At 34.5% G+C, this 57,671-nt stretch carries 62 protein-coding genes, 2 pseudogenes and 1 other annotated feature (1 of these 65 only partly in view); of the genes and pseudogenes, 27 read left to right on the forward strand and 37 right to left on the reverse strand.

From position 1 onward, the window contains the following. Positions 1-251 precede the first annotated feature (251 nt). Entirely contained in the window at positions 252-461 is a 210-nt protein-coding gene (locus tag MHH98_RS17910; protein WP_340713325.1) for a hypothetical protein, read from the reverse strand. Positions 462-1,140: 679 nt separating this feature from the next. On the opposite strand from MHH98_RS17910, the gene MHH98_RS17915 reads away from it, so the two are divergent. Both MHH98_RS17915 and MHH98_RS17920 read left to right on the forward strand, forming a co-directional pair. Further along, a complete protein-coding gene (locus MHH98_RS17915; RefSeq protein ID WP_340709273.1) occupies positions 1,141-1,947 on the forward strand; it encodes a hypothetical protein in 807 nt (268 codons plus the stop codon). Next, positions 1,940-2,341 (forward strand): hypothetical protein, encoded by a 402-nt coding sequence (locus MHH98_RS17920; protein ID WP_076034070.1) that lies wholly within the window; start codon positions 1,940-1,942, stop codon positions 2,339-2,341. Before MHH98_RS17915 ends, MHH98_RS17920 begins: the two co-directional genes overlap by 8 nt. Before the next feature lie 351 nt (positions 2,342-2,692). Here the strand turns inward: MHH98_RS17920 and MHH98_RS17925 are convergent, their stop codons facing one another. Beyond that, a complete protein-coding gene (locus MHH98_RS17925) occupies positions 2,693-2,815 on the reverse strand; it encodes a hypothetical protein (RefSeq protein ID WP_268746464.1) in 123 nt (40 codons plus the stop codon). 149 nt (positions 2,816-2,964) lie between these two features. Between MHH98_RS17925 and MHH98_RS17930 the strand changes: the two genes are divergently transcribed. After that, positions 2,965-3,633: a hypothetical protein gene (locus MHH98_RS17930; RefSeq protein ID WP_235175713.1), complete on the forward strand. Its 669-nt coding sequence runs from the start codon at positions 2,965-2,967 to the stop codon at positions 3,631-3,633. A 325-nt stretch (positions 3,634-3,958) separates the two neighbouring features. Here the strand turns inward: MHH98_RS17930 and MHH98_RS17935 are convergent, their stop codons facing one another. Further along, complete coding sequence (locus MHH98_RS17935; RefSeq protein ID WP_038183366.1) at positions 3,959-4,693, reverse strand: hypothetical protein; 735 nt, start codon at positions 4,691-4,693, stop codon at positions 3,959-3,961. 471 nt (positions 4,694-5,164) lie between these two features. On the opposite strand from MHH98_RS17935, the gene MHH98_RS17940 reads away from it, so the two are divergent. Beyond that, a complete protein-coding gene (locus tag MHH98_RS17940) occupies positions 5,165-5,611 on the forward strand; it encodes a helix-turn-helix domain-containing protein (RefSeq protein ID WP_038183358.1) in 447 nt (148 codons plus the stop codon). A gap of 518 nt (positions 5,612-6,129) precedes the next feature. Here the strand turns inward: MHH98_RS17940 and MHH98_RS17945 are convergent. Further along, positions 6,130-6,588, reverse strand: a complete 459-nt coding sequence (locus MHH98_RS17945) for a hypothetical protein (protein ID WP_340713326.1) — start codon at positions 6,586-6,588, stop codon at positions 6,130-6,132. On the opposite strand from MHH98_RS17945, the pseudogene MHH98_RS17950 reads away from it, so the two are divergent. The 4 genes and pseudogenes from MHH98_RS17950 to MHH98_RS17965 all read left to right on the forward strand — a co-directional run. Beyond that, positions 6,555-6,830: pseudogene (locus MHH98_RS17950) on the forward strand (EamA family transporter); the annotation flags it as partial. The gene MHH98_RS17945 and the pseudogene MHH98_RS17950 overlap by 34 nt on opposite strands. Positions 6,831-6,855: 25 nt before the next feature. Then, positions 6,856-6,939 (forward strand): annotated as a pseudogene (locus MHH98_RS17955) (YrzO family protein); the annotation flags it as partial. 369 nt (positions 6,940-7,308) lie between these two features. Beyond that, a complete protein-coding gene (locus tag MHH98_RS17960; protein ID WP_038179525.1) occupies positions 7,309-7,842 on the forward strand; it encodes a TetR/AcrR family transcriptional regulator in 534 nt (177 codons plus the stop codon). A 214-nt stretch (positions 7,843-8,056) separates the two neighbouring features. After that, positions 8,057-8,479 (forward strand): DUF3995 domain-containing protein, encoded by a 423-nt coding sequence (locus MHH98_RS17965; protein WP_038179527.1) that lies wholly within the window; start codon positions 8,057-8,059, stop codon positions 8,477-8,479. 429 nt (positions 8,480-8,908) lie between these two features. Here MHH98_RS17965 and MHH98_RS17970 read toward each other — a convergent pair whose 3' ends face one another. Next, on the reverse strand, positions 8,909-9,445 hold the full coding sequence (locus tag MHH98_RS17970; protein WP_076034074.1) for a DUF1572 family protein: 537 nt from the start codon (positions 9,443-9,445) through the stop codon (positions 8,909-8,911). Between the two features lie 47 nt (positions 9,446-9,492). Next, entirely contained in the window at positions 9,493-11,010 is a 1,518-nt protein-coding gene (gene cls / locus MHH98_RS17975; protein ID WP_038179531.1) for a cardiolipin synthase, read from the reverse strand. Between the two features lie 892 nt (positions 11,011-11,902). Here cls and MHH98_RS17980 point away from each other — a divergent pair. The 4 genes from MHH98_RS17980 to MHH98_RS17995 all read left to right on the forward strand — a co-directional run bounded on the left by MHH98_RS17980 (position 11,903) and on the right by MHH98_RS17995 (position 16,032). Then, on the forward strand, positions 11,903-12,157 hold the full coding sequence (locus tag MHH98_RS17980) for a hypothetical protein (RefSeq protein ID WP_038179533.1): 255 nt from the start codon (positions 11,903-11,905) through the stop codon (positions 12,155-12,157). Positions 12,158-12,181: 24 nt separating this feature from the next. Then, positions 12,182-12,952, forward strand: a complete 771-nt coding sequence (locus tag MHH98_RS17985) for a gluconate 2-dehydrogenase subunit 3 family protein (protein WP_038179535.1) — start codon at positions 12,182-12,184, stop codon at positions 12,950-12,952. A gap of 21 nt (positions 12,953-12,973) precedes the next feature. Beyond that, positions 12,974-14,698 carry a GMC family oxidoreductase gene (locus MHH98_RS17990; protein WP_038179537.1) on the forward strand — a complete coding sequence of 575 codons (1,725 nt, stop codon included), beginning with the start codon at positions 12,974-12,976 and terminating at the stop codon, positions 14,696-14,698. A 458-nt stretch (positions 14,699-15,156) separates the two neighbouring features. Next, positions 15,157-16,032 (forward strand): LysR family transcriptional regulator, encoded by an 876-nt coding sequence (locus MHH98_RS17995; protein WP_162148703.1) that lies wholly within the window; start codon positions 15,157-15,159, stop codon positions 16,030-16,032. A gap of 82 nt (positions 16,033-16,114) precedes the next feature. Here the strand turns inward: MHH98_RS17995 and MHH98_RS18000 are convergent, their stop codons facing one another. After that, positions 16,115-16,330, reverse strand: a complete 216-nt coding sequence (locus MHH98_RS18000; protein WP_340713328.1) for a YdeI/OmpD-associated family protein — start codon at positions 16,328-16,330, stop codon at positions 16,115-16,117. A 103-nt stretch (positions 16,331-16,433) separates the two neighbouring features. Then, positions 16,434-17,012: a GNAT family N-acetyltransferase gene (locus MHH98_RS18005; RefSeq protein ID WP_038179539.1), complete on the reverse strand. Its 579-nt coding sequence runs from the start codon at positions 17,010-17,012 to the stop codon at positions 16,434-16,436. 94 nt (positions 17,013-17,106) lie between these two features. On the opposite strand from MHH98_RS18005, the gene pdxR reads away from it, so the two are divergent. Then, positions 17,107-18,477: a MocR-like pyridoxine biosynthesis transcription factor PdxR gene (gene pdxR, locus MHH98_RS18010; protein WP_340713330.1), complete on the forward strand. Its 1,371-nt coding sequence runs from the start codon at positions 17,107-17,109 to the stop codon at positions 18,475-18,477. 77 nt (positions 18,478-18,554) lie between these two features. Here the strand turns inward: pdxR and MHH98_RS18015 are convergent, their stop codons facing one another. Then, positions 18,555-19,526, reverse strand: coding sequence for a S66 family peptidase (locus MHH98_RS18015; RefSeq protein WP_038179543.1), 972 nt, complete (start codon positions 19,524-19,526; stop codon positions 18,555-18,557). A gap of 450 nt (positions 19,527-19,976) precedes the next feature. On the opposite strand from MHH98_RS18015, the gene MHH98_RS18020 reads away from it, so the two are divergent. Further along, on the forward strand, positions 19,977-20,747 hold the full coding sequence (locus tag MHH98_RS18020) for an exosporium glycoprotein BclB-related protein (RefSeq protein WP_051448556.1): 771 nt from the start codon (positions 19,977-19,979) through the stop codon (positions 20,745-20,747). 399 nt (positions 20,748-21,146) lie between these two features. Here the strand turns inward: MHH98_RS18020 and MHH98_RS18025 are convergent, their stop codons facing one another. From MHH98_RS18025 to MHH98_RS18045, 5 genes are all read right to left on the reverse strand, one after another. Next, positions 21,147-21,608 carry a GNAT family N-acetyltransferase gene (locus tag MHH98_RS18025; protein WP_076034075.1) on the reverse strand — a complete coding sequence of 154 codons (462 nt, stop codon included), beginning with the start codon at positions 21,606-21,608 and terminating at the stop codon, positions 21,147-21,149. Positions 21,609-21,690: 82 nt separating this feature from the next. Continuing rightward, complete coding sequence (locus MHH98_RS18030; protein ID WP_038179546.1) at positions 21,691-23,286, reverse strand: 2-isopropylmalate synthase; 1,596 nt, start codon at positions 23,284-23,286, stop codon at positions 21,691-21,693. 56 nt (positions 23,287-23,342) lie between these two features. After that, positions 23,343-23,582 (reverse strand) — a binding site (T-box leader). A gap of 1,177 nt (positions 23,583-24,759) precedes the next feature. Then, the gene (locus MHH98_RS18035; protein ID WP_051448557.1) at positions 24,760-25,245 is read right to left on the reverse strand and encodes a CotY/CotZ family spore coat protein; all 486 of its coding nucleotides are present in this window, start codon (positions 25,243-25,245) and stop codon (positions 24,760-24,762) included. 401 nt (positions 25,246-25,646) lie between these two features. Beyond that, positions 25,647-26,825 (reverse strand): amidohydrolase, encoded by a 1,179-nt coding sequence (locus MHH98_RS18040; RefSeq protein ID WP_038179550.1) that lies wholly within the window; start codon positions 26,823-26,825, stop codon positions 25,647-25,649. Between the two features lie 16 nt (positions 26,826-26,841). Next, positions 26,842-28,029, reverse strand: a complete 1,188-nt coding sequence (locus MHH98_RS18045; protein WP_340713332.1) for a hypothetical protein — start codon at positions 28,027-28,029, stop codon at positions 26,842-26,844. A 410-nt stretch (positions 28,030-28,439) separates the two neighbouring features. Between MHH98_RS18045 and MHH98_RS18050 the strand changes: the two genes are divergently transcribed. Both MHH98_RS18050 and MHH98_RS18055 read left to right on the forward strand, forming a co-directional pair. Beyond that, positions 28,440-29,423, forward strand: coding sequence for a diaminopimelate dehydrogenase (locus MHH98_RS18050; RefSeq protein WP_038179553.1), 984 nt, complete (start codon positions 28,440-28,442; stop codon positions 29,421-29,423). A 320-nt stretch (positions 29,424-29,743) separates the two neighbouring features. Continuing rightward, positions 29,744-30,160 carry an organic hydroperoxide resistance protein gene (locus MHH98_RS18055; protein ID WP_038179555.1) on the forward strand — a complete coding sequence of 139 codons (417 nt, stop codon included), beginning with the start codon at positions 29,744-29,746 and terminating at the stop codon, positions 30,158-30,160. A 262-nt stretch (positions 30,161-30,422) separates the two neighbouring features. On the opposite strand, the gene MHH98_RS18060 is transcribed toward MHH98_RS18055, so the two are convergent. Beyond that, the gene (locus tag MHH98_RS18060) at positions 30,423-31,268 is read right to left on the reverse strand and encodes a class I SAM-dependent methyltransferase (protein ID WP_038179557.1); all 846 of its coding nucleotides are present in this window, start codon (positions 31,266-31,268) and stop codon (positions 30,423-30,425) included. Between the two features lie 106 nt (positions 31,269-31,374). On the opposite strand from MHH98_RS18060, the gene MHH98_RS18065 reads away from it, so the two are divergent. After that, positions 31,375-32,097: an ABC transporter ATP-binding protein gene (locus MHH98_RS18065; RefSeq protein WP_038179558.1), complete on the forward strand. Its 723-nt coding sequence runs from the start codon at positions 31,375-31,377 to the stop codon at positions 32,095-32,097. Beyond that, on the forward strand, positions 32,094-33,131 hold the full coding sequence (locus MHH98_RS18070) for an ABC transporter permease (protein ID WP_038179560.1): 1,038 nt from the start codon (positions 32,094-32,096) through the stop codon (positions 33,129-33,131). The genes MHH98_RS18065 and MHH98_RS18070 overlap by 4 nt, the downstream gene beginning before the upstream one ends. A gap of 52 nt (positions 33,132-33,183) precedes the next feature. On the opposite strand, the gene MHH98_RS18075 is transcribed toward MHH98_RS18070, so the two are convergent. The 5 genes from MHH98_RS18075 to MHH98_RS18095 all read right to left on the reverse strand — a co-directional run bounded on the left by MHH98_RS18075 (position 33,184) and on the right by MHH98_RS18095 (position 38,516). Beyond that, complete coding sequence (locus MHH98_RS18075) at positions 33,184-34,785, reverse strand: ABC transporter substrate-binding protein (protein WP_412104672.1); 1,602 nt, start codon at positions 34,783-34,785, stop codon at positions 33,184-33,186. A gap of 134 nt (positions 34,786-34,919) precedes the next feature. Next, positions 34,920-35,918, reverse strand: a complete 999-nt coding sequence (locus tag MHH98_RS18080) for an inorganic phosphate transporter (protein WP_038179566.1) — start codon at positions 35,916-35,918, stop codon at positions 34,920-34,922. A 15-nt stretch (positions 35,919-35,933) separates the two neighbouring features. After that, complete coding sequence (locus tag MHH98_RS18085) at positions 35,934-36,554, reverse strand: DUF47 domain-containing protein (RefSeq protein ID WP_038179568.1); 621 nt, start codon at positions 36,552-36,554, stop codon at positions 35,934-35,936. Positions 36,555-37,471: 917 nt separating this feature from the next. Next, positions 37,472-38,065, reverse strand: a complete 594-nt coding sequence (locus MHH98_RS18090) for a histidine phosphatase family protein (protein ID WP_038179571.1) — start codon at positions 38,063-38,065, stop codon at positions 37,472-37,474. 40 nt (positions 38,066-38,105) lie between these two features. Next, the gene (locus MHH98_RS18095; RefSeq protein WP_038179573.1) at positions 38,106-38,516 is read right to left on the reverse strand and encodes a VOC family protein; all 411 of its coding nucleotides are present in this window, start codon (positions 38,514-38,516) and stop codon (positions 38,106-38,108) included. Positions 38,517-38,667: 151 nt separating this feature from the next. Here MHH98_RS18095 and MHH98_RS18100 point away from each other — a divergent pair, with 151 nt between their 5' ends. After that, positions 38,668-39,213, forward strand: coding sequence for a GNAT family N-acetyltransferase (locus MHH98_RS18100; RefSeq protein ID WP_076065662.1), 546 nt, complete (start codon positions 38,668-38,670; stop codon positions 39,211-39,213). Positions 39,214-39,278: 65 nt separating this feature from the next. On the opposite strand, the gene MHH98_RS18105 is transcribed toward MHH98_RS18100, so the two are convergent. Next, positions 39,279-40,040 carry a thermonuclease family protein gene (locus MHH98_RS18105; RefSeq protein WP_038179578.1) on the reverse strand — a complete coding sequence of 254 codons (762 nt, stop codon included), beginning with the start codon at positions 40,038-40,040 and terminating at the stop codon, positions 39,279-39,281. Positions 40,041-40,154: 114 nt separating this feature from the next. Next, positions 40,155-40,715, reverse strand: a complete 561-nt coding sequence (locus MHH98_RS18110; protein ID WP_038179580.1) for a phosphatidylglycerophosphatase A family protein — start codon at positions 40,713-40,715, stop codon at positions 40,155-40,157. 104 nt (positions 40,716-40,819) lie between these two features. Here MHH98_RS18110 and MHH98_RS18115 point away from each other — a divergent pair, with 104 nt between their 5' ends. From MHH98_RS18115 to MHH98_RS18125, 3 genes are all read left to right on the forward strand, one after another. Next, positions 40,820-41,542 (forward strand): alpha/beta hydrolase, encoded by a 723-nt coding sequence (locus MHH98_RS18115; RefSeq protein ID WP_038179582.1) that lies wholly within the window; start codon positions 40,820-40,822, stop codon positions 41,540-41,542. A gap of 87 nt (positions 41,543-41,629) precedes the next feature. Beyond that, positions 41,630-42,145, forward strand: coding sequence for a YjcG family protein (locus MHH98_RS18120; RefSeq protein ID WP_038179584.1), 516 nt, complete (start codon positions 41,630-41,632; stop codon positions 42,143-42,145). A 3-nt stretch (positions 42,146-42,148) separates the two neighbouring features. Continuing rightward, positions 42,149-42,577 carry a GNAT family N-acetyltransferase gene (locus tag MHH98_RS18125; protein ID WP_038179585.1) on the forward strand — a complete coding sequence of 143 codons (429 nt, stop codon included), beginning with the start codon at positions 42,149-42,151 and terminating at the stop codon, positions 42,575-42,577. A 188-nt stretch (positions 42,578-42,765) separates the two neighbouring features. Here MHH98_RS18125 and MHH98_RS18130 read toward each other — a convergent pair whose 3' ends face one another. The 7 genes from MHH98_RS18130 to MHH98_RS18160 form a co-directional block, all read right to left on the reverse strand. Continuing rightward, positions 42,766-43,068: a hypothetical protein gene (locus MHH98_RS18130; RefSeq protein WP_038179587.1), complete on the reverse strand. Its 303-nt coding sequence runs from the start codon at positions 43,066-43,068 to the stop codon at positions 42,766-42,768. Positions 43,069-43,153: 85 nt separating this feature from the next. Beyond that, the gene (locus tag MHH98_RS18135; protein ID WP_038179588.1) at positions 43,154-43,399 is read right to left on the reverse strand and encodes a stage VI sporulation protein F; all 246 of its coding nucleotides are present in this window, start codon (positions 43,397-43,399) and stop codon (positions 43,154-43,156) included. A gap of 15 nt (positions 43,400-43,414) precedes the next feature. After that, on the reverse strand, positions 43,415-43,573 hold the full coding sequence (locus tag MHH98_RS18140; RefSeq protein ID WP_076034082.1) for a YjcZ family sporulation protein: 159 nt from the start codon (positions 43,571-43,573) through the stop codon (positions 43,415-43,417). A gap of 66 nt (positions 43,574-43,639) precedes the next feature. Continuing rightward, positions 43,640-44,005, reverse strand: coding sequence for a stage V sporulation protein AE (gene spoVAE / locus MHH98_RS18145; RefSeq protein ID WP_038179589.1), 366 nt, complete (start codon positions 44,003-44,005; stop codon positions 43,640-43,642). A gap of 9 nt (positions 44,006-44,014) precedes the next feature. Then, on the reverse strand, positions 44,015-45,025 hold the full coding sequence (locus MHH98_RS18150) for a SpoVAD (RefSeq protein ID WP_051448558.1): 1,011 nt from the start codon (positions 45,023-45,025) through the stop codon (positions 44,015-44,017). Beyond that, positions 45,019-45,474, reverse strand: coding sequence for a stage V sporulation protein AC (spoVAC, locus tag MHH98_RS18155; RefSeq protein ID WP_038179591.1), 456 nt, complete (start codon positions 45,472-45,474; stop codon positions 45,019-45,021). The genes MHH98_RS18150 and spoVAC overlap by 7 nt, the downstream gene beginning before the upstream one ends. Beyond that, positions 45,474-45,896 (reverse strand): YhcN/YlaJ family sporulation lipoprotein, encoded by a 423-nt coding sequence (locus tag MHH98_RS18160; protein ID WP_038179592.1) that lies wholly within the window; start codon positions 45,894-45,896, stop codon positions 45,474-45,476. The genes spoVAC and MHH98_RS18160 overlap by 1 nt, the downstream gene beginning before the upstream one ends. 130 nt (positions 45,897-46,026) lie before the next feature. Between MHH98_RS18160 and MHH98_RS18165 the strand changes: the two genes are divergently transcribed. Further along, entirely contained in the window at positions 46,027-46,545 is a 519-nt protein-coding gene (locus MHH98_RS18165) for a CotY/CotZ family spore coat protein (RefSeq protein WP_038179593.1), read from the forward strand. A gap of 180 nt (positions 46,546-46,725) precedes the next feature. Here MHH98_RS18165 and MHH98_RS18170 read toward each other — a convergent pair whose 3' ends face one another. The 6 genes from MHH98_RS18170 to MHH98_RS18195 form a co-directional block, all read right to left on the reverse strand. After that, positions 46,726-47,124 carry a hypothetical protein gene (locus tag MHH98_RS18170; protein WP_340713337.1) on the reverse strand — a complete coding sequence of 133 codons (399 nt, stop codon included), beginning with the start codon at positions 47,122-47,124 and terminating at the stop codon, positions 46,726-46,728. A gap of 48 nt (positions 47,125-47,172) precedes the next feature. Beyond that, on the reverse strand, positions 47,173-48,549 hold the full coding sequence (gene mgtE / locus MHH98_RS18175) for a magnesium transporter (RefSeq protein ID WP_038179599.1): 1,377 nt from the start codon (positions 48,547-48,549) through the stop codon (positions 47,173-47,175). A 226-nt stretch (positions 48,550-48,775) separates the two neighbouring features. Then, positions 48,776-49,675, reverse strand: coding sequence for an RluA family pseudouridine synthase (locus MHH98_RS18180; RefSeq protein WP_038179601.1), 900 nt, complete (start codon positions 49,673-49,675; stop codon positions 48,776-48,778). A gap of 1 nt (position 49,676) precedes the next feature. Further along, complete coding sequence (locus MHH98_RS18185; protein WP_038179603.1) at positions 49,677-50,480, reverse strand: NAD kinase; 804 nt, start codon at positions 50,478-50,480, stop codon at positions 49,677-49,679. Next, the gene (locus MHH98_RS18190) at positions 50,477-51,157 is read right to left on the reverse strand and encodes a GTP pyrophosphokinase (RefSeq protein WP_038179606.1); all 681 of its coding nucleotides are present in this window, start codon (positions 51,155-51,157) and stop codon (positions 50,477-50,479) included. Before MHH98_RS18190 ends, MHH98_RS18185 begins: the two co-directional genes overlap by 4 nt. An 11-nt stretch (positions 51,158-51,168) precedes the next feature. Beyond that, positions 51,169-51,564 carry a UPF0738 family protein gene (locus tag MHH98_RS18195; protein ID WP_038179609.1) on the reverse strand — a complete coding sequence of 132 codons (396 nt, stop codon included), beginning with the start codon at positions 51,562-51,564 and terminating at the stop codon, positions 51,169-51,171. A gap of 173 nt (positions 51,565-51,737) precedes the next feature. Between MHH98_RS18195 and MHH98_RS18200 the strand changes: the two genes are divergently transcribed. The 4 genes from MHH98_RS18200 to MHH98_RS18215 all read left to right on the forward strand — a co-directional run bounded on the left by MHH98_RS18200 (position 51,738) and on the right by MHH98_RS18215 (position 54,565). Next, the gene (locus MHH98_RS18200; protein WP_038179611.1) at positions 51,738-52,325 is read left to right on the forward strand and encodes a CYTH domain-containing protein; all 588 of its coding nucleotides are present in this window, start codon (positions 51,738-51,740) and stop codon (positions 52,323-52,325) included. A 3-nt stretch (positions 52,326-52,328) separates the two neighbouring features. Further along, on the forward strand, positions 52,329-53,105 hold the full coding sequence (locus MHH98_RS18205; RefSeq protein ID WP_038179613.1) for a lytic transglycosylase domain-containing protein: 777 nt from the start codon (positions 52,329-52,331) through the stop codon (positions 53,103-53,105). Between the two features lie 252 nt (positions 53,106-53,357). Next, a complete protein-coding gene (locus MHH98_RS18210; protein ID WP_038179615.1) occupies positions 53,358-53,759 on the forward strand; it encodes a globin domain-containing protein in 402 nt (133 codons plus the stop codon). Continuing rightward, positions 53,756-54,565, forward strand: a complete 810-nt coding sequence (locus MHH98_RS18215; RefSeq protein ID WP_038179617.1) for a ClpXP adapter SpxH family protein — start codon at positions 53,756-53,758, stop codon at positions 54,563-54,565. Before MHH98_RS18210 ends, MHH98_RS18215 begins: the two co-directional genes overlap by 4 nt. Before the next feature lie 495 nt (positions 54,566-55,060). Here MHH98_RS18215 and pepF read toward each other — a convergent pair whose 3' ends face one another. Further along, complete coding sequence (pepF, locus tag MHH98_RS18220; protein ID WP_038179619.1) at positions 55,061-56,878, reverse strand: oligoendopeptidase F; 1,818 nt, start codon at positions 56,876-56,878, stop codon at positions 55,061-55,063. 55 nt (positions 56,879-56,933) lie between these two features. Then, positions 56,934-57,671, reverse strand: the 3' portion of a protein-coding gene (locus tag MHH98_RS18225) for a competence protein CoiA (protein ID WP_340713341.1). Its footprint extends 396 nt past the window's final position; 738 of the gene's 1,134 nt are visible here — the last part of the coding sequence; its start codon lies off the right edge, out of view; its stop codon occupies positions 56,934-56,936.

The raw sequence follows: 57,671 nt of genomic DNA on the forward strand, positions 1-57,671 counted from the left end.
CATTCATTAAGAATAAAAAGATAATTTTTGTGATTTGTCTTGTAATTGCTGTATTTATTGTTCTATTTACTTTGGGATGAAAAATAAATGCTAATGAGCAGCTAAACGGTTAACTATTAAAAATGGTTAACCATTTTTAATAAACTTATTAAGCAATTCTACTTTTTTTGAACAAAGAAAGATTATGAATATATAACATTTTATTAAGGGTGAAAAAAATGAGTGAATTTTTATTTTATACGAGCGTTACCTTATTGATAATCATTGTTAAAATAGTCATTCAAATTACCAACAATCAGTAATAGACAAACAAATAAAAAAGCTAAGAGAACCTTTGTTGATAAATTAACAGAGATTATTATTGGTTCATCAGCTATCGCCAAAATCCCAACAAATATAATTAAAGTAGACACACCCAAATAAATTAGTATTGAATATAAAAGTTGTAATTGTTTATGCATTAAAATCCCTCTTTATTTTTTATTTCTATATTTCCAAGTGTATCCATAAGAAACTCCAAATCCGAAAACAGCTATATCACCCCAAGTAAGATTAGATTTAACAACCATCAATGCCATTCTCGCCCCACCAATTTTACGAGCAGTTTTTCATTGAATTCTTAAGTTGGTTTTTAAATGCGCACTCACTAAAGTCTGAAATGTTCTATCTCCATAAATTTCCATTAAAAATAGTTTCCTTCTGTATGTCTAAACCCAATCCAAATAGCATTTAACAAAAAATATTAAAATAAGATGACAGATAAAAAAGAGAATATATCAGGGTATTGGCACTATTGAAGCAAGAATAAGGGGTGAAGATAATTATTAAGAACACTATTAAATATTGAGCAACAAATAGAAATTAATTATCGTTATATAACATTAAATTAACATATATTATTATAAAAAACCTATTATTTTATCAATAATTCCTTTTATATACTATTTATTTAAGATTTGATAATTCAGATAGTCTAAAAGTTTTAAGTTGTTCACGAAAATCCTGTAGGAATTTATGGTGTAGTTTGAATTTCACAAATAATTTCTACATTACAAGTCATTCTCTATGAACAACTTTTAGTGCGGTAAGCAATAATTCACTATATAATTGAGTAAACTCATATAAAATGGATGTGATGAAATGGAAACAATTCATATTCCTATCGACGCTGAACGTATTATTAGTACTTCTAGTAAGGGCGATCAATCGAAATGGCGTATCGGCAACAAATGGGTCAAACAAAATGCGCGAGGTTATGAGGGACAGGCAGAAGTTTTGGCTTCACTCGTTCTTGAATGCTCAACTCTTGACCGCTCTAAATATGTCGTCTATCAGCCATGTATCATTCAATTAGCTGACTGTGAACAATTTGACGGCTGCTATTCACTCGATTTTCGTGGTACAAAACAGGAAGTTACACTTGAACGCTTATTTGAAGCGAATTTCAGCTCAACTGATTCGATTACAAGTAACAAAACACTTTCTACAATAGAAAAGTTCGAGCTATTGATGAAGCAGGTGGAGCAGTATACAGGGCTCGTTGTAAATCATCAAATCGCACAGTTATTCGCTTTCGATGCACTTATTCTAAATGAAGATCGGCACACGAATAACATTTTATTTTTATATGACCCAAAGGAAAAAACATGGGAGCTTGCTCCGATTTTTGATAACGGACTTAGCCTACTATCTGATGAAAAAGACTATGCACCTAGCAAACCATTAACGATTTTAAAGCGAAGAGTAAAGGCAAAACCACTGAATTCATCCTTCACAAAACAACTTAGCCTTTACGAAGGACCAGCATTCATTAATAAAGAGAAATTAGTAACTGCAATCGAAAAGTCTCAGTACGATTTTGGGCGTGCTAAGGACGTATTACTTTCACAATTGCGGGATCCAGGATTGAAACACTTATTCATTGAAGGAAGTGAATCCATTGATTGATTACATGACTTTTGACGTAATGTGGATGGATGACATTATTGCCCATGTTGATTTAAAACCAGCAAATGGTGGCACCCCATATGTAATTAACTATATTGATGATTTTAACAAACAATTTTCACCGAATATGGAAGGGCATATTAGCTTAGAAGAAATAGAACGTTGGCTAAAATGGCGTACCTTCCCTCCTACTCGGGTCAACGCAAAAGAATTACTGGCTTCACTGGATATGCAATCTTATAATCGCTGGGGCATTGTACGAAAAACACATGGAGTCATGGCAGATGATGAAATTTGGATTCGTTTTAAAGGTGAAACACTCACCCATAGAAATGTCTGCTTACGTAAAGATTTATACTATCCTGAAGAACCGATTCGTTCTGAACTTCAATAAGTATAAACAGATTCAACTAAAGAAATAGGTTATTTAGTAAAACAAAAAGGAGAGGGGTAAATTTACATCCCTCTCCTTTTTATTTAATTAGTAGGCTTATAATAAGCGATAATTGTCAGCAACTATGTAAGGTTGAATACCTTCCCTGCCCTCGTCCAACTTACAGATATTTTTCTTCCATGTAGTACCCCAACCAGCATATGAGTTAGCCCTTCACTACATTTAAATCGGCTTAATAATTCAAAGAAATTATTACTACTTCTAATAAATTATTAGTAGGAATCCCGCTTTTTTAGGACAAGCATTCTAAACACATATAAAACGCCTATTATTATTTCCCCCTTTAATTCGTTATTTCTTTATAGCTTTTGATTTTTTTTTATTCCCTGGTAAGCCATATTTTTTCCCTTGATCTTTGCAACCTTGCATAATTTTTTTTGACTCTTCTGATGTCATTTTCACTTTATATCCCATCGACCATACCTCCGTTTTTAATTTAGTATGCCCAATTATGAAAGTTATAATCGCTTTCTGCATACTCCCCTACCAAATTTCATACACTTTTAAATCTAGAACAAAATGAATGTGTCCCAGACTAAAGTTCGGAAGAGAGGTTAGGAAAAGTGGAGAGAGAAGCCGAGAGAGTGATAAAAGAGCCAGAAAAAAAGACAGGAAAAAGAGTGAGGTCAGATCGTAAGATTGATATAAAACCTTGTGTAGAATACGAACTATACGAGTGTATTTCAAGGCTATCACATATCACAGGTAGTCCGATGAAGACTGTTGGTGAAACAATTTGTAAGAAAGGATTGTATACGAAAATAGTAATCGATAACTTGGCCATTCATTTCCGAAGAGATTATCGATTTAGAAATACAGTATTCATGGGCAACAAAGATTTACTATCCGAGAGAAGAAAAAAGACACCTGGGATAAAGCCAAGGGTATCTATGCGATTCGATCAAAGACTGTACGATGACTTAGCTGAACTTGCTTACTCACTAGACACTACAATTTCAAATGCTGCCGCACTGCTTCTGAAAAGTTCCATACAGAACACAAACATCGTCAATGAGTACATAAGTAAATATGTACAAACCATCTTGGACCCAGAAAGAAAGAAGCAGCTTGAATTGGTATTGGCTTATATACAGAAAGATAATCCATATGAAGCTGATGAGGCTTCACTTTCTAGGTTAATCGGTTATATTATGGATGAGTTTATGGAGAAATCAAGAAATGTGAAAAAAGCAGTAGAGACTTGGCTTGATCAATTTATTGAGAAGGATTAAGCAGTTTTCTCTCTTCAATTCCGTGTCCCTTTAGCCCTAATTGTTGTAGGAGTAGTAGTGGGTGTCTTACGAGTTTTATTAGCTTTTATGAAGTCATTTCCTTCTTCTTGTTGATTTAGATGTTGGTTTAGAATAAACCTTGAATATAAATCACTCTAAACCCTTGATATTACTGCATATAAAAAGCAATCGTTTTGAATAAAGATTGATTAAACGATTGCTTTCTTTTATTTTTTTAAGTACTGTTTTTTATAAAAAAGTTTGATTATTTTAAATTTCCTTATTCCACTAAAGCACCACGTTAGTTGAAGAAGTATGGAATTTTTTATATTTTTACTTTTCTAATAGGGAAAAAAACTATTATCAATAGGAAACCGACCATCAAAGTTAAAAATGGAAATATAAATGGGAAGAATATCGAAGGATAACCTTCCCAAGCATCTGTATAATATCCAATACTATAAGGGACAACTACACCAGCATTAAGGAGTTCTGTTTGTAAAGCGTCTCGTTCAGAAAAACTAAAAGATTTATTCTTCAAATTACCTTCAACATCTAATGTATACAGTGTGTATTTTAATTTCTCCGGTGGAACCCAACCAACTATATCTCCGTTCGGCAGTTTTTTTTCCATTTCTCTTGTTTTCTTTAACAGTATAACAAATTGAGTTTTATCAACTTTTTTATCTACTAAGATTAAATATGCAATTTCCCCGTAGTATCTATTTAAACCTTCTTCTTCCACCCTTATTGGATAATCTTTTAAAGTATCTATTTCCTCTCCATCCAATTTCAGTGATAAATCTGCTATGACAATTTTATTACTCCGAGGGTCCATGTAACTACTCTCGTCTTTTATTGTCTCCTTAATTTTTACAATATGACCTTTAAAATTAAATGTAGATTCAGTGGGAGGAAATCCTTCGCTTACATTTGTAATCTTATAAAGTACATTCATTTTTTGGTTATGAATGAGCTCCATTACCATTTTTGTACTTATTGGTAGAGAAATTAAAAATATAACCGCACCTACTAAGAAAAATACTAATCTTTTTTTCATATATCTTTACCTCGTTTTTTTATTAACCCGCGTTACTTTAAGTGTAACATTTCACACTGGATCGCCAAAATCTACTTGATGTTTTGGACATAAAAATAGACCATCGAAATGATGGTCTATTTTAACTAAAGCACCCGTTAGCTTAAGTACATTATTTCACAAACTCTAGATTTACTTTCAGTTACTAGAGGAATACTGCTCTTAGCGAAATAACAAAAAGAACTCTTATAATTAAGAAAATCCAAAAAAGACATTGACTAAACTGCCACTTTTTTAGCAACATAAAAAGGCTTTTCTTTATTTAGGTAGCCCACTAAACCCCCTTTTTGTAATAATTAACAAGTGAATGAAGGACTATAAACAAAAATAAACGCTGTTTCCAAGGGGAAACTAATAGTTTACACACTTGCAACGATGCGGTTCTTTAGTTTTTTAGTGCAAATAAATATACTGAGAATAGGAGTTGATCATATGTATTTTTCTTCAAAAATAAAAGAAGAACGTCAAAAGCATAATATGTCACAACAACAGCTTGGAGAAAAACTTAATATTAGTAGACAAGCTATTTCCAAATGGGAACGTGGAGAAGGTTACCCTAGTATTGAATTGTTAATTAAGATAAGTGACATATTTGATATTACTCTTGATGAATTAGTAAAGGAGGATAATTCTTTGAAAGAGAAACTCATAAAAGATAGCCAAAAATTAGTCTATCCAAGGTGGAAATTGTTTTTTGATATTCTTCTAATGATTGGATTTTTAATCATACTAGCTAAGATTATTATTGTAATAGGGAATAAGTTATTTGATTTAAATATTGTGTTCTTACAGGATTCTCTGTTATTTCAAATTGGACCGTTTTTTATGACTATCATTGGAGCGATTGGCAGCGAATCTCTAGCCAAAAAATACAAATAATCATTTTGGATTTAGATATAAAAACTAATTTTATAGGAAAGTCCCCTCAAACTATCTGAAGGGACTTTTTTCAGTATATATCTTATTCAACAAAACTGCCCCGTTAGTTTAAGTACATTTCTTCACAATCTTTATAGTGATTGATAATGATGTCCAATATTTCCGCAAGTTCTTAATATTATTCCAAGCGATTGTATTCCTTGAGATGCAATAAATGCTTTCAGACTATACAAAAAAAATTCAATTAAAACTTCATAAAAAAAAAGAGCCTAATTTTCTTAGAGTAGAAAATTAGGCTCTTTTTATGTCGAAATTTACTTAGCGTATATTTTCGTTAAAATGTGTGTGGCACCCCATGCCCATCAACCTAAGGTTTTGTTGTCCCACACAACGATTAAAATACACTTGGTTACCATAAAAAACATCACGTTCTCATTCTGAAAGCATTATAGAAGTTTAACCTAATGACTATATAGCAGGTACTGATTATTAAAGAAAAAATGCAATCGGATAAATCATTATAGTTCATCTTCTTCAACTTTTTTACCGTTATACTTAATATATCCATATATACATAAGCCGAAAAATACTCCGCCCATACTATTTACAGTAAGATCTCTCATGGTAATTGCTTCTCCAGAAGGTAAATATGTTAATAAAGTAAATAAAACAAAGAAAATAAATCCTGAAAATATCGAATTACGACCTAACATTTTATTATTTGATGTATAACGTATATATATTTTTTTGATCCGCATCATCATAACGATATAAAATGATGTTGTTAATAAAATAATTAAGGCTAGAATGCCAAGTGATGTAATTTCTTTGTTTAAAATCAAATCATATAACATAGCTCCAAAACAGATGAAAAGAGCTATCACCCCAGCGTTTGCCATTATTTCGAAGGCTGTGTTTTGTTCTCGTTCATCAACAGAAGTACCTCTACCAAATGGTATTACCAGGTTTCGTGGCATTGCTTAGTTGGAACTATGGCGTGAAAATTTTATCATCCGTAAATGGAATTTTATTTATTAACTTCGTCCCAATCACTACATTAGTCATTATGATGATCCAAGGATATAAAATAACAATCTTTGATGTTGCAGGAACACTGCTAGTTATTATAGCTCTCATACGAAATAACGTATGTCAACGTAAGGAAGAAAACGAGCATCAGAAGAATTTACTAAAGGAACAGATGAGTAAGGCTGTTTGATTTCAATATGATTGGAGGTTTATATATGTTTGGAAGTTTATTGTTCTTCTTTACTGCAGCAATTGGATGCGAGCTTGCAGCAATTAATCGAAATGGTCGCAAGAAGATATAACAACAAGCTGAAATGATACAACTGTTAAGAGAGTTACTTAAACAATAATTAAAATTAGAATAAAAAAGAATTATAAAAAAATTGGAGCTTCGAAATATAATCCTCTTCTTTTTGAAGTTTGATACCCCAATCTCCTGAATAATCATCTAATTATTTTATGGCATATTAAATTATAGAAATAAAAAACTTTCAAATTATTAATTTTAGTATGTGCTTGTATTTTACCAACGGTGATGAGGATTAATATTACGATTAACAACAACATTAAAGTTCATAAAAATAAACAGAATGAATAATTGACAAAAAATGATAATAGTAGTAATCTAACTTAAAACATACGCTACCGTATTTTACTGGAGAGATGATATGCAATTAACGAGGGAAGATTGGATAAAAGCAGGATTACAACAATTATCTGATGAAGGGATACATAAAGTTCGCATTGAAGCACTTGCTCGATTGCTAAAAATAAGCAAAGGAAGCTTCTATCACTATTTTCGTGACCATCAAGAGCTTTTAGATTCTATGCTCGACTTTTGGGAAGTACATGCAACAAAGCTGATTGTTCAAAGTATGGAGCAACAGGATGCCTCTTTAGAACAGCTATTACAGATTAGTTTTAGTCGAGATAAAAAAATTGAGAATGGTATTTATACTTGGGCTAAATATGACCCTGTTGTGGCAGCACGTTTAGTAGATATGGAAGAACAGAGAATTTCTTGTGTTGCAAAATTGTATCAAAAAATGGGCATAAACGAAACTGAATCAATTGATCTGGCGAGACTTGCCTATTTAACGTATGTAGGATGGATGACAAGGTTTGAAGCAAATCCTAATTTTGATATTGATAAAATGGTTGAGCTTTTAACTTCTTTCAGCGCGTGTCCAAACATTCGCTAAAAGAAGTTAAAGCCTCCGGCGGATGTCACGGAATCGGAAAGGAGTTATTTGTGCAAGCATAAAGCCGATTCCGGACGCAATTATGCCGAGGCATAATTGATTATTCGATAATAAATGTCCCTAATATGGTTATAAAACCTGAAGGGACAAAATTTTCACCACAACATACGGTAGTGTATGTTTTATTTGAAGTTAAGACATTGGGGGCGAATTAATGAAATCACTATTAATATTAGTAGCTGTAGGGCTTCTGTGGTTTATCAGTTTTTTGCATATTTATTGGGCTTTTGGAGGTCGATGGGGTTCTGCCGCTGTTCTCCCAGTAAAAGAGGGAGAACATAACCCTGCTTTTACTCCGAGAATATGGGGAACATTATTCGTAGCCATTCTTATTCTACTGGCTAGTGTCATTATTGTTGTTCAAGGAGGTTATTTGCAGGGGTTCCAAGCAAATAGTTTATCTAAAATCGGAAGTATTGTCTGTGCTTTAGTTTTTATTATTAGGGCAATTGGTGATTTTAAGTTTGTTGGATTTTTTAAAAAAATTAAACATTCTCAGTTTGCTAGATACGACACTTGGTTCTATAGTCCATTATGTTTATTCTTTGGCTTTGTCCATATCTTGTTGTTGTTTTAATAAGTATAATGAATTCCCTATAAAACATATTTTATACAGGAAGAAAACACCTCAAAATGGTGACTTTAAATTCTATATATGCTTTTTTTTATATGCACATCTAACCACAACTTTAAAACATTCATTTAATGATACTTCTATATTTGAAGTTATTTCAGGTTGATATATTTGCAAATTCCCCGATTATTTCTCTATGTTCATCTTTAACAGGTTTATCAGAGAAATAAGTAACAGAGACATAGTTTGCACGCTGATTTTCCCCTTAAAATATTACTAAATACAAAGCTAAATAAAGTCCACACTTATTCGCTATACTATGTCAATAAATAACCTCAATTTAGAATACAAAAAAGGAGCCACATGTATATCAGCTCCATTAATATTATATATTCTACATTTTTCATGATGCTAATTTAGCATTTCACCCCATCAGTTTTTATGCTGCTCAAACATTGTTTTATTAAACTGATTGGACTTCCCTCTTGGTATACTTAATGATTGCCATTCGGAAGTTTTTAAAAGCTTTCCAATATACACAATTTGCCCAACATGATAGGAATAATGCGAAACTTGGCGCTCAATCGCTGCCATCACAAGGTGATTTTCCCCACGTATCTTAACCTTTTTTAGTAAATCTTGCTCTGTTAAATCATCAAGTGTGTTAAATACAATTTGCCAGCCCTGTTCCCAAATCCGGATTAACTCTTTCCTAGGTAAGTACGAATCATCAAATTCTAAATCCCTATTTCTATTTGACTTTTCTCCATCTGTACTTAGAAAATCACTCCAACGGGAAACCATATTTCCTCCTACATGTTTTATAATAACTGCAATACTATTAGATTCCTCATGATTGGACCAATACAGTTGTTCATCATCCAGTTGATGGAAGGTTTGATCCCCCAGCTTTTTTATTTCCATAAACCTTTTCTTTACTATGTTTAAATAATTCACACCTATATCCATTTCATTACCCCCTTAAGCGAATTCTAACATATAGTAATAAATTCCAACTACAAAATTGGCGAAAATAAACTACTTATAGATTCTTTTAATTTTTTCTTAAAACTCTTATTTTTCATATCTGCCATTGTCAACTCTCTGCTAGCTTGAAAATCTATTTTGAAATCATGCAATAAGTGATGAATTGCAGCACTAGCTTCATATAGAAAGACCATAAGCTCATGATTAAGGCGGAAACTACGAATGTCAAAGTTGGCAGTTCCAATAGCTGCACTCATACCATCTACAGTAATAATTTTGCAATGTAAAAACGATTCTTCATCATAGACAAATACACGTACTCCAGCTTCAAGTAAAGTTTTAATATTGGCATTACTACCATGATAAGAAATTCCCATATCACCTTTTCCAGGAAGAATAATTCGTACATCTATGCCACTCATTGCTGCTCTCCTTACCACTGCCAAAGCTTCAGCGTCTGGTATAAAATAAGGGGTTGCAATCCATACATTTTCATGGGCTGATTCGATTAAATTAAGCATGGAATCACGAATGATATTTTCTTTATCATATGGCCCACCATATATCACCTGAGCCCAATCATCTCCTTTTTTTATCGGGGAAAAGTATTTTTGTATCCCATTTTCATTTGTAAAAGGAGTAGCAGCACCTTTTTCGTTTTTCATAAATATCCAATCATTTAGAAATGATTCTTGTAATTCACTAACTGATAATCCTTCAATACGAAGATGCGTATCGCGCCAAATTTTAAAGGTATTCGTATTAGATAAATATTCATCACCTACATTTAAACCTCCTGTGAATCCGATATGACTATCCACAACTATTACCTTCCTGTGATTTCGAAAATTAGCCTTATGCAAGAACCACAGGGATAATATCGGTTCAAATGCTATGACCTCGGCTCCGGCATCGGACAATGGTTTAAGGAAATTCGAATTCAAACACTTTGCACCTATTGCATCATACATAAAGCGTACTTCTACACCTGCCTTTGCCTTTTGGACTAATAAATCTCGTATTTCAGTTCCAATATCATCTTTTTTATAAATATAGAATTGCATATGGATATGACATTTAGCATTTTTTATAGCCTCCATAATAGCTGAAAAAGTTGCAGCACCATTAGTTAAGATATCAATCGTATTCCCTTTTAATGGTTTAATATTTGATAAATTTGCAATACGTTTTGATAAACGGGGACGTTCGGTAGAATGATATTTTTTTTGTATTGCATGTGTTACTTTAATTAACTTAGTTGTTTCTTTTATTTGTGAAACAGTAAATTTTCGTGTTATTGGATCTCTTCCTAAGCATAAATAATACCCTGTTCCAATGACTGGGAGACCCAAAATAATTATAATCCATACGACTTTCGATGAAGTATTACGTATATCAAAGAAAATTAATTTAAAAACTATTGCAAGTCCAAATATCTCAATAAGTATGCCTACTACATAAGTAATTTTCATATTCCACATAGAAAATATATATCCGATGCCTATTATGACTGCCGAAATGGCTACAAATTGGATAACCTTCTGCATAGTATCCCTCCACTTTTCTGCCCCTATTACAAAATAACTCTACACTTACAACTTATGTGAATTCCGTTAAAAATAGCTCCTATTTTTTCGAGAATCAGAAGCTTTCAAAATAATTTCTCTACTTACATTTTTAGTGAATTCCAATATAATCTAACCTAACAAAATTCACAAATACAGGTAATACTTGAATCAGAATTTAAGTGTATATTATAGAATTTGCGATATTTTTTTATTATTTCAACTGTTTATTTAATGTATATTTATTTGTTCTTAAAATTTAACAGTAAATATCACCATTCATTATCAAGCTATCATTTCCATATTTTTTGTTTCAATTCTTGAAATTACTCCTACTCACTTCCTTAAATAATAATTTCATAATTTCATATCTCTCTAGTCTTTTTCTCCCTTCAAGTGAGAAGAATGACTTTTTTCATCTTTTTTACACATTTATTGTCGAATTGAACTTTTACCTACATTAGACAAAAATCCCCTTTTTATATTTTTGTATTTTTATTCAATATAACTAATTTAAAACCATAAAATTTGATATCTATTAATTATTCCAAAAGTTAAGCAAAGAACGGAAAAATGAATATAAACTTTATCTTTCTATAATTTGTCCTATAAAAAAATTAGTTACACAAAAATTCACTAATATAAGATAAATATTTTAATTACAAAATTAGCTACTTTAAATCATTTATTTCTACAAAAACATACGTTTCTATATACATTGATTATAGGAAAATACAAACTTTCTGTAACACAGAAATTTTAAAAGCTTTACTATGTTCAAAGAATTAATGTAGAATTACAGCTTGTGACCGAACGGACATTATTTAGACACAAAATAATATACGGTTTTTATGCACAGAAGGGAGGAGAAGGTATGTCGGAATATGGACAAGAGGAACTTTCTGCGCTTGTACAAAATGTAGCTGCAATCGTATTCATGTCAGCTTTTGTCATGGGAGCATATAAATATTTTACTATCGTGCCATGGCTAACAATTATTGGAGTAGCAGTAGGTCTAGGCATTATTATTATGAGTTGGGCAGGAAAGAAGAACGCATTTTTTGTTGGATCACTAATTTTGATGTCAATCGTGTTAGTCATCTACCACAATTTTTCATCAATCTTTTAGAAAAATAGATTTGGAGGTCTTATTATGGCAGCAAAAGATAACAAACAATCACATGTTGAGTCGAATTCAAGACGGGATTTCATAAAAAATTCCGGGTTAACACTTGGTGGCTTAGTACTTGGTGGAGCTTTCGGCGGTTTATTGAACGTCAACAGCAAATCAAAAGCGGATTCAGCCGACAATAAATCAAACAAACCACAACTTACTGCAAACCCAAACGTTGCATTAATGTTTTTTACACAAGAAGAATACAACTTAACACAAGCAGCTGCAGATCGTATTTACCCTGCTGACGACAATGGTCCAGGGGCTAAAGATTTAAACGCAGCTATATACATCGACCATCAATTAGCAGGATCATACGGCATTAACGCCAAGGATTATCGTTTCGGACCTTACTATGAAGGACGTGAAACTGCTGGTACACAAACAAAAATGCTTCGTAAAGATATCTTCTTAACAGGATTGAAAGCATTAGATACTTATAGTCAAAAACACTTCAAAGATAAATTCACTGCATTAGATACGGAAAAACAAGATAAAGTTTTAACAGCATTCAGCGAAGGAAAAGTGAAACTTTATGGCAATGTCCCATCTACTGAATTCTTCGGATTACTTCGTTCGTTAACAATCGAAGGTGTCTATGCAGACCCAATGTATGGCGGTAACAAAGACATGTTAGGTTGGAAAATGAGAAAATATCCAGGCTCTCGCATGAATTATAACCAAGAAATTATGAGTGAAAAATTCGTCACACTTGAACCACAAGGCTTAAATAGCCATATGAATCACTGATAACAGAAAGGATTGAATTACATGGCAAAAAAATTATCAAAAGTACCAGTAGTCGTAGTAGGTATGGGCTGGGCAGGCGGCATTATCTCTGCTGAACTAACAAAAGCAGGTATCAATGTTGTTGGACTTGAACGTGGTAAAGAGCGTTCTACTGCAGATTACTTTATGGGTCACGATGAACTTCGTTATCAACACCGCACTGAACTGATGCAAGATTTAGCAAAAGAGACAATTACACACCGTAATTCCCCTGATCAACGTGCACTTCCAATGCGTCGCTACGGTACATTCATCATCGGTGATGGTGTTGGTGGCGCCGGCAGTCACTGGAACGGACAAACTTACCGCTTCTTGCCTTATGACTTTGAAATAAAAACAATGACAGAGAAAAAATATGGCAAAGGCAAAATCAAATCTGATATGCCAATTCAAGACTGGGGTATCACATATGATGAACTAGAGCCTTACTACGATACATTCGAGAAAATGGCTGGTACCTCTGGAGAAACAGTAGAACTTTACGGTAAACGTAAAAATGATTACCCTACTGGCCCTATGAAAAAAACACCGACACTTGAAGTATTTGAAGCCGCTACTAAGAACTTAGGCTACAAGCCATACATGGTATCTTCAGGAAACTTATCTGAATCCTATACAAATCCAGATGGTATAGCTCGCGGTGCTTGTCAATATTGCGCTTATTGCGAAAACTTTGGTTGTGAATACGGCGCTAAGGCTGATCCTGTCGTAACTGTTCTCCCAGTAGCACAGAAAACAGGTAAACTTGATTTACGTACACATGCAAATGTATTAAAAGTTACAAAAAACAGCACTAAAGCAACTGGTGTAATTTACGTTGATACTATGACAGGCATCGAATATGAACAACCAGCAGATGTTGTCGTAGTAGCAAGTTATGTATTTAATAATGCAAAACTTTTATTAACATCTGGTTTGGGTGAAGCCTACAATCCTAAAACTGGTAAAGGTACAGTTGGTAAAAACTATTGCTACCAAGTAAGTTCAGGTTGGTCTACAGCTTTGTTTGATAATCAAGAATTCAATACTTATGCTGGTGCTGGTGCGCTTGGTATGGAAATTCCTGAGTATACTGGCGATCACTTTGACCATAAAAACCTTGACTTTATTCACGGTGCTGGTATTCGCATGTTCCAATATGGTAATCGACCGATTGCAAACAATGTTGTTCCTGAAGGTACACCAAACTGGGGTCCAGAATTCAAAAAAGCGTCAATCAAATATGCGAATAGTTGGTTGAAAGTTGCTTCTCAAGGCGCTTCAATGCCTCATATTAATAACTATTTAGATCTTGATCCAACATACAAAGATGAATATGGCATGCCTATACTTCGTATGACTTATGACTATACTGATCAAGATAAAGCCCTAGTAAAATATATGGCAAAAGTGACTAATAAAATTGCGAAAGAAATGGGTGCTGACCACATCATCACTGCTGGAGAGCAAGGACCGTTTAACGTAAACAAAGATACAAATACACATAACACTGGTGGGGTTATTATGGGTGCTGATCGTGAAACTTCAGTGCTTAATAGCTATCTACAAATGTGGGATGTTGACAATGTATTCGTTGTTGGAGCTTCAGCTTTCCCTCACAACAGTTGCTTCAACCCTACTGGAACTCTAGGAGCATTGTCATACCGTGCTGCGGAAGGTATCGAAAAATATCTAAAGGATGGCGGATCTTTAGTTAAAGTAAAATAATAAATATAAAAGCAGGAGTTGATTAAGATATCAATTCCTGCTTTTTTTATTCATTTTAAGTTCTTAATAACTAAATGGTTATGAATATATGTCAATATTTCTATTTTTAATTTTGGAATAAGAGAATTATACTAAAATCACCTTAAAAACTTCGGTATAGAACAATTATTCGCGAAAATTGTTCTAATCATGAACTACAAAGAAACAATTACACAATGAATAACAGGAAAAAATTATTACTTTAGCAAGTTAGATAAATCACACATGGAAAAATACATTTATAAAATTATTTAGGCCAATACTATTTTATTCCTGTGTAATTGATTTACAAAAACAAAAAAATTAAAACTCAAAATTATATATAGCTTTAAAGTATGCTAAACAAACAAATTTGCACATAATTGATTATACTAACTGTATTACAAAATAAGGTGGTGCTTTTCATAGACATATTGCAATTGCGCTATTTTCAAGTAACTGCTAAGCATGAGCATTTGACTCGAGCAGCTGCCGAATTGAATATTTCACAGCCAGCCTTAAGCAAAATGATTGCAAAATTAGAAGAAAACATCGGTTATGAGTTATTTGATCGAATTGGTAGAAATATAAAATTAAATAAATTTGGGGACAGTTATTTAAGAACTGTTGAAAATATATTCCTTATGCTACAAGAAGGCGAATTAGAATTAGATCAGCTCGCTGGGAAACAAAGCAATATACTTTCTATTTCTGTCACAATACCAACTATTCTTCCTGAACTTTTAGGTGAATTTATTGAATTACAACCAGAAGCTCGTTTCCGCCAACGACAAGTAATGCCATCACAAATCAAAAGACAAATTGAAACTGGTGAAATCGATCTTTGCATATCAACACAACCTGTTTTTGGTAATGATATAGAATGGATGCCACTTATTGAAGAAGAAATTCAGCTTGCAGTTCCTCTATCTCATCCTCTTGCTAAATATAATGAGATTCAATTAAAAGAGTTAGTAAACGAACCCTTTATCGTCATGCCGAAAGGATATCAATTCCGTGAAATGACAGAACTATATTGTATGAAAGCTGGTTTCTACCCAAAGATTGCCTTTGAGGGTGAAGAAACAGGCGTTACTTATCAATTGGTTGAGCATGGCTTGGGCATTGCTTTTTATCCAAATTCCCTATCCGCAAAACGCATTCGACATTTAAACATAGCGAAACTAAAAATCGTAGAACCATCTTGTACAAGAACAGTTGGACTAGTATGGAACAAAAAAAGAATTCAGTCCCCTATGCTAGAACACTTCATTCAATTTACTGCACAATATTTAAAAAAGCATTATGAACAATAAAACCCCTTCCACACTTAGCAGGGGTTTTTTCTATGGTTTCAAGGTATTGAAATTAAAATAAATAAAAATAACGACCGATTTATTATTTCTTATTAGCTCGATATAAATTCATGGTTTTGAATCCTTTTCCAAGAATCTCTACCATTTCTGACAAGCGTTTTTCCTGTGTTTCTTTACGTTTCGCACTAAAGATAAATCGAGCCCAATCTCGCTGATACCCTGGTGTTAGTGCATTATAATAATCAAGTATTTCTTTTTGATTACTCAAATACTGTTGGATGTCTGGAATACGATTCACATAATCACCGACACGTTGACTTAGGTTATTACTGTTTATACATTATTTGTATTATTAAATCACGTGTATCAACATATATTTGTAATCGACTTAATCTAATTCCTCATTGTATTAGCAATCCTTCTAAACGAAGTTTCACATCTGACCATTCTGAATCTATAATGCTATATACTACCGTATTACGGATTGTACCATTTGACCGGATCATATGATTGCGTAAAATTCCTTCCTTTTTTGCTCCCAATCTTTCAATTGCTGCCTGTGAGCGTTTATTCTCGTGATCCGTTTTTATTTGTACTCGATTGACACTTAATTGCTCAAACGCATACTTCAACAATAAATACTTACATTCTGTATTAATAGGAGTTCGCCATTTTGTTGGGGTGATCCATGTAAAGCCAATTTCTAATCGCTTTTGTTGATAATCAATGTCCAAAAATCTCGTAGATCCAATTATTTGATTTGTCTTTTTTTCTATAATAACGAATGGATTTTGGGTGCAATTGATTTTTTCATGTAAAGCTTGTTGTATATATTGTTTCATATCCTCAATCGATCTTATTTTCGCCGATGTATATGCCCAAACCTCTTGAAACTGCCCCGCCAAATAAAGCCCCTCTAGATGACTATCCTTTAAGGGTACTAACAATACATGTTCACCTATTAACTGAATATCTTCCATTATACTTCACTCCTTTGCTATTATTAAAACAGATTTTGATTTAATGAATAGCACCAAAAAGAAAGGTTTTAACCATACCAGATGAGGTGAAGCTATGACATTGACTATTTATTTTGACCAATCTACAACACCTTTATATATACAGATTTATGAACAAATAAAGGAATTAATCCAGTCGCAGCAGTTAATCGAAGGTTCAAAACTCCCTTCAAAACGCCAACTTGCAAATCAATTACAAGTAAGCATTCATACCGTACAAATTGCTTATGAACAGTTAACTTCTGAAGGTTTTATTTCAAGTCGTGAACGTTCTGGTTATTTCATAGCGCCCTTTCTTGAAGAGTGGCGAATGAAAATAATCCCCACACCAAAAGAAACTTTTAATAATGATGTTATTGAACCTATAGACATCGACTTTAATTCTGGCCAAATTGCACATGATCACTTTCCCTTTAAAACTTGGAAGAAAATAACAATAAATCTTATGCGCGCTGATCTGACTTATCATAGTCCTTGGCAAGGAGAAATGTCTCTTCGCGAGCAAATATGTCAATACGTTTATTTATCCCGAGGTGTATCCTGTACAGTAGATCAAATATACATATGTAATGGTATACAAGCCCAGCTCTCCTTACTTTGTCATTATTTTGGCCCAACAGCATCGGTTGGATTTGAAGAACCTGGATTTTCTCGTGCTTACACCATTTTCAATCAGTATAGAATGAAAATTGTTTCAATTCCTGTAGATACAGAAGGAATGTCCATTCCAAAAGAACCTCTTAGACTGTTATACACGACGCCTGCACATCAATTTCCGCTCGGTATTATTATGCCAATTCAAAGAAGATACGCACTTCTTCAATGGGCATTACAAACAGATGCGTATATTATTGAAGATGACTATGACAGTGAATTTCGTTACAGTGGAAAGCCAATCCCTTCACTTCACAGTTTAGATTACCAAGATCGTGTCATCTATTTTGGCACTTTCTCAAAGTCATTACTTCCTTCATTACGAATAAGTTATATGATTTTACCTAACAAACTGGTAAAGGAATTTAACGACTTTTATACTGAACAAAAATCCACTGTATCGCGCATAGACCAACTAGCTATTGCTGAATTTATGAAGCAAGGTCATTGGGATAAGCATCTGGGGAAAATGCGTACTCTATATCGAAAAAGGCGTGACATCCTCGTTACACAATTAAAGCTGAAACTCGGTGAAAATGTTCAAATTATAGGTGAGAATGCAGGCCTTCATTTAATTATTCACTTAAAGCTAAACATTTCTGAAGCCTCTGCTATTCAAAGAGGTATGGAATGTGGCGTGAAGATTTATTCTGTATCGAATTATTATCATACTTCACCAAAGGATAACCTCCTTTTAATAGGTTATGGTGGATTAAACGAAGAACAAATCACTGATGGCATTAATCGTTTATTAAATGCATGGATTGATTAATATGAATTTAAAAAGGCTACTAAAATCAGTAGCCTTTTTACACCTCAATACATAGACATAATATATGTAATTTTTTATTAGTGTTCAATAATTTTTATCGACTTTTTGTCTGTATCTATCTCTATAAGTCCTCCAATAGGAAAAGTAAACATAGGCTGAATATGACCAAAGCTTGCATTATACATCACAGGAATGTTCTTCAAAATAGGATGTTTATCAAAAATAAAATGCAAATGCTCTTCAGTCACTTGAGATTTATTCTGGAATTTACCAATCACTAGTCCCTTTAAGTTGACTAATTTCCCCTGCTGTAGCAAGGACGTAAAATCACGTGCAAATGTTAGTGGATCTGTCAATTCATCATCTTCAATAAACAAAATGACATCCTTTAAATCTGGCATAAATTCCGTTCCTTGTAGTAAATTGAGAGTACATAGATTACCACCATATAACGTACCATTAGTTAATCCACCATTATAAATTTTCAAACCCTCATTTGGAATTAAGTTGCGATTATCTTGGTCTCTAAACCACGCATCGTCACTCCAAATAACCGACTGCTCAATCTCATAGGCTTCGTCTTGCATGAAGCATTTTTTGAAATAAGTCGTTTGATAATCCTGTGCCTTCCGCATTCCAAAACTTGAAAAGTGAGGTCCAGAATATGTGACTAAACCTGTTTTAGCTGTTATTGCCCATGCTAGCGCTGTAATATCACTATAGCCACATAAGATTTTCGGATTGGTCTTTATAAGTTCATAGTTGATATAGGGCAAGATCTCATTTGCATTAAATCCACCAATAACTGTCAAGACTCCTTTTACATTTGGGTCTATGAAAGCTGCATGTAAATCCTCCACTCTCGCATGAATTGAAGAAGAGTAATGTAGATCGCAATCATATACATGCTCACCAAAAGTCACTTTTAAGCCCATTTTCTCTAACTGCTCAATTGCTTCTTGAATACCATCCTTAGATAAAATTTGCATACTGCGACTAGGTGCAATAATACGTATTTCATCACCTTTTTTTAACTTTGGCGCAATCATTCTAAAGCCAACTCCTTTTCATAAATTTACAAGTACAATATTCTGAAACGTTCGTAACTTAAAGTAAAAATCAATCTTATAAATAATAGTTGTAATGATAAAGATTATTCTGACTAATATCAAGTATTGATTTCTTTAACTACCCTTCTTTGTATTTTAAGAATTGTATTATTAAATTTAGATTTGAACAATGTTAATCCACCGTGTCATAGCAAAATTATTTTTATCCCTCCCTTTTACTAAGTACTCAATCCAATAAGGATTACCTACATCTTGTTTTTTCCTAATATGAAAACGTGCTTTCTTTTTAATATTGAAAAACAACGATTTTCATAAAATTAATACCTATTAGGTTTAAATTAGTTCTAAAAATATTTATTTTATAAAGTGATGCTTGCCCTTACCAATTATTTTGAAGTGAATAGCATGATAATAATAGGAGGTGAAATAATGAATTATGAGATAAAAAGATGTAATAAGTGCAGTAAATATATCTGTACTTGTAACAATGACCCTGCTCGAGGTCCAAGAGGGAATAAAGGTACTATTGGCCCTGTTGGACCTCCTGGCCCTCAAGGACTTAAAGGTGACCGAGGTCCTAGGGGATTCATGGGTCTTCCTGGAGCTGATGGTGAACGTGGGCATAGAGGCGCCGAGGGCGAACAAGGACCTATGGGTTTAAGAGGTCTCCCTGGAGTGGCTGGGCCTGGCTCAATAATTCCTTTCGCATCAGGTGTTCCTGTTAAACTTACAACTGTTGGTGGACACATTGGAACAACTAGTTTAATCGGCTTTGGGAACTCTGCATCAAACGTTAAGTTAGATGGGACAAAAATAAATCTTACAGGTTCTGCTGGCGCACTTCTGAATTTTGCATTTTCTATTCCTCGTGATGGAAAAATCACTTCGATGGATGCTTTCTTCAGTACTTCAGAGGCTCTATCTCTAGTTAATTCCACCATCACAATTACAGCTCAATTATATCAATCAACAACACCAAATAATCTATTCACTCCTGTCCCAGGCGCTACTGTAACATTATTTCCTAAACTCTCTGGCAATCTTCCTCTAGGTTATGTCAGTCACGGAATCACTACAGGATTAAATATAATGGTAACAGCACAAACACGACTATTGATGGTATTTTCTGCTGCAGCCACTGGTCATTCACTCGATAATATGGTAGGTGGGTATGCTAGCGCAGGTCTTTCAATTAGTTAATTTCTTAAGGTTAACTATCTTAAAAACTACAATTCTTACCTAATAGTTGATGCAAAAAATATCCATAGAATACATCATTATTTGATAAATTAATTTCGGTATTAATTGAAATTATTTAAAGTTTGCTTAATTAATACCATATAATATTACTAGACTAACAATGGCAACTTTTCGTATAAAATAAAACAAAAAGTTGCCTTAATTCGTATTTTCTCTATTTAACTTTCTCTAATATTACACTATTAACTATGCAACAACTGCTTCTAAAGGTGTAATTTTGGTGCGGCTATATACTATTCAGAGATTGTTGAATTTATTATTTTATAAAAATACATCTTTTTTATATGTAAATAATCTATTTGATAAATCATAATTTTCATAGAGACGAAAATTAAATTATTAACCGTTATTATCTACAGTAATTAAATTCAATGTATAATGTCCAAATTCCGTGTCGTGAACGAATCCATGCTTTTCATATAATTTTTTTGCATTTATATTCGTGAGAGCAGTTTCTAATGTTAAATAACTCGCATTTGTTTGTCTACCTAGTTCCATTGCTGACTGTAATAATTGCTGTGCAACGCCAGATTTCCGATTATTATTTGTCACGAACAAGTCATTTAATATCCACGCTTTTTTCATTGATATGGAGGAGTACGTTGGATAAAGTTGTGTAAATCCTACATACTCCTCCCCCTTTTTCGCTACAAATATGACTGAATCCTTATTAGTTAGTCTACTGTGGATGAATTTATAAGCCCCTTCTATATTTGTTTGTTGCTCATAAAATTGACGATACATGTCGAATAACCCCGCTACGCCAACTGTATCAGATAGATCTGCTTGATTAACTTTCACTTCATTACCCTCCTTTTAAAATTACAAGTCCCTCGAACAACAAAAACAACTCCTCGTATGAAGCAGAAGTTGTCTTTGGTATTTAAAGTGATTGTGCAATAGGTTCTTTGTTTATTTCAGGCATTAAATTATCTACAATAATACTATTTACTGCATTAATATAAGCTAAAGCACTTGCCTTAATGACATCTGTATCAGTTGCTTTTGCAATATATTTTTCGCCTTTATATTCTACCTGTAATTTTACTTTCCCTAATGCTTCTTTTCCTCTAGACACACTGCTAATTTTGTACTCTAATAATTTGATATCGATATCAATGATTTCTTTAATCGATGAGTAAAGTGCATCAATTGGACCCGATGCTACTGTAGTGCTGCTTTTGAAAATCTGATCTCCCTTTTTTATTTTGACGCTTGCTGATGGGAAAATTGTATTACTAATTACTTGCAAATCCAACAACTCATAAAAATTTTCACTATGATGGTGAATTTCTTCATTCATGTCATGACGCTCAAAATACTTTTCTACAATAATATATAAATCATGGTTATATACTTCTTTTTTCGCATCAGCCAATACTAAGAAATCTGCAAAAATTTCTTCAAATTGATCATCTGTTAGCTGATTAAAAGCTAATTTTCCGAGTGCATTTTTCACCGCATGACGTCCAGAACGGGCTGTAAGAACAAGCTCCATATCATCTAATCCAACTTCTGTAGGACTAATAATTTCATAGGCATCACGTGATTTTAGTAAACCATCTTGGTGAATACCAGATGAATGTGCAAAGGCGTTATCTCCAGTAATAGCTTTATTCACCTGTACATCAAGTCCCATTAAGCTACTCACAAGCTTAGATGTGTTCATAATTTCCTTTGAATTAATATTTGTGTTTGCTTTGTAGAAAGATGAACGTGTATTTAATGCCATAACAACCTCTTCTAATGCAGCATTACCAGCTCGCTCTCCAATACCGTTAACCGTACACTCCACTTTATCTGCACCATTTTTTATAGCAGCTAATGTATTTGCTGTAGCCATCCCTAAATCATTATGACAATGTACACTTAAAAGCACTTTTTCATTCAGATTTTTTAGGCGGTCATTTAATTTGAATATAAGTTCACCGAATTCCTCTGGCACTGCATAACCAACTGTGTCTGGGACATTAATCATCGTAGCGCCAGCCTTGACGACGGCTTCAATTGTCGACCATAAGTATTCAAACTCAGAACGTGATGCATCTTCTGTAGAATACTGCACTTCTGGTAAAAGTGTCTTAGCATATTTAACAGCTTCAACTCCGATATCTAGAATTTGATTTTTTGATTTACCAAATTTCTTTTCAACGTGAATGTCTGAAGTTCCAAGAACCATATGAATTAACGGCTTTTCAGCATACTTTACACTATTATAAACCGCATCGATATCTGCTTTAACAGCACGTGCTAGGGCAGTAATCATGATATTATCAGTATCCCCAACCTTCATCGCAATTTCTTTTACCGCATTAAAATCTCCGGCTGATGATGCTGGGAAACCAGCTTCAATAATATCAACTTGTAATTTCTTTAACTGATGAGCTACTTCTAGTTTTTCGTATAAATTCAGTTTCGCCCCCGGTACTTGTTCCCCATCACGTAAAGTCGTATCAAACACCCATATTTTTCTCGACATTTCACATACACTCCTTTTCTTTTTTAAATAATAAAAAGCCCCGCCTCTATAGAAACTATAGAGACGAGGCTGTGCTCGCGGTACCACTCTAATTGATCCATGCCTAACATGAACCCACTCACTTTGATGGCTATCACCACCTATTCTTTTAACGGCAGAATCCCGACATCCGCTACTATTATTTCACGGAGTAGCTCTTGGACGAGTTCAAAGGCAAATAACTACCGATTCTCACCAACCACCGGCTCTCTGAATAGCTTATTTTTCCTCTTACTATTTCCAATCATTGCTCACTCATTATTTGATTAGTTTTGATTCTAACCCCAGAATTCTTTTTAGTCAACATAATTATCAGAAAAATATAAATTTTCTTTTAGGAATATTTTAGGTGTTTGATACAACAATCTATTTTGATATAAAAAACATCTCTCCCCTATAATCGAAAGTATTAGACAACAACGAAAGGAGTATACAGATACATTCCGATTTTACTACCCTTCTTCTCAATCACAAGACAAGCGAATTACAGGAAGCAAAAAAAATACATGAATGAGAAAAGAACATGAGTTAATTATTCATGTCCAACCAATTGACTATCTACAAGCTTGTCCATAATGTCAGATAAGGGCTATCCTCAGTAAAGGGAAGAAAACATACCCATTAATAAAAACTTAAAAGGTAAATCAAGTGTTTTTTGGGGGAATATTTGGCTGTCTCCAGGAAATCTATATACGAAAGAATTCAAAACTTTTTGCAAAGTCACGTGGATGGAACATCGATGACATATGCTGAGAAACAGACGCAAACTCCGAAACCTCTGTGGACCATGTTTTGCAACGTTGGATCACACAAGGAGGAAAAATCGAACATCTGGCAGTATAGGATTGTTTGAATCATAAAAAACTGACAGGAAGAAATCTGTAATTACCATCAATTACGATTCACGAATACAGTCTTTGTAGGCTGGAAAACAAGATACGTAGAGATAGAAGGTGCACTAACTTTAATTTCTGTTAATTAAAAAAGAATATTGAAATTAATGAATTGAAAATAACTTAAAAAAGAAGACTCGAAAATACAGGAAGCGAATTTGGCCCCAATACTAAATCATATACATTTAACAACTAAGAAGTTCTTCGTTTTATTTTATGAAATCTGTTGTTTGTCTCGTTTTTATTAACTTTTTCTCTAGGTTCTATCTTTATAACATCCATTTCTAAATTGGGAGTGTTGACATTTTACATATCAAAATTAGACGTTCCGTTTGATCGACGCCTACACTTTTTTTCATTGCAGAGCTTTTCTTATAACAAAATGTCCAGTCCTACAAACATACACTAATAATATTTTCAAAAATGTAATGATAAAGAGTTCATTTCAATGTAAGAAAGACGAACTGGGGGAGCTTTAATCAGCAACTGAGTAGATGCCCAAATTGTTGAAACTTGCAGTGAGTTCTGGCATGTTTTCATTCTATAAACAAACAGCAGGCAGACATTGAATGCCTGTAAAGCTTGAAATATCAACTGTTATACATACACATGTTGAAATCAAATCTTCTACATCTTCACAATCAAGCTGACAACAAGGGGAGCATATATGATCTTTAGTATTAGCAACACATTTATTATGGTTTTTAAATTTTAATAATTCCAAAACTACACAGTCATCCTTTAATTCTACTATTTTGAAAATGAATGTTAAAAAACAAACAAATTTTTCTTTTTTTGAACAATCGTCAAAGCAAGTAGTCACGCCTTCAACCTTAAACGCTTCACAATTACAATATAAAATAAAAGGTATTGTATTGTTCTTATTTGGTTTAAATAACTCTCCAAGTGGTGACTGGCATGAAAATTCGCAGTTATCATTCTTTTTCTTCCTAACATTTCTTTGTTCATGTAGTATTTTTTCCAATGTCTTTTTTACACATTTACTATCATTGTGACACTTCTCCACAAAAATCGACTCCTTTTATGTTCAGTACATCCTTGCAATATCATATGGAACTGCATTCTAAATTAATAGGTTATTTACCTGTTGTCATTATAAAAATTTTTAGACGTTCTGAACAAGCTCAATCAACTAATTCAACTCAACAAACTAATCAAGTATATTAATTTCAGTAATCTTAGGGAAAATAAAAAAGGTGACTTTTTGTTCTACTTTGAACGAAAGGCCACCTTTCTCTCTTTTTTCTCAACATCGAAGTCTGTTCTTGACATATAAAGCTATACGAATACTTCTACACCCTTATCGTTTACAATTAAAAATAATGGCAAACAATCGTATTTACTGAAACTTAGCGAGGGACTTCTTAATTATTAAAAGTAGTCAAGTACATGCTTTGATGAAAAACATTAGTTATTTCTCTTTAAAAAATTCACTGCGTATTGTACAAATAACTCTGAACCAACTTTCAATGTATCTTCATCTACATTGAAGCGTCCATGATGGTGTGCCCATTGTGAATCTTTTTCAGCATTACCACAGCCAACTAAAGCAAAACAACCAGGTACTTTATCAAGATAGAAACTGAAATCTTCTCCGCCCATTGTAGGATCATCAAGATAATATGATTCTTCTCCGAATGATTGTTCAATGACTTGACGTGCTAACTCTGCACTATCTTTATCATTGATGACAGCTTGTGTACCATAGTTATACTCAACTTCGGCAGTACCACCATAAATTGCGGCAATTTGCTCTGCATATTGATGAATTTGTGCTTCTATATGTTGACGAGTCTCTACATCAAAGCAACGAACCGTCCCTTCAAGAACTGCATTTTCTGCAATAACATTAAAACGAGTGCCTACCTCCATTTTACCTATTGTTAGTACGGCTGGACGTAACGGGTTAACTGTTCTCGATACAACTGTTTGTACATTTAATGCAAATGATGATGCAATCATTACTGCATCAACCGTATCATGCGGCATTGCAGCATGACCACCGCGACCTTTAAATATCACTTTAAAGAGATCTGCTGATGCAAATGATGGGCCAGGTGCACATTGGATTTTATGTGAAGGAATTTGCGACCAAATGTGAATTCCAAACACATTATCAACACTCTCAACTGCTCCTTGACGAACCATCTCCTTAGCACCTGTTGCCACTTCTTCTGCTGGTTGGAAGATTAAGCGCACTTCTCCTTCTAGCTCATCTTTTATTTCATTTAGAGCTTTTGCAGCAATTAATAACATTGCTGTATGAGCATCATGTCCACATGCATGCATTTTGCCATCTTCTTGTGAGTGATATTCAAGCTCACGATTTAATTCATAAACAGATAAAGCATCCATATCTGCACGAAGAGCAACCGTTTTACCTTGCTTCCCACCTGTAATATCAGCAATTACACCAGTTGGTTCAGTTTTTCTATACGGAATGTTCAGTTGTTCTAAATAATCGCATACAAACTGAGTTGTTTTAAACTCCTGCCATGATAACTCTGGCTCTTTATGTAGTTTACGACGAATGGCGACTAACTCATCATTATAACTTGCAATAATTTCTTTTATATTTTTCCCCATTTGAAGGACCCCTTTATTATTTAATCCAGGTTACAAATAAGCCTGCTAATACAACAGAAACTATCGTAACTGTGATGAAACCACCAACAAGCATCGGTGGAAGCATATGACTTGTTAAAAATTCACGTTCTTTTTTATCTGATGTTACAGCGTTCACAACTTCATTTGTAATAATATAATCTGCTGGGAAGCCATATAAGGCTGTTAATGATACAGCAAACGCCATATTTGGACTTACTTTTAAAATTTTTCCTGCGATAAATGAAAAGATATACATGCCAATTACTGCAAGAACGATACTAACTATTAAAGGTGTAATTATTCGTAGCATCATTTCTGGTGTAGCATTTTTTAAACCATCAAAAATAAATAACATTAATGCCATGATGGCAAAACCGAAACCATTTGCCTTTTGTAAAGGCTGCTTTTCTAAGAAACCTAGTGAAGTAGCAATTACACCAAATAGTAAACATAGTACTAATGCATTTACTGTAATAATTGGAGCTAATGCAGTTGATGTAAAATACGCTAAACAGCCAACAATGGCTAATCGGAAAAATTTGAAATAATCCGTATTGTAGCGATCAGGTAGTTTCTTAAATATTTTTGGTTTTTCTAGTTTTTCCTCTTCTTCAACTGTTATTTCCTGAGCTTTTATCTCACCAGAACGATATAGCTTTAATAACCGATTCCCTTCTTTTTTTAAGAAAATTGACGTTAGTGGATAACCAGCAAAACCTTGAATAACATATATGACAATTGCGAAAACAGCTAGATCATCATACCCTGCATTCGCTGCTCCCTCAGACATAATAAGAGCTGAAACTAATCCACCAACTAGTGGAGGAATCGCAACAATCATCGTTTGCAGATCGAAAATCAAAGCGCCTATCGTAAATAAGATAACGATGATACCTAAAATTCCTGATAGTGCAATAACTATCGTTTTCCATTGATTTCTTAATTCTTTCAATGAAAGTAAAGTACCCATGTTAGTAATTAATAAGTACATCATCATTGTTGCTACGATTGCTGGAATACCTGCAATCTCTACAATATTCTTCGGAAAAAACGTCCAATACCCCAATAAAAACAGTACAGCGCAAACAAATACAGACGGAATCCATGCTTTCGTTTTAGTTGCCACAACATCGCCAATATATAAAATCCCTAATAATATAACAAGGGCAAGCATTTGAGCCATAATATAACCTCCAATTAATAAAATTTGTAATATTACAATAACATTAAATTTTCTGAATATGTATATAATTAATATATTTCGAGAAAATATTAACTTTAACTAGCTAATTTATAACGTAAATCACATATAGATATTTTGATATAGATAAACACCTTTATTAAAATAGTAAATTTATTCCTTACCAGCGATAAAATTACTCACATAAGAATAGCTTTTTCTCTCAGTAACATTAATGCAATAATGAGGAGAAGCCATCTCCTCCGCGAAGTACTATCTACATGACTTACAAGCTCAAACAACCCCTTCCCTCTCACTATTAATCTCATGTATAGCATTGTGAATTTTCAAAATTAAAAGTACAATTGGAATTATATTTATTGATACTATACATATTTTTAGGAGGAAAGTCTTTGAGTAAAATTCGAATTGGTATTGTAGGTTATGGTAATTTAGGACGTGGCGTTGTAGGGGCAATTGCCCAAAACCCTGATATGGAATTAGTGGCAGTATTTACTCGTCGTGACCCTTCTTCATTAAAAATCGAGAGCGCTAATGTCCCAGTATATGCGGTAAATGATGCAGAAGAATTTAAAGATGCCATTGATGTCATGATCTTATGTGGGGGATCTGCTACGGACTTACCGGAGCAAGTACCTCATTTCGCTCAATGGTTTAACACTATCGACAGCTTTGATACACACGCCAAAATTCCAGCTTTCTTTGATGCAGTAAATGCAGTTGCAGAACCTGCAAATAAAGTAAGCATCATTTCAGTTGGTTGGGATCCAGGTCTATTTTCATTAAACCGTCTTTTAGGAGAAGCAGTGTTACCTATTGGCAATACTTATACTTTTTGGGGTGATGGCTTAAGTCAAGGCCACTCTGATGCAGTTCGTCGTATTGAAGGCGTTAAAAATGCAGTGCAATATACATTACCAATTGAAGTGGCAGTAAATCGCGTACGTAATGGTGAAAATCCAGAATTAACTACTCGTGAAAAACATGCTCGCGAATGTTTCGTTGTTTTAGAAGATGGCGCAGATGCTGTGAATATCGAAGAACAAATTAAAACAATGCCAAACTATTTCTCTGATTATAATACAACTGTAAATTTCATCTCTGAAGATGAACTTGCTACAAATCATAGCGGTATGCCACATGGTGGGTTCGTTATTCGAAGTGGTGAATCTAACGCGGAGCATAAGCAAATTATGGAGTTCTCTTTAAACTTAGAAAGCAATCCATACTTCACATCAAGTGTCCTAGTTGCCTTTGCACGTGCTGCTTACAAACTTAACAAAGCTGGCGATAAAGGAGCTAAAACAGTTTTCGATGTACCTTTTGGCTTGTTGTCACCAAAATCAGCAGCAGAACTTCGTAAAGAATTATTATAAGAGATTAAAAATAAAAGGCTGGCTCTGTCTTCATGACAAGTTAGCCTTTATTACATTAGTTAAATTACCAAGATTCACTAAAAAGCTTCCGTCATATTGACTTTTATCCTCTCGACAACTATGATGAATAGTGATTCTTACAAAAGACTCAATAATCTCAAACAAGAAACCTTATGCTGCCTTCTATCAATTGAAGGGTCCGTAAGGTTTTTTGTTATTCTACCGAATTTTAACAACTGAATACTCAATCATTATTTTTGACTATGCAAATTATGTCATGTACAGTTGAAGGGTATCAAAATAATAAATGAGGTGACGAAATGGTCGTATACTTTACATCAGAAGCAACTGCAAAAAATGGTAGAGATGGTCATGTAAAATCGAATGATGGCATAATTGATTTAGATTTAAAAATGCCAAAGCGAAATGAAACTCCAACAGGCTCCAATCCAGAACAATTATTCGCTGCAGCCTATTCCGCATGTTATGATGGTGCCCTCAATTTAGTAGCTAAAAATGAAAATGAAACTATTGATTCAACTGTTACGGCTAAAGTTAGCTTAGTGAAAGATGAAGCCGATAATGGCTTTAAAATCGCTGTCACTTTAGAAGTTGAAGTGAAAGGTGTATCACAAGATGTAGCCGAACAGTTAACAGCTAAAGCACATCAAACTTGCCCTTATTCAAAAGCAACTCGTGGTAATGTTGATGTAAATATCGTTACAAAAGCAATTTAAAAATAATTATATATCCCTATGCTTTTACTTTGCATAGGGGTATTTTTTTATTTATTAAAAAAGAGTTAAATTCATTATTATAGAAACATTGATTTCTAAAAGTTACGAGAAGAAATGTTGTAAAAATAGAAGAAAAGGTTTAAACCTAACTCAAATTGAATTACTAAATAGAATAACCGATGATGAACAAACCTTTACTAATGAAAACCACTTCTCTAAAATTAAAGCCGACTCAGCATTAATCAATCAGTAGAATCTATATCTAATTACTTATTAGTACATATGTAGACATCGGTTTTATAGCATTTCTTTGTATTGCATCTTTAAGTATTAATATTTCAGTTTGCAGTAATAGGACCAACTTTTTTGGAATATACTCTACAGCCAGAAGCTCTTTGGCATAATCTTGGATAGTAAAATCCACTTCCCATTCTCCATCCTGTAATTCCGGAGAGTAAATTATATTCTCTTTTTGGATCTCCCACCCGGCTTGTTGAATGATTTTCTTAATATCCTCCGCCGTAAATAATGACCGGATGTTCGAAATACTTGTTTCTTTAAATGTTTCAAATTGAGCTTGAATCAATACAGCCAGAAAATGAGGATACTGTTCAATACTTGTTACCCTTGCATCCCATTCTGCAAAGCATAATGTTTTCCCCCATTTCCTAGCTTTCTTTAATACGACTGCTAGCTGCTCGGCTGACTGGAAATACCAAGAACAGTGCGATAACACAACCACATCAAATGATTTTTCTGAAAAATCGATTTCATCCGCAATCACATCTGTAGCTAAATCTATTTGTATTTGCGCACCTAACTTTGAGGCTTTTAAATGACAGGCTGCTTCTCCTAAAGTGATTGGACTACCATAATCTGCATCCGCGACATCAATACCATGGACAAAGCCTCCTTCACCTACTAGATGTGCTAATACTGCAGTAGTATCCCCTTGTCCACAACCTATTTCCAGTACACTCATCCCTTTTTTGATTGACCAAAACTGCGCTAACTTCAAACGATGCGCCGTTTGAATTTTTTGAATTGTACTATCGTCACCATATATGGCCATACAGTCTATAATTTCTTCTATTATTCTTTCTTCCATCTAGTTCCTCCATTACGCAAATTGATATTGTAATATCTTCCATACTAAATTAGACTATGTGAACAAGCAACTCAATTTATTAATGTGTATAAAAGGAGTGAATTTTATGTCCTCAATCCAATTAACAGATGTACAAAAGCACTTTCAAAAAAGATCCATTATTCAAAATGTCAGTCTGTCTATTGACTCAGGAAAAATTTTCGGTCTAATCGGTCCATCTGGTTGTGGTAAAACAACATTAATCAAACTAATAGTAGGTATGTTAAAAGCGGATGCAGGTCAAATAGAAGTTTTTCAGCAAACTGTACCAAATTACAATTTACTCAAAAGAATCGGCTATATGGCACAATCCGATGCATTATATAGCGATTTAACGGGAATGGAAAATATGCAATTTTTTGCGAAGTTATATTCATTAAATAAAAAAGAAAGAGACAAACGTATTGCTTATGCTGCGGATATTGTCCAACTTACAAATGCTCTTTCTCAAAAGGTTGAAAACTATTCTGGTGGTATGAAACGAAGACTCTCTTTAGCCATTGCACTACTTCAAAATCCAGATATTCTTATTTTAGATGAACCAACTGTAGGAATTGACCCTGCTCTAAAACTCACAATTTGGCAAGAGCTCGAACGTCTGAAAAAAGTAGAAAAGAAAACCATTCTTATCACTACACATGTAATGGATGAAGCTGAAAAGTGCGATGAACTCGCCTTAATGAAAGAAGGTAAAATAATCGCTAATGGGACGCCTACTAAATTAAGAAAAATTTATGACGCAGACACATTTGATGAGGTGTTTTTACGAGCTGGAGGTGCTAAAACATGAGGATTGTAGCTTTAGTAAATAGAATTATTCAGCAAATGCTAAGAGATAAACGGACACTTGCACTACTATTTCTTGCACCTCTCCTCATCTTAAGTCTGATGTACTTTATATTTCATACAGAAGATCATTCTCCGAAGCTTGGCATAGTTGGTGGAAATACTAAAATAATTAAAGCATTAGAAAATGCTAATATTGAAGTAGAAAAGTATAACCAGCTTTCTCAAGAAGAGGCACTTGCTAAAGACTTAGACGGTTGGTTAACACTTGAAAATAAGCAGCTTACTTTGACGTTACAAAACGATTCACCTAGTAAAGCAAAGACATTACAAATGCAGGTGAAACAAGCACTTACAACCCTCCAAATGAATAGTATGTCTAGTAAAATACCGACGCTTGGAGTAACTACAAATTATGTATATGGAGATGAAGATACACAGTTATTTGACATCATTAGTCCTATCTTAGTCGGCTTCTTTGTATTCTTTTTCGTCTTCCTCATTGCAGGAATTGCATTATTAAAGGAACGTACAACAGGCACATTAGAAAGGTTATTAGCTACACCTATTCGCCGTCATGAAGTTGTACTTGGTTATTTAATCGGTTACGGAATTTTTGCTGTCATTCAGACATCAATTGTCGTACTTTATGCTGTAAAAATACTTGATATTGTTCTAGTTGGATCTATTTGGTATGTGCTACTGATTAATTTATTGCTCGCATTAGTTGCCTTATCATTAGGCATTCTATTATCTAGCTTTGCATCTTCAGAATTCCAAATGGTTCAATTTATACCACTAGTCATTGTTCCGCAAATTTTCTTTACAGGATTATTCCCACTGGATGGCATGGCGGATTGGTTACTTTCAATCGGTAAAATTATGCCTCTTTACTACGCTGCGGATGCTCTTACGGGTGTTATGTATAAAGGGTTTGCATTTGCAGATATCGTTATCGACCTCGGTGTATTACTATTATTTTCAGTACTATTTATTTTCTTGAATATCATAGCGCTAAAAAAATACCGAGCTATATAATATCGTTTACAAAAAACAACACGCTCTAAAAAACGAGCGTGTTGTTTTTATTTTATTCTACAGAGACATTCTTTAAATCATCAGCTTCTGTAGGATGTGCTTTAAAGTTTTTCACTGATTTAGATGCTGCTAATAGTGGTGTGGAATGTACTAATGGCAATACCGGTGCTTCTTTATGCAAAATAAGTTGAATTTCTTTATATAACTCTTTCCGTTTTTCTACATCCTGTTCAGAACGACCAGCTTGCAGGAGTTTTTGAACTTTGTCAATTGAAAATTGAGAGTTATTTAACGACCCGTCACGATCAAAGAACAAAGATAATAAATTGTCAGGATCTCCATTATCACTTGTTCCACCAAGTAAAAATAAATCTGCTTCACCTGCTTTTGTTTTCTCTAAATATGTCGCCCATTCAAACGACACAATTTTCGTTTTAATCCCCACATCCTCTAAATTCTTCTGAATCGCTTCAGCAACCTTTTGGCCATCTGGCATATATGGACGTGGTACAGGCATTGCCCATAACTCTAATTCTTTACCATCATAACTAGACTCTTTCAATAATGCTTTCGCTTTTTCAGGATCATAATCATATAAAGGCGTATCTTCGTTATAGCCTAAAGCTGTGGGTTGCACTGGATTTTTTGCTACCAATGCTTTCCCTTCAAAGAATGTGTCCGCAATCACTTGACGATTGACTGAATGGCTAATAGCCTGACGTAACTTTATATCAGTAAATGGTGCTTTATTTGTTGTCATCCCTAAATATCCGACATTAAATGAAGGGCGTTCAATTAAAGTAATTTGGTCATTTTGTTCAACTGTGGAAATTGATGCAGGTGCTACACCATCTGCAATATCAATTTCTCCACTCATTAATGCATTTAACCTTGCTGCATTATCTGGCATTGCTTTGAAAATGACACTATCCAGCTTTGGTAAACCATCTTGCCAGTAATCATTGTTTTTTGTCAAAACGACTGAATCATTTCTTTTCCATTCTGAAAATTTAAATGGACCTGTCCCTACAGGATTTTCTCCAAATTTCCCCCCGTCTTTTTCAAATGCAGTTGGACTTGCAATTGAAAAAGCCACCATTGCTAAATTATTTAAAAGTGGAATCATTGGTTTCTTTAATTGAATGATGAATGTATAATCTCCATCAGCTTTCACACTTTCAATAATATGATTTTCGTCGCCTTTAAAGCCACCGAACATGTCTGCATAATAAGGAAATTGATCTGCACTACCATTCATCCAACGTTCGAAGTTTTTAACAACAGCCTCCGCATTAAAGTCTGTACCATCATGAAATTTAACATTTTCCTCTAGCATAAAAGTATACGTCTTACCATCATCAGAAATCTTCGTATCCTTAGCTAGTCCAGCTTGTGTAGAAGTATCTTGTTCTCCAAATACTAATAATGTCTCAAAAATATTGCGTGCTACTTTGAACGATTCACCGTCGGTTACTGTACTAGGGTCCAATGACACTGAATCCGCTCCGCGACCATAAACAACAGTCTGCTTGTCATTGTTATTTTCTTTTCCGTCTGATGACTTTTCACCTTTTGAGTCGTCAGTTGAACATGCTACCAATATGAAAAGCATAGCCATTACGACAACAATGATTCCTAATCTCTTATTCTTCACAATAATCCCCCCACATCCTATTTTCTTCCTTCTATCAATTATAAGTATATTTTCATAATTTTCAAATAATAATGTAAATAAAAAATGCCTGCAACCGATTTGTGATCAGTTGTCAGGCAGTTGTTAGCTAAGTTTTAGAAAAAGAAATCTAAAATGTAGAATATCAATGCAGCCATTGCTGCTGATGATGGCATTGTAATAATCCAAGTCATAATAATTTTACGAGCTACTCCCCATTTAACACCTTTCACACGTTGTGCAGCTCCTACCCCCATAATAGCGGAAGAAATAACATGTGTAGTACTAACTGGTAAGTGAATTAACGTTGCACTAAAGATAACTGAAGCAGAAGCTAAGTCGGCTGCTGCACCGTTAACTGGGCGCAATTTCATAATTTTACCACCAACTGTTTTGATGATTTTATAACCACCGATTGAAGTACCAAGTCCCATTGCTAATGCTGCAGAAACTCGAACCCAACCTTGAATGTCATCGCCAGTTTGTAATCCTCCAGCGATTAAAGCCATTGTCATAATACCCATTGCTTTTTGCGCATCATTCGTACCATGTGTAAACGATTGAAGTGCAGCAGTACAAATTTGTAAATATCGAATTCCTTTATTTGTACGATACAAATTTGCATTTTTGAAAATGACTTTGAATAAAGACATCATCAAGAAACCAGCTGCTATAGCAATAAAAGGTGATAATAATAAAGCTTGTAATATTTTCACGAAACCTGTGTAGTTCAAGATACCAAAACCGGCTGCTGCAATAGCAGCACCAGCGATAGCACCAATAATCGCATGAGATGAACTAGACGGAATTCCATAATACCAAGTAATTAAGTTCCAAATAATTGCTGCAAGTAATGCAGCTAATATAATCACAGAACCATTTGATAATGCGAAAGGATCTACGATGTCTTTCGTAATTGCCTTTGCAACACCTGTAAATGTGATTGCCCCTATAAAGTTCATAATCGCAGCCATAATTACTGCTACTTTAGGTGGCAAAGCTCGTGTCGATACTGATGTAGCAATGGCATTTGCTGTATCATGGAAACCATTGATAAAGTCAAATGTCAGTGCAAAAATAACAACTAAAACTGTTAATAAGAGTATTGTATCCATTCGTGACTCCTGCTCCTATGCATTACGCATAATAATAGTTTCCATAGTATTCGCTACATTTTGGCAATCATCTGCAATATCCTCTAATTGTTCATAGATATCCTTGAACTTAATAAGTTGGATCGGATCTTTTTCATGCAAGAATAGTTGCTTAATGGATGTACGAAGCACTTCATCACATTTGCTTTCATAATCTTTTATTAAAATGGCATGATCACGCATACCAATTAGGTTTTTCGTTTTTAATAAGTCCATAGCTTTTACAATTTCATCAGCACTTTTCACAATATAACTGATAAATGTATTCATTGACTCATCGATATCGATTAACGCGAACATGTCAAAGTGTGCAATACATTCTTCCATACCATCAAGAACGTCATCCATACTGTTTGCAAGCGCTAAAATATCCTCTCTTTCAATTGGGGTCATAAATGATTTATTCAGCATCACGATTAATTCATGAATGAGAGAATCCCCATCCGTTTCATATTTTTTCATTCGTTTGCTAATTTCTTCTAAGTCTTCCAAACTCTGAATACGGAAATCGTTGGCATAATGCATTGCCTCTTGCACATTAATGGCAATTTTTGCTAAAACTTCAAAGAATGGATCTGGCTTTTTTCGATTAAACATAAATTCCTCCTGAAAAAGTTAGTGTCAAAACATATATTTGTCCTGAACGCTAAATTAGCTTAACAATAATTTAATAGAATATCTGCTATTTTTACATATTCTATGACAACTTTTACAATTCTGTAACATTAGCGTTCACAAATTCGAAAAAAAATTGTTCCAATGTGGAATATTACATGATTTTTTTTATCGAATTTTGTCGAAAAATATATATTTCGGTGCAAAAAAACCCTTGAATATCAGGGTCAATCCATTGATAAATATAACATTTCTTTGTCAATATCAACTTTCTTTGTAAACGATTTATTTTTCGACAAAATACCTACCATTTTAATACAAAATGTAGGTTTTACAATTTACAAAGCTAACGATATTGGCTAAAGAAAAGTCTTTTTTCCGTTAATGAGACAACAAATATGAGTCCAACTTCAAAAACTACAGACTCGTTAAACATTTGTGGGAATCCTTGTATACCATCAAAGATAAATCCAACAATAACAGATGCAATTATTCATACACCACAGACAACTTCTCTCATCCATCAAAATCCACAGAAATACAAAAAAAGAAAATGGTAATAAAACTAATGAAAGTAGGGAAAATTGAAAATGAATTATAACAAATTCATTTCACAGTAGTATGTCCAACATCAAAAAAAGCAATCATGTAAATATCAAATATTGATTTTTTAGACCATTCCCTATTTTTGTATTAATTAACAATTACACCTTCACTACTCTTATTACTTTCCGATATCGAGTACTAGCTGTAACCTCATATCATACTGCTCCTTATTAATCATATCAATTTTTGATCCTTTCTTGACACAGCTGTTAAATATCCTACATTTTTAAAAGCTCCTTTTTCAAACGCATTTTCAAAGAAATAAAAAAGATGTGCATAATTTCATACACATCTTAAATCTTTCCTGTTTCACTTACTTGCGACAAATGTGATGATTGATTAAATTCGCCAAGTAACCATCTATCTTCTTGTATCGTAATATAACTGACGCCTGCATTAGCTAATCGTACTTCCTGTGGAAAAGAATCGCCATTCTCGAGTAGTGTAAAGAGCGCATGAATTACCGCTCCGTGAGCTACTAGAATGACTCGGTCATTTGGATACTGCTCGAAAATTTCAACAAGTCCATTTCGTAACCTTGTAAGCACTGAGTCCAATGATTCTTGATTTGGATATTGTTTATCTGGAAACGCTTTTATACGTTCTTCCATATCCATACCTTCTGCTTCACCGAAAGAACGTTCTTTAAACTCCTCAATTTCAAATAAGGGTATGTGTAATTGTTCGTTTATTATTTCTGCTGTATGTTTTGCTCTTGTTAATGGACTTGTATAAATTGCAGCCCAGTTAGTATTTTTGAAAAATACACCACATTCTTTTGCTTGTTGGATTCCTCTGTCATTAAGAGGTACATCTGTTACACCTTGCAACCTCCCTAGTGCATTCCAATCCGTTTCTCCATGTCTTACTACACAAATTTCTGTCATGTGAGTACCTCCTAAAGCATCTTTACATTAGAGTATCATATTAAATTCCAGCTGTATGCATTAACACTACTCTCCAGCCATCAGGGTCTTCGATTGTCTTACCTTCCTTTTCCCAATAAGGGTTTTCTGGAGGAACTGCATTATAGCCTAATTCTCTTAATCTCTCGATAATCGTATCAATTTGTTGTTGATTTGGTATATAAAATACAATTAAATTATCTTTAGTTGGTGCTGGACAAGGACTGCCATTTTTGTGCTGGGTAAATTCCAAATGATATGTTGCCGTTGGGAGCCCAATCAATAAACCTTCATAATCTTGCCCTGTAAATGATCCAATTTTCGTCAATCCTATACCTTTACAATAAAAATGCTCAACTTGTCGTAACTGATCTGTAGGTCTAGCAACCCTAACTTGTGTAACTAACATATTTTCTGACCAATCATTATTCATATTTACCACCCCTTTGAAAGGATATTACCATTTAATTAAACTTATTAATTCCTTCATAAGATTGAGCAACATCTCACCCTTTTGATGTATACTATTTTATTTTTTCAGCAATACACTGCATAATAAAATTAGATTGAAAGGGGATATACATATGGATTGGTTTGGAAAACTGAATGAATATTTTCCAGTTGAGGAAATGAAATCACGTCAACATATAGAACTTTTACTGAAAGATAAAATAGATATTTATAAAAAGGTAGAGGACGAAAAATACGTATTAACATATGTAGATCACACTGATTTTATATTTGTCGATTATTTATATGTTTCCTTAACTGCACGTGGTGAAGGATTGGGTGGTAAAATTTTAGAACATTTAAAAGGTAATGGCAAACCAATTTTATTGGAGGTAGAGTCACTTGCTCAAGCTGAAGATGACACAGAAAAACGATTACGCTTCTATAAACGTCACCATTTCAATCTAGCTACACAGATTTGTTATTGCAGGCATCATGTAAAGACAGGCGAACCTCTGAAAATGGATATCCATTACTGGGCACCAACGGGTGTTGCTGAAGAAGAAATACTTGGACAAATGAAATGGGTATATGAAAATATTCATGCGTACAAAGATGAATTTCTTTATGGAGCAAAGTATGAACCGACGGATAATGTATTATTTATGACTAAAAAATAATAAGTGGAAAAATAACTATTAAAAAAAGGACTTCTCACAATTCTGTGAAGTCCTTTTCCTAATATTTAACTGGCTTTTTTAAAACCAGCTTGCTCCGCTTCTTTTTCAGTACAGAACATTTCTTCTTCTTTAACTGCATCATAATTGTTAGAGCCCGGCATATGATACAGCTTATTCCCTTTACTATTTATATTACCTTTAATAGAACAACTTCTATTGTTCGTTTTATTTGAGCTATCGGATTTATTTGAGTTTTTTGATTGCCCTTCAGTAGGCACCCCACTTCTCACAACCGATTTATCAAAACCTCTATTTGTTACATAACCGTCATATTGCCAAATTCCTTTTCTCGATGCTTTTGCTTCATTTTGAATTTTCTCAAAAGCTTTCACATTTGTCGTATTCGGTTCATATATATAACCAACACGTACAAGACCTTCACGGATTAGTTGCTCTTGAACACTTTTCCCATCCGCATATGTATAGGCAAGAAGGCGACCATATTTATCTTCATGTTCACCAACATCAAATTGAATTGAAACTTGCTTTGCGTTGTTCAATATTTCACGATTACGAGCCTGCGCTTCTCGTCCAAAAGGTTGTTCACCTAATTGTTTATGGTACATTTCAGGTGCATCTACTAATAAATAGCGTACTTTCTTTGTTTCGCCATCGTATTTTACTTTAATCGTATCACCGTCCATGATACTTACTACTTCGACATCTATTCGCTTTTCTGATTCTTCTTTTTTTGTCACTGTAGCTTCTGTACATGCTTGTAGTATAAATACTAGACAGCCGATAAGAAGGAGTCCCCATTTTTTCATTGTCATCACCATCGTAATCTTAACATAAACTATTAGTTATCGGCTTACTTTCAGGATTTAAAGCAAAAAAATACCCAGTCTTCGTCAGAAGGCTGGGCAATGACTAGATTTGTATTAATCTGTTGTAGTACCGTATGGTTCAATATCTTTGATCGATTTTCCTTGCTCTTCTAAATCACGAATGCGGTGTGCAAGACGTGATGCAGCAGAGGCAGCAATGCTTCCTACTAAATCATCTAGGAATGTATGAACACCTTCACCCGCTTTTGTATCAAGTTGCTGTATTATTCCGATTTTCTGTTTATCTAAATGTCCAAAAGTTGTTACAGCAATACTACCGTAAGTAAATACTGCTCCTAAAGCAATTGTCTCATCAACTCCAAATAATCCTTCATCGGATTCAACTAATTGTTGTAGTGGCGCTGACAGTAACTTTTTCTCTGCTAATTCATCTAGCTCAATCCCTACTAAAATTGCATGTTGAATTTCACGTTTATAAAGTACTTTATCAACCGATTCAATACAATGATCTAGAGATAGTCCTTCATTATATGCAAATTGCATTTCATACACAATTTCCGCGATATCCTTTAATGTTACACCGCGACGTTCTAAAGCATCGCGTGCCGCTTTAGCGACTACTTCAGATGAAACTTGAAGTTTTTTGTTATACATGACTCATCCTCATTTCCAAATTAATAGTCCTTTATTATTACTATTATACCTTTACTTTCTTATATGTTACAATTTCCGTACAGAAAACTGAAGGAGTGACGGCTTTGAATCGTGGCACAATCACAGATATAGATTTTTTCAGTGAATCCTTACAAGAGGACATTCATCTATTAATTTACTTACCTGCAAGCTATTCACCACTTTATAAATACTCAGTGTTAATCGCATCTGATGGCAAAGATTATTTCCAACTCGGTCGAATCTCACGAGTAGTAGATGACTATTTGGAGCAAGGCGATATCGAAAATTTAATAATTGTAGGTGTACCTTATAAAAATGTTGAGGATCGACGACAAAAATATTTGCCAAATGGAGAGAAGCATCAAGCTTACTTACGCTTTTTAGCACATGAACTTGTTCCTTATATAGACGAGCATTACTCTACATATCAAATGGGGATGGGTCGAGCGTTGATTGGAGATTCGCAGGCTGCGACAGTATCTTTACTAGCAGCCATCCAATATCCGAATATATTTGGTAAAGTATTAATGCAGTCACCTCTAGTAAATGATAATGTTTTAGAAAAAGTGCAACAGGTACAAGATGTTCATGCTTTTTCAATCTATCACGTTATTGGTACAAAAGAACATGAAGTAGTAACTATGGATAAGAGTATAAAAGATTTCCTTACTCCTAATCGTGCATTACATGAGTTGATAGTCAACAAAGGCTTTTCTACTTTCTACGATGAATTCGAAGGAAATCACTCGTGGAAGTTTTGGCAACCTGACTTAAAACGTGTCATAAAACAAAACTTTAGTATTTAACATGTATTTCACAATGAATATTAACTTTTTTCTGTTATACTGAAAATTAAGAAAAGCTATATAAAACTACTTAGGGGGTACGGAATTATGAAATACGGTATTGTTGCATTTCCATCTAAGAAATTACAAGATTTTGCGAATTCATATAGAAAAAGATATGACACGCATTTCTCTAAAATCACACCTCATATTACTTTAAAAAGTGCTTTTGAAGTAGATGACTCAAAAGTGAACGAAGTTACTAATATGCTCCAAGAAATTAGTAAACAATTTAAACCGCTTTCAATTCACGTATCAAAAGTAAGTTCATTTGCGCCAGTGAACAATGCTATCTATCTAAAAGTAGAAGCAACAGAACAGCTTCAAAAATTACATGATACATTGCATGCTACTTCATTCGGACAAGAACCAGAATATAAATTTGTTCCGCATATTACTATTGCACAAGATATGTCCTCAGGTGAGCATGATGATATTTATGGTCAGCTACGCATGACAGATGTTCATTCCGAAGAAGTTATTGATCGTATTCATTTACTTTATCAATTAGAAGACGGTTCTTGGACGGTACACGAAACGTTCCGACTGTCTGGAGCTGAGTAATTATTGGTTTTTGCTAAAATTGCTGAGACAGAGAAAGAGTTACGAGATGCTTTCTTTGTTCGGGAGGAAGTCTTTGTTAAAGAGCAAGGTGTTCCTCTTCCTTTAGAAAAAGATGAATACGACAAAGAAGCAACACATTTCGTAGCATACAATGGCGAAGAACCGATTGCAGCAGGCAGAGTAAGAATTGTTGACGGTAATATCGCTAAAGTTGACCGTGTTTGTGTATTACCTGATTTTCGAAGAAAGCAAATCGGTGTTTTAATGATGACACACTTAGAGAAATACGCTAAGAGTCATCAATTAGCAAAAGTGAAATTAAATGCCCAAACTCACGCTATTCCTTTCTACGAAAAACAAAATTATATTATTACATCACCTGAATTTTTGGATTCTGGTATTCCATATCGCGCAATGGAAAAGGAATTCTAATAATAAGTTGCTAAAATGCTGACCAATCGGCGTTTTAGCAGCTTTTTTATTTTATCAATAAATATTTTTAGCTTTTTTTCATTTATTCTACAGCAAAAAAAGCCAACCACGGTTGATTGTAAACTCAACCATGGATTGGCTCCTTTTTATTATTCGAAGTACCGTATGATAATCGTCTATAGTATTTTTCAAACATATTTACTATAATATTTACCTCTATCAGTAACCTTTAGTTCAAATTTTGATAACTCTGCTGGGTTAGGATGGATGAATTGTTGATGAACTTGAAGGGAGTTCCCACGATTTTTGTTTTTTTCATGGTTCAATTGCATTTCAGTAAGTTCAGCACGCATATCAAGCTCTCGTTCAAAATGAGATTGCTTTTTTACTTTTGCAACTGCATTAACATGAGCATAATTATATGCTTTCATGTTAATACGTTCTGCATATTGCATTGCTTGAAATGGCTGAACTGGTAGAATGTAGCCCATCACAATTTCCTCCTATACTATCACTTTTCCTGCAAAGACATATTTTCGATTAAAGTTAGTATATTACTGAGAATATTATTTTATGCTATAACATTTTTTGGATTTTATTTAAATCTAAAGATTTACCATCTTTTAAGATAGATGCGACGATTTTTTCTTCTAGCTCTTTTGTTACTGGTTTATTTGCTAGTTGAGATACTTTACGAATAATTTGTCGAATCTGGCGTTCGTCTTGAAAATCTGCATATTGAATAGCATTTGCTAATGCAAGTACATCTTCCATTGGTACGCCCGTTTTTCCTTCTATTTTTCGAAAGAATGAGCTTTGCATTTAAGTCCCCCCTTTTTAACCCATAAAGCTTGCGCCAACAATAATCAACAAGATGAATAGAACAACGATTAGAATAAATGTTGAACCATTGCCGCTATTGCCGCCATAGTAGCATTCGTTTCCGCCGCCGTAGCCACCGCCGTAGCCGTAACCATAACCTGAGAATCCAGACATAAGAAATCCCTCCTCTCTCTCACCGTATTGTATGCAACGGTTTACAGAAAGAAGAGGGCGTTTGAACTAGTCGATATTTCCTTTTGATCGAAAAATTAAAGCTCCTATAAATCCAAATATGATGGCCGCACTAATACCCGAACTTGTCACTTCAAACATACCCGTTAAAACTCCTATCCAACCATGCCTTTCAACTTCTGCTAAAGCACCGTGTGTTAGAGAGTTACCAAAAGACGTAATAGGGATTGTTGCGCCTGCACCAGCAAAATCAATAAGTGGCTCATATAAGCCAAAGCCATCTAAGATTGCACCTGTGACAACAAGTATGGACAATGTATGTGCAGGTGTTAATTTACCGACATCCATCAGCAGTTGACCAATTACACAAATCAATCCGCCAACAATAAATGCGATTATAAAAGAAGTAAACATTTTATTCCCTCATTTCATCGTTACTTCGATTGCATGTGCAACGGTTGGAATCGATTGATTTTGTTGCACAGATAACGGAGACAAGAGAGCGCCTGTTGCTACTAACAGTACTCGCTTCATCCGTCCGCTTTTTAGTTCTGCTAGTATTTCGCTAAAAAAAACAGACGCGGAGCACCCTGCTCCACTTGCACCAGCTAAAAACAATGGATTATCTCCGTAATACTCAGCTCCGCCATCGCGAACTGTTTCTAACTGTTTTGTCGTAAATCCAGCTTGCCTTAACATTTCTTTTAAAATAGGCAAGCCCACTTTTCCAAGATCACCTGTCATAATAACATCGTAATCTTGTACAGTTTGACCTCTACCTTTTAAATGTTGTTTAATCGTTGAAAAAGCTGCTGGTGCCATTGCTGCCCCCATATGAAATGGATCTGATTGTTGAAAATCCGCTACTTTTCCGAAAGTCGCAGCCTCAATGCATGGTTCTCCTTCTTGATGTTTACCAATAAGAACATAACCTGCAGCAGTTACAGTCCATTGTGCAGTTGCTGGTTTTTGACCTCCATAATCGACAGGATATCTGAATTGCCTTTCAATCGCATTATGCTGACTTGCAGCCCCAGCGATTGCATAATGGCTACCACCTAGCTCCGTTAGTAAGCTAGCGATAATAACGGCTGAGGTTGATGTAGCACACGCTGAGTACATACCGATAAAAGGGCTTCCAATAGTAGCAGCAGCAAAATTCGTTGGCGTCATTTGATTGACTAAATCTCCACCTATAAAGAAATCTACTGCATCCTTAGTCAACTTCTTTTTTTGTAATGCGATTTGTGCAGCTTCTTCAATCAAATGTTGATGTCCTTGCTCATTTGTTTTTTGATCTGCCCTTTCATCATCTAGTACTAAATCGAAATTCCGAGCAAAAACACTTCTCTTCTCCAATGGCCCAACTACTACTCCGGCTGCTAAAATGGACGGCTTAGATGGAAAATAAATTACACCTTTATCCATCACCATTGAGTCACCCCAATCGTTACTAAAATTAATTTAACAAGTGCTACAAAAAAGGCAGATACAACTCCGAACACAATAACCGAACCTGCTAATTTGAAAATATTTCCACCTACTCCGAGCACTAAACCTTCTGTCTTATGTTCAATAGCTGCTGAAATAACTGCATTACCAAAGCCGGTAACTGGTACTGCTGACCCTGCTCCTCCAAATTGACCTAGCTTTTTATAAAGTCCAAATCCAGTCAGTAATAATGAAATGAATATCATTGTTGCTACCGTTGGATTACCTGCTGTACGCTCTGTAAAATCAAAATTCATAATATAGAAAAAAGAAATGGCTTGTCCGATTACACAAATAATACCTCCAACTAAAAAAGCTTTTAGTAAATTTAATCCAATTGGCGTTTTAGGTGACAGTTTTGTTTGTAATTGCTCGTAATCTTTTTGATTCATCAGGTTTCTTCCTTTGCAAGATCTTGTAATTTCTTAATTTTCTTTTTTAGTTCTTTTTCAGTTAACTCTTTTTTCATAAGCTTTTGTGTTTCCCAAGATATTTTAAAGTCAGTACTAACAAGTACTTCTTTATCAGGAAATTCTTTTTCAAATTTCTTCTGTAAACCTTCTTCGATTTTGGTTCGTTTTAATTTTGAAAAAGGTTTTATCTGCACACCCACTAAAATAACATCATCCACGAAGACCGCAGTACCTTTTTCAATCGATTTTTCATCATTCAGAAGCTTTTCAATAGTCGATTGCGATCCATTATCCCCTGCTGCATGGTACGTGGCAAATTTCTCCTTCTGTTCTCCACTACAAGCGACCATTAACTGAATACAACATATTAATAACAAAAACCTTAAAACGTTTCTCTTCATATACTTCACCTTTTTTTAAAAACAGTATGCGTTTATTTCGAAAAATTATGCATAACTGAGGCAGTTGCCCTAGTTCATTTTCTAAAAAGACATATTGTATAAGGAGATTGAAAAGGGGGTGAAATTAAAAATGGGATGCGGAAGAAATGATAATGCAGTAGGTCACAAAGTTTCAAAAGGATGTGTTTGCGACGTAGTACGCGCAATTAAAGACATTCAAGACCAAAACGTTGATGACGGTTGTGGCCCTTGCCCAACTAACTGTTTCCTAGAACCTCTTGGCGGATTAGTAAGCCCTGCACGAACACAAGCTAATACACGTGTATTTATGCTATTAAACAAAGACGGTACTCCTTTTAAAGCGTTTTTCAGAACTAATGCTTCTGGCGATCATCACTGTTTCTCGGTCTTTTTCCGAGTAGAGGATATTTTCGACGGTTGCTGTGCTACTTTACGTGTATTAATTCCTTTAAAACACGGTAATCATGTAGCTGATTTGTTAACAGATTGCGGCAATGAAGTAGATTTATCAATGATTTGTAAAGTTGTAAATTGGGAAGCATCTACTAGCTGTGTTACTGTTGACTTAAATTGCTTCTGTGCAGTTCAATGTATAAAAGACGTCTTTTTAGAAGATGTATGCGACTAATATCAAGTCAAAGGACTTTGCAGTAGTGTCTTTGTTTTAAAATGGATGATAGCAGTGTCAGGCAATGAGCTCCAAAGTTAGGTAATCTAACTTTCGGGGCTTTTTGTGATATGTATCTTTATCTTATGCAGTTATGATTTATTTTTGCAAAAAAAAGCTATCCCTTTAAAGGGACAGCTGTTAAAATACTTTTCCTCGCCACTTAATTTCGACGAGTTCATTAATTTTCGTTGGATATACGACACCTGTGTAACTTTTCAAAATTACTTCATCTTGCATCACACGATCGACGACACCTTCTATAATACGGCCATCTGATAAACTAAATTGCAATGGTTGATAAGCTTTCTGTTGAAACGGTGCAGATAAAAATATTAAACGCTCTGTTTTACGACGAATTTCAGCATCTTCTATAACTGGTTCTATGGATTCTACTTGTTCCATTGACTCTTCTACAACATCATCTACATCTACATCTACATCTTCAATAGCATCTTCCACAACAGAAGTACTATCACTATTAATATCAATAAAAAAAGCCGGGGGAGCTTTGATAAAAAGGAGTGGGCGATTCCCCAAGGTAACACATCCTTTTTTTCATATTGTATGCTCCTCCGGAAAATAAGTTCACATTAATTTACTAATGAACATTGTTGCAATCCCAAGATAAATTAAAATACTTGTTATATCATTTAATGTTGTAATAAAAGGACCAGATGCAACTGCAGGGTCAATTTTCAGTCGGTGCATTAATAACGGTATAAAAGATCCTGCAATTGTTGCAACAACAATTGAACAACAAATAGCGGTCCCTACCAATACTCCTAAAAGCCACATGTGTTTCCAAAAGAACACAATACCAAATGCAATAGCACCACAAACAACACCTGTAATTATGCCTGTGATTGCTTCTCGTAATAATAACTTCATCTTACTCTCTTCTTCAACATCACCAGTAGCAATCCCTCGAACAGCAACGGCTAATGCTTGCGTTCCACTATTTCCTGACGTACCACCTATTAAAGGAATAAAAGCAGCAAGAATTGCCACTTTTTCTAATGTTCCAGTAAATAAATCTACCAAATTAGCGGTTAACATGCCTAAAAATAATAATACAACAAGCCATGGCAAGCGTTTCTTCGCTGCAGCAAACGGGCTTTTGTCGAATGTCACCATATCTGAAACCCCGGCTAATTTAGAGTAGTCATCTGACGCCTCTTCATCAATGACATCAATAATATCATCAACTGTAATGATACCCAGCATTTCGTTTTTTGAATTAATAACAGGTACAGCTAAAAAGTTATAGTCCTTCATAATTTGCGCGACTGCCTCTTGATCGTCAGTTACATTAATACTTACAACACGATCATTCATTATTTGTCGTATTAATGTGTCTTCTTCTGCAATGATTAAGTCACGCAAAGAAATGACACCCGTTAAATGATTTGTATCATCGACAACAAATATATAATAAATCGTTTCTGCATCTGGCGCTGCGTTGCGTAAAATTGTCATCGCTGAACGAACGGTTGAGTTTTCAGGAATAGCGACATATTCTGTCGTCATTATAGAACCAGCTGTATATTCTGCATAGTACAGAAGTTCTTTAATATCCTGTGCCGAATCTTTATCCATAATTTTAAGGAAATGAGTGATTTGATCTTTATCTAATTCATTTAAAACGTCAACCGCATCATCGGTATACATGGCTGCTATCATTTGCGCTGCATACGTCGTATCCATTTCCTCTAAAATGCCTTTATATTCGTCATCATCGAGTTCAATAGCTTCAAAAATGTCAGCCATCTCTTTAGGGGAGAGATACTGATAGATAATCTGTCGTATGTCTGGTCCCACCTTCTCATAAAACTGTGCCTGATCATACGGATGAAGTGCTAGAAACTCCTCGCGAAAATTATCTGTCTCTGAATTCTCCAGTAATTGACGTAGATGCTGCTCATCGAATTGTACTTCATCTTTTTCCTTTGTTTCTTCTATCATGCATGTCCCCTCCTCTCGACTCATTAAGTCAGTTAAAATAACACCTTACTATAATAGAGTGTAGACCTTCAAAAGAGCAATTATTTTTTTAAAAAACTTTTTAATTTCAGCCTTTTGAACACCCCTAATACTAACATTCGGTAGTGCATTTTTACAAATAGCATATTTAAATTTCCCAGGAAATCAAAAATAAGGTGCTTCTTTTAATAAAAGCACCTTACATTAATTATTCTATTAGTAGTGATTGCATATCTTTTGGTAAACCTATTTGCCAGCTGTAAAATTGTTTCGTCACTGGATGATGTAACTGAAGCTCAACACAATGTAATGCTTGGCGATCGATTAAATTTCTATGGCCTCCATACAACGTATCTCCAACAAGTGGATGTCCAATAAATGCCATATGTACACGAATTTGATGCGTACGTCCTGTGTGTAACTTTAAACGAATATGAGTAATTGCTTCTCCATCTAACCTTGTTCGTTTTAATACGACAACATCTGTGTGAGCAAACTGTCCATCACTTCGTACTTCACGTTCAATAATACTACCATCTTTACGCCCAATTGGAGCAATAATTTCTTGCTGTTCTAATTCCAAATGGCCATGTACGATTGCTTCATAAGTCCGATGTATAGCATGTTTCTTTTGAGCTTCACTCATAAGATGGTGAACGTGGCGATGCTTAGCAATACACATAATTCCAGATGTATCTCTATCTAGACGCGTTACAATATGTACCGTTGAAGCTAAATCTTGCTGTTGTAAATGGGCAGCTACAAAATTAGCAACACTACCTTTGGGATGATCGTGGGAAGGAATCGTATTTTGATAAGGTTGTTTAGCAATAACTAGCAGTTCATGATCCTCGAAAATGACCTCGAGCTTCCCATCTTCAGGAACTAATCCCTTACTAATTTCTTCTGGAGGGAAGATGATTGTGACTAAATCATTCTTCTTTAGGCTATGACGGACATTTTGCTCAATATCATTTACTAAAAGTTGTCCACCTTGAAATTTTATTGCTGTTAAAGCTCTCTTAGAAATCCCCCACATGGCAAGTGCATCTCTAAAAAGTTGGTCGTGCTCTACTTTAAAGGTTAAGCGATATCGTAAATCTTTCATATTATTTCAAATCACTATCGATAAAAGAATCATGTACACGTTGCCAAAATGGGAATGCTCTAAAGCGAGCAAATCTCACCTTTTCCTTCGCAACTTTGTACTGAATTGATTTTACATTTTTATGCAATAACTGTACATGATCGACTGTAACCATAAAGTCTTTAGCCTTCACTGGTTTTAGCACGCAACTATGATGTGCCGGTAACACTAATGAAGATCCGACTGTACGAAAAACGCGATTATTAATAGATGCCATTTCAGTCACTTGAATAGCTTCTATTGATGGATGTAAAATGGCACCACCAAGTGCCTTATTGTAAGCTGTACTTCCTGAAGGTGTAGAAACACAAAGTCCATCTCCACGGAAGCGTTCAAATGGTTTCCCATTTAATTCAACGTCCATTACTAATGTTACTTCTGGGGATTTAACTGTAGATTCATTCAAAGCTAAATAAGTGTAATTTTCATCTGAATTTTGATAATTAATCACAACTTCTAATAGGGGATAATCGATTACATTATAGTCATTCTTTGCTATAGAGATAACCAATTTCTCGATTTCAATTGGCTTCCAGTCAGCATAAAAACCTAGATGCCCCGTATGGATACCTACAAATGCAACATCTGATAATATATGGCTATATCGATGAAATGCATGTAACAGTGTACCATCTCCACCAATCGACAACACGATATCTGGCTTTTCTTCATCTATTTCTAATCCAAAATCAGTTAAGTACGAGATAGCTCTTTCCATTAATTCATTTGATTGTGGATCATTACGTGATTGAACGGCAAATTTCATAGGTTTTCATGAGCTCCCTTCGAATTATCCTCTCTAACTTTTGGATTTGAAGCCTCTTTGTATTCGGTAAAATACTTTTGAGCTTCCTGTATCTCCTCGCGAATTAAAGACATTTCCTCATCTAATCGGAACGCTGCCTCTGCTGCGCTTTGTAGGCGATTTTTTATTTCCTCAGGAAAAATCCCTTTATACTTATAGTTCAATGAATGCTCAATAGATGCCCAGAAGTTCATTGCAAGTGTTCTAATTTGAATTTCAGCTAAAATCTTTTTCTCACCTTGAATTGTTCCGACAGGATATTCAATTATCATATGATAAGAACGATATCCGCTAACTTTTACATTGGTGATATAATCTCTTTCTTCTACAACTGTTAAATCATTGCGCTGTCTTAATAATTCAATAACAGTAGGAATTTCATCCACGAATTGACACATGATACGTACCCCTGCAATATCTTGTAACTCATGCGCTAGCATATCTGACGGTTCAAAGACTAGACCTTTTTCTAAAGTCTTGTCATAAATACTTGCAAGTGGTTTCACCCTACCTGTTACAAATTCTATTGGTGACGTTTCATTTGATTTTTCGAACTGTGCGCGCATTCCTTTTAGCTTAATTTTCAATTCATCCACTGCTTGCTTATAGGGCTGTAAAAAGCGGTCCCATTGTCCCATGATAAGTCCCCCTAATCTTCTCGGGATTCGTTCAATATTTCTGCAAAGGCTTCTTCAACAGCTGTTGAAAAGTCTTCTCCATAATTATGATTTCCTTCAATATTAAATATAAGTGCGTTTAATTCATCCTGGAAGTTCACTAATTCAGTTTGTCCATTCCCCCAAGTTAATATTGGCTCAAAATCAGACTGTAATGTTTTGACTAAAAGTGGCCAAATAGCTTGTGGGAATTTTATGTAATGGTAGTCTTCCCCTGCATCCATTAAATAGATAAAAGCCATGGCGTCTGAATCAGTAATAACCTGACCTGCAGCTCGCCATTCCAAATCAGGTGTTTCTCCGCATATTTGTAAATGAATTTGTTTTTCTAATTGTGATCCATTTTCTACTGTATATGTTTTACGCAAAGCCTATCTTCCTTTCCGTGAATCTTCTATCATTTTATCATAGTAAGCCTCATTACTACCCACTTTTTCGGAGAATTGTTGTGCTTTTCCCCATTTCGACAATCATTGCAATGCAGTCTATACTTCACCTATAATTAATTTATAAGAATTTATAAAAAGAGAGGGTGATTGGTATGGCACAACAACTAGAAATTGAGTTTAAAAACCTACTTTCGAAAGAGGAATATGAAGCCCTTTGTAATACTTTTGCTATTCCAAATGAAGATTTTCACGAACAAGCAAATCATTATTTTGATACACCAGATTTTCGATTAAAGAAAGCACGTTCAGGTTTACGAATACGCGAAGTTCAAAACCGCTTTGAATGCACACTAAAAGAACCAGCATCTGGTATTGGGTTATTGGAAACAACGGATTTATTAACTGAGGAGCACGTGAATGAAGTGCTAAATGGGGCTACTCTAAAAGCAGATGAAGTAGATACCCGATTAAAAAAACTTCAGATTAACCCCACAGATTTACAACTATTAGGTACACTTTTTACAAAGCGTGCCGAAATAAAATATAATGGCGGACTTCTCGTTTTCGACCATTCTCGCTATTTAGACACTGATGATTATGAACTAGAATTTGAAGTGACAAATGAGAAGTTAGGTAGAACATTATTCGAGGAATTTTTAGCAAAACATACTATTCCTGTTAGAATAGCTGATAAAAAAATTGCTCGCTTCATGGCCGCCGTCAATAAGAAAAGAGGTTAATAGATGGATATCTCAGCTTTAAAAACGCTCTTAGAAATTCAAGGTCTTCAATCCATGGGATCGACTAGCTTATCAGCCACTGATTCATCATCTTCTTCATCTAATATGTTCACTCAATTAATGAATGAAATGATGACTTCATCAACATCTCAAAACGCCCCTTCACAATTACTAGGCTTAACAAATTCAGTATCGGGCTCAAGCAATTCTTATGCTGCATTATTAGGTAGTGGATTAATGGGTTCTTCAACAACGAGCTCGGATAATGCACTTTCGAGCTTGTACTATAACGGTACTTCTCCTATATATAGACCAACTTCGGTGTCTAATAATACATATAGTACAACACCTTTAAATCCAGTATTAACAGGTTACACCGCGGGACCTACTAATGTCACTTCAAATACGCAATATGATGCCATTATAAAAAAAGCATCTGAAACTTATGGTATTCCTGAAAAAATGATTAAATCTGTGATTAAACAAGAATCTAATTTTAATAACTCTGTCGTTAGCCATGCAGGGGCTGCTGGCCTTATGCAATTAATGCCTGGTACAGCCAAATTCCTTGGTGTCTCAAATGTCTTTGACCCAGAACAAAACATTATGGGCGGTACGAAATATTTGAAACAAATGTATGATAAATTCGGTGGTGATATGAATCTAATGTTAGCTGCATATAATGCTGGGCCTGGTAATGTTTCTAAATATAATGGTATTCCACCATTTAAAGAGACGACGAATTATGTTACTAAAATCATGAATAGCTATCAAGCTTAATAAGACAGCAGCCGTTGTTGTCTTATAATTTCATATCAAGTCACTCTTAGAATCGACATATAACTTAGAATTATGTCGATTTTTTTTTGATTAAATTTCCTTGAAGGCACGATTTTTCATAGTAGCCATACACTTTTTCTGACTTTTTTATTAAACTATATGAAAAAAGTAATGTAATTTAATCGATTTGTTTGAGAAAAAACGTTTAGGTTGATAGAATAGAATTACAGCTAAAGCAAAGGAGCATCATCAATGACGCAAAAACCTATTATTCCTTATGAGGAAATTGGCGAAGAAACACTATCAAAAATGATTAAGATTTTCTACTCCAAAGTCGCTAAAAATCCGAAGCTAAAGCCGATATTTCCTGATGATTTAACTGAAACTGCCCGCAAGCAAATTCAATTTCAAACTCAATATTTAGGTGGTCCAAATCTTTTTACTGAAGAGCATGGGCATCCAATGATGAGAGCCCGCCATATGCCCTTCAAAATTACACCTGAACGTGCACAAGCATGGTTAGAATGTATGGCTGAAGCTATGGATGAAGTTGGATTGGATGGAAAGATTCGAGAAATATACTATAAACGACTCGTCCTTACAGCGCACCACATGATTAATTCACCTGATAACGACGAGGAGGTATTAGAGTGAATAATATTCAGATAATGCCGGCACCGCCTTCGCATACTACTCTGAGTAGACCGATTGAGCTTTATGTATTCATTGATCCGCTTGCTCCAGACAGTTGGGATTTACAAGCAATTATCCGTAAGCTTCAAGTAAATTATAATCAGTACTTTACTTTACGATTTGTTCTTAGTACAGAATTAGCTTCACTTAACGTCGCTTGCCAACGTGTAAATAGCTGTAATAGTGAATATGAAGAAATTGATGTCTCTCATCCTGTTCTTCCTTCAATCGCAGTAAAGGCTGCTGAATTACAAGGGAAAAAAGCTGGCTATCGCTACCTGATGAAATTGCAAGAATATGTCTTGTTGAATACAAAAAACGTCCGTTCACGCTCGACTTTAGTCGAAATTGCCAAAGAAGCCAAACTAGATATTCAAGAGTTCCAAACAGACTTCCAGTCGTTGGAAGCGTCTCGTGCATTTCAAAGTGACTTATGCATTACGCGCGAAATGGATGTAGAAGAAGTACCAAGCTTCGTTTTCTTTAATGAAAATATTGAAGATGAAGGTTTAAAAGTTAGTGGAAATTATTCATATGAAGTTTATGAACAAATATTAGAAGAATTATTAGACGGTGAACTTATTTGTCAACAACCTCCATCAGTAGAAGAATTATTTAAACGGTATCATACATTAACAACTAAAGAAGTAGCATCAATTTATAATATTACTGAACAAACTGCTGACCGAGAGTTAAAAAAGAAAATGCTACAACAAAAAGTCGACCGCATCAATTATGAAGAATCATCGCTGTGGCGTTTAAAATAAATTATATATAGGCTAGTAACGATCTATTTTATCGTTGCTAGTCTTTTTTAATTTCTATTAGAAATCTTGCTAATTGTATGTAAGAACTAGTTAACATGTTGATGATAGTTACCGGTTAATAGAAAATAACAAAATAAAAGAGGCGCCTCTACGAGAGACGCCTTCTTTTCACAAAGGGGATGGGAGAAATGTTCACGTTCAAACAAAGGGGTGTATGTTTGTTTGTGATTTATTTCACATCTAACACTTTAGCATGGAAAAAATGATATAGCAATGCTTCAGAATTGAATTCACAAAGTTGTCATAAGGAAAGCGTTTGCAAGTGGTAATAAGTCTTTTAAACTTCAAATTGACATGGTTTTGTCGAGTCTTGTTAATATTTTTTATAGTTTTCCACCCGAAAATTACTTATCTTTTCATATCACTATATAGAATGATTCCAAATTAAAAAACCGAGGGGAATTATTTCCACCTCGGCCTTTTAAACATTAATTATTAAACGTCTAGAAGTTTTTCTAGTTCCTCTAAGTTTTTCTCGAATACTTTGCAAGCTTCTTCGATAGGCTCAGCAGATTCCATATTAACACCCGCCGCTTTTAATACTTCAATTGGGAAGTCTGAACATCCCGCTTTTAAGAAATTGTTAATATAACGATCTACTGCAGGTTGTCCTTCTTCAAGGATTTGAGCACTTAAAGCAGTAGCAGCACTCTTACCTGTTGCATATTGGTAGACATAATAGTTGTAGTAGAAGTGAGGGATACGTGCCCATTCTAGACCAATCTCTTCGTCCACAACAATGTCGTCACCATAATATTGTTTATTTAGATTATAGTAGACTTCCGTCATTTTTTCTGCTGTTAGCGCTTCCCCATTTTGATCAAGTTGATGAATAATATGTTCAAATTCAGCAAACATTGTTTGGCGGAAAATTGTACCACGGAATCCTTCTAACCAGTGATTTAATATATAAATACGTTGTTGTGGATCTTCAATCGTATTTAATAAATGATGGTTTAATAACTCTTCGTTACAAGTTGATGCAACTTCTGCTACGAAAATAGAATAGTTACCGTATACGAACGGTTGGTTGTTACGAGTGAAATAACTATGGACACTATGTCCAAATTCATGAACAAGAGTAAATAGATTATCTAAATTATTTTGCCAGTTCATCAGAATATAAGGATTCGTACCATATGCACCTGAAGAATATGCGCCACTTCTCTTCCCTTTGTTTTCAAGTACATCTACCCAGCGATCCTCTAAACCTTGTTTCACAATACTTACATACTCATCACCAAGTACTTCAAAGCTTTTTAACATATGATTTTTTGCTTCTTCATATGGCATATCCACTTTTGATTCTTGTACAAGTGGTGTATATATATCCCACATATGAAGTTCATCGACACCCAATACCTTTTTGCGCAGCGCAATATAACGATGCATTAAAGGTAAATACTTATGAATTGTCGAGATAAGTTGATCATACACTTTTTCCGGGATATGATTTGCAGCCATTGCTGACTGACGAGCTGATTCATATTTGCGAATACGCGCATTGACATTATCACCTTTAACATTACCAGCAAGGGTCGTTGCAAATGTGTTACGGAATTCTCCGTACGTTTTATACATTGCTCGGAATGCCGCTTCACGTACTTTGCGATCGCCACTTTCTAAGAAATGTGTATAATTCCCATGTGTTAGTTGAACTTGATGACCATTTTCATCTTCAATCGTAGGGAACTGTAAATCAGCGTTATTTAATGTACTAAATGTTTCAGATGATGCACCTGTTACTTCTGACAACTGTGCAAGGATTGCCTCTTGCTCCGCTGGCAAAATATGTGGACGTCCAATGTTAATTTCAACCAATTCTTGTCTGTATAATTGAAGTTCCTCATTTTCAGCTAAAAATTGTTCAATTATTTTTTCATCTAACGCTAGAATTTCAGGTGTTAAAAATGACAGACCAGTTGAAACTTTCGCATAAAGTGATTTGCAACGACTGTCCATTGCTTGATAGAAACTGTTCGCTGTGTCTTGATCCAATCGCATATGTGAATATGTGTAAAGACGCATTAATTTTGAATACAATTTATCTCGGTATTGTAAAACCGCTAAAAGTGCCTGTGCACCGTTTTCAATTGTACCTTGATAAGATGCAGCATTTTCACTCAAAGCACTAATATCCTTAAACTCTGCTTCCCAAGCTTCGTCTGTCTCAAAAATATCTTCAAGACGCCAAGTTAGTTCAACAGGTACCTCTTGTCTTGTTAATACTTTTTGTTCTGATTTCGTTGTCATATTTTATGACCTCCTATTGTAAATACGTTGAGAAACAAATACCTTTATTATTTTCTCAATTTTCATAACACTTTGCAAGGAATTCACTATGCAATAATTGTAAGATAATAGCTTCTTTTGTTGAAGAATGAATGGAACGGACACTCAATTTTTTCAATAACAAAATATAGTGAAGAATCGCATCTTTCCCTCGCTCATCTTGAAAATAATCCGGATTATTTAAGATAAATATCGCAATAACCTCATCATCCACTTGTAATATACTAATTTGACAATCTTGTAGAAAGAATAATAATGTTGCTTGCCATTCTGCAATGTAGACATCAATATATTGAGCGTTTCGAACAGGCAAGCCAATGAATAAAGGTAATTGGTCAAGTCTCATACGCGCACCGTAACAGCCTTTTAAGAGCAGATCCTGAACCCCTTTCCTACTTAAGTAGAAACGTTGACGTAAAAAACGCTGGCGGATAAGCAAATGGAATCTCCAATAATGAGTGAATTCCTCCTTTGTAGGCTCTTTTAAATGCAAAAATGGAAAATATTGATGTGCAATCGGTAACTGTTGGACCTTGGCGATAAAGCGATACCCATGTATGAACAATAGATGAGAAAAATAAATAAACTTCGCTGTAGTAGGATTGTAAGTAAGAAGGGTTGATCCGTGTTGGGGATGACATGTGATAAATTGCTGACGAAACGGAGAGATTTGAACAAGTTGAATACGTGTAGGTTTTTGCTGCTTAAAATTAGGGGTTTTAAGAAGCCATAGAGGAACTATACTTGCATTTAA

Source organism: Viridibacillus sp. FSL H8-0110, from assembly GCF_038003565.1.
GTDB lineage: Bacteria > Bacillota > Bacilli > Bacillales_A > Planococcaceae > Viridibacillus > Viridibacillus arenosi.

Coding starts and splice junctions, on each gene's coding strand:
- MHH98_RS18040 (WP_038179550.1), bottom strand. CDS start 26,825: ATGGGGAAAAATATAAAAGAAATTATTGCAAGTTATAATGATGAGTTA.
- MHH98_RS18165 (WP_038179593.1), top strand. CDS start 46,027: ATGGGATGCGGAAGAAATGATAATGCAGTAGGTCACAAAGTTTCAAAA.
- MHH98_RS17910 (WP_340713325.1), bottom strand. CDS start 461: ATGCATAAACAATTACAACTTTTATATTCAATACTAATTTATTTGGGT.
- MHH98_RS18055 (WP_038179555.1), top strand. CDS start 29,744: ATGGTCGTATACTTTACATCAGAAGCAACTGCAAAAAATGGTAGAGAT.
- MHH98_RS18080 (WP_038179566.1), bottom strand. CDS start 35,918: ATGGATACAATACTCTTATTAACAGTTTTAGTTGTTATTTTTGCACTG.
- MHH98_RS17945 (WP_340713326.1), bottom strand. CDS start 6,588: ATGCCACGAAACCTGGTAATACCATTTGGTAGAGGTACTTCTGTTGAT.
- MHH98_RS18210 (WP_038179615.1), top strand. CDS start 53,358: ATGACGCAAAAACCTATTATTCCTTATGAGGAAATTGGCGAAGAAACA.
- MHH98_RS17985 (WP_038179535.1), top strand. CDS start 12,182: ATGGCAGCAAAAGATAACAAACAATCACATGTTGAGTCGAATTCAAGA.
- MHH98_RS18060 (WP_038179557.1), bottom strand. CDS start 31,268: ATGGAAGAAAGAATAATAGAAGAAATTATAGACTGTATGGCCATATAT.
- MHH98_RS18135 (WP_038179588.1), bottom strand. CDS start 43,399: ATGCAAAGCTCATTCTTTCGAAAAATAGAAGGAAAAACGGGCGTACCA.
- spoVAC (WP_038179591.1), bottom strand. CDS start 45,474: ATGAATCAAAAAGATTACGAGCAATTACAAACAAAACTGTCACCTAAA.
- cls (WP_038179531.1), bottom strand. CDS start 11,010: ATGCAGAAGGTTATCCAATTTGTAGCCATTTCGGCAGTCATAATAGGC.
- MHH98_RS18090 (WP_038179571.1), bottom strand. CDS start 38,065: ATGACAGAAATTTGTGTAGTAAGACATGGAGAAACGGATTGGAATGCA.
- MHH98_RS17940 (WP_038183358.1), top strand. CDS start 5,165: ATGTATTTTTCTTCAAAAATAAAAGAAGAACGTCAAAAGCATAATATG.
- MHH98_RS18205 (WP_038179613.1), top strand. CDS start 52,329: ATGGATATCTCAGCTTTAAAAACGCTCTTAGAAATTCAAGGTCTTCAA.
- spoVAE (WP_038179589.1), bottom strand. CDS start 44,005: ATGTTTACTTCTTTTATAATCGCATTTATTGTTGGCGGATTGATTTGT.
- MHH98_RS18180 (WP_038179601.1), bottom strand. CDS start 49,675: ATGAAAGATTTACGATATCGCTTAACCTTTAAAGTAGAGCACGACCAA.
- MHH98_RS17980 (WP_038179533.1), top strand. CDS start 11,903: ATGTCGGAATATGGACAAGAGGAACTTTCTGCGCTTGTACAAAATGTA.
- MHH98_RS17990 (WP_038179537.1), top strand. CDS start 12,974: ATGGCAAAAAAATTATCAAAAGTACCAGTAGTCGTAGTAGGTATGGGC.
- MHH98_RS18150 (WP_051448558.1), bottom strand. CDS start 45,025: ATGGTGATGGATAAAGGTGTAATTTATTTTCCATCTAAGCCGTCCATT.
- MHH98_RS18110 (WP_038179580.1), bottom strand. CDS start 40,715: ATGTATAACAAAAAACTTCAAGTTTCATCTGAAGTAGTCGCTAAAGCG.
- MHH98_RS18120 (WP_038179584.1), top strand. CDS start 41,630: ATGAAATACGGTATTGTTGCATTTCCATCTAAGAAATTACAAGATTTT.
- MHH98_RS18190 (WP_038179606.1), bottom strand. CDS start 51,157: ATGGGACAATGGGACCGCTTTTTACAGCCCTATAAGCAAGCAGTGGAT.
- MHH98_RS18045 (WP_340713332.1), bottom strand. CDS start 28,029: ATGGCTCAAATGCTTGCCCTTGTTATATTATTAGGGATTTTATATATT.
- MHH98_RS18020 (WP_051448556.1), top strand. CDS start 19,977: ATGAATTATGAGATAAAAAGATGTAATAAGTGCAGTAAATATATCTGT.
- MHH98_RS17960 (WP_038179525.1), top strand. CDS start 7,309: ATGCAATTAACGAGGGAAGATTGGATAAAAGCAGGATTACAACAATTA.
- MHH98_RS18005 (WP_038179539.1), bottom strand. CDS start 17,012: ATGGAAGATATTCAGTTAATAGGTGAACATGTATTGTTAGTACCCTTA.
- MHH98_RS18200 (WP_038179611.1), top strand. CDS start 51,738: ATGGCACAACAACTAGAAATTGAGTTTAAAAACCTACTTTCGAAAGAG.
- MHH98_RS18160 (WP_038179592.1), bottom strand. CDS start 45,896: ATGAAGAGAAACGTTTTAAGGTTTTTGTTATTAATATGTTGTATTCAG.
- MHH98_RS17970 (WP_076034074.1), bottom strand. CDS start 9,445: ATGGATATAGGTGTGAATTATTTAAACATAGTAAAGAAAAGGTTTATG.
- MHH98_RS18065 (WP_038179558.1), top strand. CDS start 31,375: ATGTCCTCAATCCAATTAACAGATGTACAAAAGCACTTTCAAAAAAGA.
- MHH98_RS18105 (WP_038179578.1), bottom strand. CDS start 40,040: ATGAAAAAATGGGGACTCCTTCTTATCGGCTGTCTAGTATTTATACTA.
- MHH98_RS17935 (WP_038183366.1), bottom strand. CDS start 4,693: ATGAAAAAAAGATTAGTATTTTTCTTAGTAGGTGCGGTTATATTTTTA.
- MHH98_RS17965 (WP_038179527.1), top strand. CDS start 8,057: ATGAAATCACTATTAATATTAGTAGCTGTAGGGCTTCTGTGGTTTATC.
- MHH98_RS18085 (WP_038179568.1), bottom strand. CDS start 36,554: ATGTTTAATCGAAAAAAGCCAGATCCATTCTTTGAAGTTTTAGCAAAA.
- mgtE (WP_038179599.1), bottom strand. CDS start 48,549: ATGATAGAAGAAACAAAGGAAAAAGATGAAGTACAATTCGATGAGCAG.
- pdxR (WP_340713330.1), top strand. CDS start 17,107: ATGACATTGACTATTTATTTTGACCAATCTACAACACCTTTATATATA.
- MHH98_RS18030 (WP_038179546.1), bottom strand. CDS start 23,286: ATGTCGAGAAAAATATGGGTGTTTGATACGACTTTACGTGATGGGGAA.
- MHH98_RS17915 (WP_340709273.1), top strand. CDS start 1,141: ATGGAAACAATTCATATTCCTATCGACGCTGAACGTATTATTAGTACT.
- MHH98_RS18095 (WP_038179573.1), bottom strand. CDS start 38,516: ATGAATAATGATTGGTCAGAAAATATGTTAGTTACACAAGTTAGGGTT.
- MHH98_RS18070 (WP_038179560.1), top strand. CDS start 32,094: ATGAGGATTGTAGCTTTAGTAAATAGAATTATTCAGCAAATGCTAAGA.
- MHH98_RS18140 (WP_076034082.1), bottom strand. CDS start 43,573: ATGTCTGGATTCTCAGGTTATGGTTACGGCTACGGCGGTGGCTACGGC.
- MHH98_RS18130 (WP_038179587.1), bottom strand. CDS start 43,068: ATGGGCTACATTCTACCAGTTCAGCCATTTCAAGCAATGCAATATGCA.
- MHH98_RS17925 (WP_268746464.1), bottom strand. CDS start 2,815: ATGGGATATAAAGTGAAAATGACATCAGAAGAGTCAAAAAAAATTATG.
- MHH98_RS18015 (WP_038179543.1), bottom strand. CDS start 19,526: ATGATTGCGCCAAAGTTAAAAAAAGGTGATGAAATACGTATTATTGCA.
- pepF (WP_038179619.1), bottom strand. CDS start 56,878: ATGACAACGAAATCAGAACAAAAAGTATTAACAAGACAAGAGGTACCT.
- MHH98_RS18185 (WP_038179603.1), bottom strand. CDS start 50,480: ATGAAATTTGCCGTTCAATCACGTAATGATCCACAATCAAATGAATTA.
- MHH98_RS18100 (WP_076065662.1), top strand. CDS start 38,668: ATGGATTGGTTTGGAAAACTGAATGAATATTTTCCAGTTGAGGAAATG.